The sequence below is a fragment of the Nocardia aurantia genome (assembly GCF_009604425.1).
GTDB classification, from domain to species: domain Bacteria; phylum Actinomycetota; class Actinomycetes; order Mycobacteriales; family Mycobacteriaceae; genus Nocardia; species Nocardia aurantia.
The window spans coordinates 112,435-170,105 of the sequence record NZ_WEGI01000002.1 but is presented as its reverse complement, the minus strand read 5'-3'; the positions used below and the strand labels follow the sequence as shown (position 1 = coordinate 170,105).

46 protein-coding genes, 1 pseudogene and 1 riboswitch (2 of these 48 only partly in view) are annotated in these 57,671 nt (G+C 70.1%); of the genes and pseudogenes, 25 read left to right on the top strand and 22 right to left on the bottom strand.

Going from position 1 to position 57,671, the window contains the following annotated elements; translation table 11 throughout:
* From NRB56_RS04170 to NRB56_RS04160, 3 genes are all read left to right on the top strand, one after another.
* On the top strand, positions 1-80 hold the 3' portion of the coding sequence (locus tag NRB56_RS04170) for an amidohydrolase (RefSeq protein ID WP_153339177.1). The gene continues 1,258 nt to the left of window position 1, outside the view; the window shows 80 of its 1,338 coding nt (coding positions 1,259-1,338); its start codon lies off the left edge, out of view; its stop codon occupies positions 78-80.
* 72 nt (positions 81-152) lie between these two features.
* On the top strand, positions 153-1,016 hold the full coding sequence (locus NRB56_RS04165; RefSeq protein WP_153339176.1) for an alpha/beta fold hydrolase: 864 nt from the start codon (positions 153-155) through the stop codon (positions 1,014-1,016).
* Between the two features lie 262 nt (positions 1,017-1,278).
* On the top strand, positions 1,279-1,740 hold the full coding sequence (locus NRB56_RS04160; protein WP_153339175.1) for a GNAT family N-acetyltransferase: 462 nt from the start codon (positions 1,279-1,281) through the stop codon (positions 1,738-1,740).
* A gap of 261 nt (positions 1,741-2,001) precedes the next feature.
* On the opposite strand, the gene NRB56_RS04155 is transcribed toward NRB56_RS04160, so the two are convergent.
* The 3 genes from NRB56_RS04155 to NRB56_RS04145 form a co-directional block, all read right to left on the bottom strand.
* A complete protein-coding gene (locus NRB56_RS04155; protein WP_153339174.1) occupies positions 2,002-2,391 on the bottom strand; it encodes a hypothetical protein in 390 nt (129 codons plus the stop codon).
* A 68-nt stretch (positions 2,392-2,459) separates the two neighbouring features.
* Positions 2,460-3,290 carry an SAM-dependent methyltransferase gene (locus NRB56_RS04150; protein WP_227837171.1) on the bottom strand — a complete coding sequence of 277 codons (831 nt, stop codon included), beginning with the start codon at positions 3,288-3,290 and terminating at the stop codon, positions 2,460-2,462.
* A 62-nt stretch (positions 3,291-3,352) separates the two neighbouring features.
* Complete coding sequence (locus NRB56_RS04145; RefSeq protein WP_153339173.1) at positions 3,353-4,255, bottom strand: Scr1 family TA system antitoxin-like transcriptional regulator; 903 nt, start codon at positions 4,253-4,255, stop codon at positions 3,353-3,355.
* Between the two features lie 167 nt (positions 4,256-4,422).
* On the opposite strand from NRB56_RS04145, the gene NRB56_RS04140 reads away from it, so the two are divergent.
* The gene (locus NRB56_RS04140) at positions 4,423-4,608 is read left to right on the top strand and encodes a hypothetical protein (protein ID WP_153339172.1); all 186 of its coding nucleotides are present in this window, start codon (positions 4,423-4,425) and stop codon (positions 4,606-4,608) included.
* A gap of 10 nt (positions 4,609-4,618) precedes the next feature.
* Complete coding sequence (locus NRB56_RS04135) at positions 4,619-4,861, top strand: hypothetical protein (protein ID WP_153339171.1); 243 nt, start codon at positions 4,619-4,621, stop codon at positions 4,859-4,861.
* 73 nt (positions 4,862-4,934) lie between these two features.
* Here NRB56_RS04135 and NRB56_RS04130 read toward each other — a convergent pair whose 3' ends face one another.
* Together NRB56_RS04130 and NRB56_RS04125 are read right to left on the bottom strand one after the other, a co-directional pair.
* Complete coding sequence (locus NRB56_RS04130; RefSeq protein WP_227837169.1) at positions 4,935-6,155, bottom strand: PucR family transcriptional regulator; 1,221 nt, start codon at positions 6,153-6,155, stop codon at positions 4,935-4,937.
* A 237-nt stretch (positions 6,156-6,392) separates the two neighbouring features.
* Positions 6,393-8,501 (bottom strand): AMP-binding protein, encoded by a 2,109-nt coding sequence (locus tag NRB56_RS04125; RefSeq protein WP_153339169.1) that lies wholly within the window; start codon positions 8,499-8,501, stop codon positions 6,393-6,395.
* A 511-nt stretch (positions 8,502-9,012) separates the two neighbouring features.
* Here NRB56_RS04125 and NRB56_RS04120 point away from each other — a divergent pair.
* The gene (locus NRB56_RS04120) at positions 9,013-10,038 is read left to right on the top strand and encodes an alpha/beta hydrolase (protein ID WP_153339168.1); all 1,026 of its coding nucleotides are present in this window, start codon (positions 9,013-9,015) and stop codon (positions 10,036-10,038) included.
* Positions 10,039-10,329: 291 nt separating this feature from the next.
* On the opposite strand, the gene NRB56_RS04115 is transcribed toward NRB56_RS04120, so the two are convergent.
* From NRB56_RS04115 to NRB56_RS04100, 4 genes are all read right to left on the bottom strand, one after another.
* Positions 10,330-11,142 (bottom strand): SAM-dependent methyltransferase, encoded by an 813-nt coding sequence (locus NRB56_RS04115; protein WP_319942531.1) that lies wholly within the window; start codon positions 11,140-11,142, stop codon positions 10,330-10,332.
* A 29-nt stretch (positions 11,143-11,171) separates the two neighbouring features.
* Entirely contained in the window at positions 11,172-12,488 is a 1,317-nt protein-coding gene (locus NRB56_RS04110; protein WP_153339167.1) for a diguanylate cyclase domain-containing protein, read from the bottom strand.
* Positions 12,489-13,150: 662 nt separating this feature from the next.
* The gene (locus NRB56_RS04105; RefSeq protein ID WP_019927967.1) at positions 13,151-13,489 is read right to left on the bottom strand and encodes a histone-like nucleoid-structuring protein Lsr2; all 339 of its coding nucleotides are present in this window, start codon (positions 13,487-13,489) and stop codon (positions 13,151-13,153) included.
* Positions 13,490-13,681: 192 nt separating this feature from the next.
* On the bottom strand, positions 13,682-15,451 hold the full coding sequence (locus NRB56_RS04100; RefSeq protein WP_194290719.1) for an NRAMP family divalent metal transporter: 1,770 nt from the start codon (positions 15,449-15,451) through the stop codon (positions 13,682-13,684).
* A 565-nt stretch (positions 15,452-16,016) separates the two neighbouring features.
* Positions 16,017-16,190: riboswitch (M-box (ykoK) riboswitch) on the bottom strand.
* Between the two features lie 120 nt (positions 16,191-16,310).
* Between NRB56_RS04100 and NRB56_RS04095 the strand changes: the two genes are divergently transcribed.
* The 3 genes from NRB56_RS04095 to NRB56_RS04085 all read left to right on the top strand — a co-directional run bounded on the left by NRB56_RS04095 (position 16,311) and on the right by NRB56_RS04085 (position 19,229).
* The gene (locus NRB56_RS04095; protein ID WP_319942530.1) at positions 16,311-17,321 is read left to right on the top strand and encodes a cation diffusion facilitator family transporter; all 1,011 of its coding nucleotides are present in this window, start codon (positions 16,311-16,313) and stop codon (positions 17,319-17,321) included.
* 376 nt (positions 17,322-17,697) lie between these two features.
* The gene (locus tag NRB56_RS04090; protein WP_153339535.1) at positions 17,698-18,747 is read left to right on the top strand and encodes a cytochrome c oxidase assembly protein; all 1,050 of its coding nucleotides are present in this window, start codon (positions 17,698-17,700) and stop codon (positions 18,745-18,747) included.
* Between the two features lie 131 nt (positions 18,748-18,878).
* Entirely contained in the window at positions 18,879-19,229 is a 351-nt protein-coding gene (locus NRB56_RS04085; protein WP_153339166.1) for a hypothetical protein, read from the top strand.
* Between the two features lie 39 nt (positions 19,230-19,268).
* Here NRB56_RS04085 and lexA read toward each other — a convergent pair whose 3' ends face one another.
* On the bottom strand, positions 19,269-19,976 hold the full coding sequence (gene lexA, locus NRB56_RS04080) for a transcriptional repressor LexA (RefSeq protein WP_319942640.1): 708 nt from the start codon (positions 19,974-19,976) through the stop codon (positions 19,269-19,271).
* Positions 19,977-20,316: 340 nt separating this feature from the next.
* Between lexA and NRB56_RS04075 the strand changes: the two genes are divergently transcribed.
* The 3 genes from NRB56_RS04075 to nrdR all read left to right on the top strand — a co-directional run bounded on the left by NRB56_RS04075 (position 20,317) and on the right by nrdR (position 22,171).
* Positions 20,317-20,817, top strand: a complete 501-nt coding sequence (locus NRB56_RS04075) for a LysM peptidoglycan-binding domain-containing protein (protein ID WP_153339165.1) — start codon at positions 20,317-20,319, stop codon at positions 20,815-20,817.
* A gap of 409 nt (positions 20,818-21,226) precedes the next feature.
* Complete coding sequence (locus tag NRB56_RS38210; protein ID WP_194290718.1) at positions 21,227-21,517, top strand: hypothetical protein; 291 nt, start codon at positions 21,227-21,229, stop codon at positions 21,515-21,517.
* A gap of 177 nt (positions 21,518-21,694) precedes the next feature.
* Positions 21,695-22,171, top strand: a complete 477-nt coding sequence (nrdR, locus tag NRB56_RS04065) for a transcriptional regulator NrdR (RefSeq protein ID WP_153339164.1) — start codon at positions 21,695-21,697, stop codon at positions 22,169-22,171.
* Between the two features lie 45 nt (positions 22,172-22,216).
* Here nrdR and hrpA read toward each other — a convergent pair whose 3' ends face one another.
* Positions 22,217-26,791, bottom strand: a complete 4,575-nt coding sequence (gene hrpA, locus NRB56_RS04060; RefSeq protein ID WP_153339163.1) for an ATP-dependent RNA helicase HrpA — start codon at positions 26,789-26,791, stop codon at positions 22,217-22,219.
* 126 nt (positions 26,792-26,917) lie between these two features.
* On the opposite strand from hrpA, the gene NRB56_RS04055 reads away from it, so the two are divergent.
* The 4 genes from NRB56_RS04055 (at position 26,918) to NRB56_RS40025 (ending at position 31,659) form a co-directional block, all read left to right on the top strand.
* The gene (locus NRB56_RS04055) at positions 26,918-27,094 is read left to right on the top strand and encodes a hypothetical protein (protein ID WP_153339162.1); all 177 of its coding nucleotides are present in this window, start codon (positions 26,918-26,920) and stop codon (positions 27,092-27,094) included.
* A gap of 1,064 nt (positions 27,095-28,158) precedes the next feature.
* Positions 28,159-29,145 (top strand): Pr6Pr family membrane protein, encoded by a 987-nt coding sequence (locus NRB56_RS40030; protein WP_319942529.1) that lies wholly within the window; start codon positions 28,159-28,161, stop codon positions 29,143-29,145.
* A gap of 83 nt (positions 29,146-29,228) precedes the next feature.
* On the top strand, positions 29,229-30,422 hold the full coding sequence (locus tag NRB56_RS04045; protein WP_153339533.1) for an aminotransferase family protein: 1,194 nt from the start codon (positions 29,229-29,231) through the stop codon (positions 30,420-30,422).
* Between the two features lie 559 nt (positions 30,423-30,981).
* Entirely contained in the window at positions 30,982-31,659 is a 678-nt protein-coding gene (locus tag NRB56_RS40025) for a DUF5134 domain-containing protein (protein WP_153339161.1), read from the top strand.
* A gap of 9 nt (positions 31,660-31,668) precedes the next feature.
* Here NRB56_RS40025 and NRB56_RS04035 read toward each other — a convergent pair.
* A pseudogene (locus NRB56_RS04035) lies at positions 31,669-32,363 on the bottom strand (PhzF family phenazine biosynthesis protein).
* 270 nt (positions 32,364-32,633) lie between these two features.
* Here NRB56_RS04035 and NRB56_RS04030 point away from each other — a divergent pair.
* The gene (locus NRB56_RS04030) at positions 32,634-33,866 is read left to right on the top strand and encodes an FxsB family cyclophane-forming radical SAM/SPASM peptide maturase (RefSeq protein ID WP_153339160.1); all 1,233 of its coding nucleotides are present in this window, start codon (positions 32,634-32,636) and stop codon (positions 33,864-33,866) included.
* A 3-nt stretch (positions 33,867-33,869) separates the two neighbouring features.
* On the opposite strand, the gene NRB56_RS40020 is transcribed toward NRB56_RS04030, so the two are convergent.
* The 3 genes from NRB56_RS40020 to NRB56_RS04015 form a co-directional block, all read right to left on the bottom strand.
* Positions 33,870-36,392, bottom strand: coding sequence for a tetratricopeptide repeat protein (locus NRB56_RS40020; RefSeq protein WP_153339159.1), 2,523 nt, complete (start codon positions 36,390-36,392; stop codon positions 33,870-33,872).
* 79 nt (positions 36,393-36,471) lie between these two features.
* The gene (locus tag NRB56_RS04020) at positions 36,472-37,011 is read right to left on the bottom strand and encodes a carboxymuconolactone decarboxylase family protein (protein ID WP_153339158.1); all 540 of its coding nucleotides are present in this window, start codon (positions 37,009-37,011) and stop codon (positions 36,472-36,474) included.
* 93 nt (positions 37,012-37,104) lie between these two features.
* Positions 37,105-37,692 carry a peroxiredoxin gene (locus NRB56_RS04015; protein WP_153339157.1) on the bottom strand — a complete coding sequence of 196 codons (588 nt, stop codon included), beginning with the start codon at positions 37,690-37,692 and terminating at the stop codon, positions 37,105-37,107.
* 176 nt (positions 37,693-37,868) lie between these two features.
* Between NRB56_RS04015 and NRB56_RS04010 the strand changes: the two genes are divergently transcribed.
* The 4 genes from NRB56_RS04010 to NRB56_RS03995 all read left to right on the top strand — a co-directional run bounded on the left by NRB56_RS04010 (position 37,869) and on the right by NRB56_RS03995 (position 43,886).
* The gene (locus NRB56_RS04010; RefSeq protein WP_319942528.1) at positions 37,869-38,777 is read left to right on the top strand and encodes a hydrogen peroxide-inducible genes activator; all 909 of its coding nucleotides are present in this window, start codon (positions 37,869-37,871) and stop codon (positions 38,775-38,777) included.
* A gap of 52 nt (positions 38,778-38,829) precedes the next feature.
* On the top strand, positions 38,830-39,627 hold the full coding sequence (locus NRB56_RS04005; protein ID WP_319942527.1) for an MBL fold metallo-hydrolase: 798 nt from the start codon (positions 38,830-38,832) through the stop codon (positions 39,625-39,627).
* 82 nt (positions 39,628-39,709) lie between these two features.
* Positions 39,710-40,249: a gamma-glutamylcyclotransferase family protein gene (locus tag NRB56_RS04000; protein ID WP_153339156.1), complete on the top strand. Its 540-nt coding sequence runs from the start codon at positions 39,710-39,712 to the stop codon at positions 40,247-40,249.
* Between the two features lie 178 nt (positions 40,250-40,427).
* The gene (locus NRB56_RS03995) at positions 40,428-43,886 is read left to right on the top strand and encodes an indolepyruvate ferredoxin oxidoreductase family protein (RefSeq protein WP_153339155.1); all 3,459 of its coding nucleotides are present in this window, start codon (positions 40,428-40,430) and stop codon (positions 43,884-43,886) included.
* Between the two features lie 3 nt (positions 43,887-43,889).
* Here the strand turns inward: NRB56_RS03995 and NRB56_RS03990 are convergent, their stop codons facing one another.
* The 5 genes from NRB56_RS03990 to NRB56_RS03970 form a co-directional block, all read right to left on the bottom strand.
* Positions 43,890-44,144: a Kazal-type serine protease inhibitor family protein gene (locus NRB56_RS03990; protein ID WP_153339154.1), complete on the bottom strand. Its 255-nt coding sequence runs from the start codon at positions 44,142-44,144 to the stop codon at positions 43,890-43,892.
* 229 nt (positions 44,145-44,373) lie between these two features.
* Positions 44,374-45,591, bottom strand: a complete 1,218-nt coding sequence (speD, locus tag NRB56_RS03985) for an adenosylmethionine decarboxylase (RefSeq protein ID WP_153339153.1) — start codon at positions 45,589-45,591, stop codon at positions 44,374-44,376.
* A gap of 8 nt (positions 45,592-45,599) precedes the next feature.
* Positions 45,600-46,679: a type III PLP-dependent enzyme gene (locus tag NRB56_RS03980; protein ID WP_319942639.1), complete on the bottom strand. Its 1,080-nt coding sequence runs from the start codon at positions 46,677-46,679 to the stop codon at positions 45,600-45,602.
* Positions 46,680-46,973: 294 nt separating this feature from the next.
* Positions 46,974-49,481, bottom strand: a complete 2,508-nt coding sequence (locus tag NRB56_RS03975) for a DEAD/DEAH box helicase (protein WP_319942526.1) — start codon at positions 49,479-49,481, stop codon at positions 46,974-46,976.
* 63 nt (positions 49,482-49,544) lie between these two features.
* Entirely contained in the window at positions 49,545-50,492 is a 948-nt protein-coding gene (locus tag NRB56_RS03970; RefSeq protein ID WP_153339151.1) for a proteasome assembly chaperone family protein, read from the bottom strand.
* 255 nt (positions 50,493-50,747) lie between these two features.
* Between NRB56_RS03970 and NRB56_RS03965 the strand changes: the two genes are divergently transcribed.
* Both NRB56_RS03965 and NRB56_RS03960 read left to right on the top strand, forming a co-directional pair.
* Positions 50,748-51,455, top strand: a complete 708-nt coding sequence (locus NRB56_RS03965) for a sensor domain-containing protein (protein WP_406603429.1) — start codon at positions 50,748-50,750, stop codon at positions 51,453-51,455.
* Positions 51,456-51,693: 238 nt separating this feature from the next.
* Positions 51,694-52,866, top strand: coding sequence for a DUF4192 domain-containing protein (locus tag NRB56_RS03960; RefSeq protein ID WP_153339150.1), 1,173 nt, complete (start codon positions 51,694-51,696; stop codon positions 52,864-52,866).
* A gap of 15 nt (positions 52,867-52,881) precedes the next feature.
* Here NRB56_RS03960 and galE read toward each other — a convergent pair whose 3' ends face one another.
* A complete protein-coding gene (gene galE, locus NRB56_RS03955) occupies positions 52,882-53,865 on the bottom strand; it encodes a UDP-glucose 4-epimerase GalE (protein WP_153339149.1) in 984 nt (327 codons plus the stop codon).
* A 15-nt stretch (positions 53,866-53,880) separates the two neighbouring features.
* Positions 53,881-54,564: a metal-dependent transcriptional regulator gene (locus NRB56_RS03950; protein WP_319942525.1), complete on the bottom strand. Its 684-nt coding sequence runs from the start codon at positions 54,562-54,564 to the stop codon at positions 53,881-53,883.
* Positions 54,565-54,837: 273 nt separating this feature from the next.
* Here NRB56_RS03950 and NRB56_RS03945 point away from each other — a divergent pair, with 273 nt between their 5' ends.
* A complete protein-coding gene (locus tag NRB56_RS03945) occupies positions 54,838-56,082 on the top strand; it encodes an acetoin utilization protein AcuC (RefSeq protein WP_153339148.1) in 1,245 nt (414 codons plus the stop codon).
* Positions 56,075-57,671, top strand: partial view of a GNAT family N-acetyltransferase gene (locus NRB56_RS03940; protein WP_319942524.1) — the 5' portion only. It continues 1,094 nt past the right edge of the window; only the first 1,597 of its 2,691 coding nucleotides appear in the window; its start codon is at positions 56,075-56,077; the stop codon falls past the right edge of the window. Before NRB56_RS03945 ends, NRB56_RS03940 begins: the two co-directional genes overlap by 8 nt.

The window sequence follows — 57,671 nt, the reverse complement described above, 5'->3', positions numbered from 1 at the left end:
TCGGCCGGGAGGAATTCGTCCGGCTGCACGATTCGCTGGCCGACAGCGAGTACTTCCGCGGCGGGCTGCTCGGGACCTAGCGCAATGTGGCACATACCCGCGATGTAAGTGAAGACTTGTTTACAAATCGCGGCTGTCGAATACTGGACGCCATGGCGACGGCGACTGTCAACGGGCTACGGATCGGTTACGAACTCATCGGGGACGGTGACCGGCCCTGGGTGCTGACCCCGGGCGGCCGGTTCCCGAAGGAGACGCCCGGCCTGCGGGAACTGGCCGAGCAGCTGGCGGCCGCGGGCAACCGGGTGCTCATCTGGGACCGGCCCAACTGCGGCGAATCCGATGTGTGCTTCGAGGGCGACAGCGAGTCGAGCCTGCACGCCGACACGCTCGCGGCCCTGCTCACCCACCTGGACCTGGCGCCCGCGATCCTCGCCGGCGGTTCGGCGGGCTCGCGCATCGCCCTGCTGACCGCCGCCCGGCACCCCGAGGTGGCCCGCGCGCTGGCACTGTGGTGGATCAGCGGCGGGGTGATGGGACAGCTCGTGCTGGGCAACGTGTACTGCGCCCCGAACATCCGCGCCGCCTGGGCCGACGGCATGGCCGCGGTCGCCGCCCTGCCCGACTGGGCCGAGTCGATCGAACGCAATCCGGGCAACCGGGACCGCATCCTCGGCCAGGACCGCGACGCCTTCATCGCCACCATGGAGCGGTGGATGCTGGCCTACTGCCCGCAACCGGACCGGACCGTCCCCGGTCTGCCCGACGAGGTGGTCGGCGGTATCACGGTGCCCGCGTTGGTGTTCCGCAGCGGAGCCAGCGACGCCCACCACACCCGCGCCACCTCCGAGGCCATCGCCGAACTGTTGCCGGCCGCGCGGCTCGCCGAACCCCCGTGGGGAGACCGGGAATGGCACGAGCGCCAGGCCGAGCGGGCCCGCACCGGCGGGCTGTTCGTCCGCTGGCCCCTGCTGGCCCCGGCGTTGCTGGAGTGGGCCGAGCGAGTGGATTGCTGAAAATTGGCCCAGCGGAAGGGCTTTCCGACCGGGCTGTGCGCAGTAACCTAGGGGCACAGCATTTTCGGAGTCAACTGTGACCGCTCACAACGGTGCGGGTACATCCGGCCGCCGGTTCCGTGCCGGTCCGCAGGCCGGGGTCGGCCCGCGCGCGGAACCGCATACCGCAAGCGAGACAACCGCTTACACTCGACATTCCGGCTGGGGGAACGGCCCGGGCGGACGTCGGCCGGTCGGAGCTCCGGGGTCAGGGGAGGCGGACATGGAGATCGCTGCGGTGCCGGAGCCGGCGTACCGCCAGGCCACACTGCACGACCTCGACGGCATCGCCGCCATCGAGGCCGAGGTCTTCGAGCAGCCGTATCAGTACCAGCACCTGCGGCAGCTGTTCGCGGTGGACCCGGCGAGCTTCATGGTGGCCGATCTGGACGGCGCGGTGGTGGGCTACACGATCGGGCAGGTCCGGGGACGCCAGGTGTGGCTGCTCAGTTTCGGTGTCGCCTGCGTGTTCCAGAGCCGAGGTTACGGGCGCGCGCTGCTCGATCGCACCCTGCGGCGATTCGAGGCGTCGGGTTCCGACACGGTGTGCCTGACGGTGGCGCCGGACAATCTCACGGCCTACAACCTGTTCAAGCAGAAGGGATTCGAATTCGTCAGCCACGACGAGCGCTACTTCGGGCCGGGGGAGCCGCGGGACGTGCTGGCCTGCCGATTGCGCGGTTGATCCGTCGCTACCGGCCACGAGACCGACTGTGGGAAGTGCGAAGATGCGCGCCGGATGCCGTGAGTTGCACGAGATTCCGCCGCAATCGAGCGGCGCCTGGGTACAGTGGTTGGCGCGCAGGGGGATTCGGCGGACCGACAATGGCGAGGACACCGACCCGCGCTCGTGGCAGCGGGCGCGGGTCGATGTGTGAGCCCGCAGGGTAGCGGGAGCACACTGATGCCTCGACCGTTCGCGGTCGCGACCTGATCGATCGGATGGTCAGGCGAGGTCGAATTCGCCGTTGCGCACCCCGTCGAGGAACGCGTCGAGTTCGTCGGCATCGAAAACGAGTTGGACCTCGGCCACGGGCTGCGCGGTGGCGGCGCGGAACACATACGCGCCGTCATCGCGTGGGGTCACCGTCAACGCGTGGTGATCGGTGCTCCCGGAACGCACACCCGACTGGTAGGAGTCGAACTCCGCGTCGGTCAGCAACAACAATTCGTCCGCGGGCAACACGGTGGCAGCCGTGGTTCCCGCGGTGGCGAGCTTGTCGTCCCAGACCGCCGTCCAGCCCTGTTTGCGGGCGACCCGCACACAGTTCTGATTGGGCGAGCTGGCCACGGCCTTGTGGAACTCGCCCGCCGTGAAGGCAGGTAGTAGCGTCATACTGATCCTTTCTACGGTGTAAAAAACTCCGGCGCACTGTCGGCCGGACGAATGGGGAGCTCGCGCGGTTACGGTTTGCGGCCGACAGCTGCGAGATTGGAGTCGAAGGAGGCGTCTTCGGTGTCGACAGGACCGTCCGGATGCCACTCCGGTGCATAAACGATTCCCGGTTCGACGAATTCGAAACCGTCGAACAGGGCACCGAACTCGGCGCGGCTGCGGTAGGTGAGCGGGTCGGAGGTCTTCGCGTACACGTCGGTGACCTCGTCGCCCCGGTCGATCGTCTCCTGGTCGAGACCATCGGTGGTGGCGTGGGTCATGGCGACATAGCTACCGGACGGCAAGCGGTCCCGCAGGGTGGCCATCACCTTGCGGGGCTGGAACTCGTCCGGCACGAACGGCCACACGCTGCAGAGCAGCAGCCCGATCGGCTGATCCCAGTCGAGCAGCCGCCGCGTGGTCGGATGATCGAGGATCGCCTCCGGCCGGCGCAGGTCCGCGTCGAGGATCGCGGTGGTGTCGAGCGCGCCCTGGGCGTTGAGCAGTTCGTGGGAGCGGTTGACCGCCTCCAGGTCGTTGTCGACGTAGACCACCCGGGCCCCGGGCAGCACCGAACGCGCCACCTCGTGGGTGTTGCCGACCGTCGGCAGGCCGGAACCGATGTCGAGGAACTGCTGGATGCCTTGTCCCACCATGTATTTCACGGCCCGCTGGAGGAAGCTGCGGTTGTTGTGCGCGAAGAGGTCGGCGTACGGCGCGATCTCGAAGATGCGCTCGGCGAAGATCTTGTCGATCTCGAAGACCGCCTCGCCCGACAGGTAGTAGTGATAGAGCCGGGCCGACGAGGGCCGGCTGGCGTCTATCTCCCGGGGCTGTGACTCGAACTCGTTGTCACCCATGCCCGTTGCTCCTTTGTGTAGTTGTGCCCTCTGTGGATATGCCCAGCTATGTATGCCCCGGTTCAGGGCTTGCTGAACGTCTTGCGGCGGAACGATCGTGCGACGTGGTCCATGAACTCCCGGGAGTCCTCGGCCCCGAGCGCCGCGGCGGATAATCGGGTCCACACCGTCTCCCGGGCCGCGACGGCCGACTTGTCATCGATGTAGCGGATGTCGCCCTGACTCTCCACCACCGCGATGTCCAGATCGCCGGCCGCTCCGGGCGACGGCACCCGCACCAGCGTGAAGCGGTCCTCCATGCCCGCGCCGCGGGTGGCGGCGGTGAACGGCAGCACCTGGATCAGGATGTTGGGCCGCCGCGACAGGTCGGCGAGGTGTTCCAGCTGTTCGACCATGACCCCGCGCCCGCCGTACTCGCGGCGCAGACAGGATTCCGACAGCACCGCATGGAAGGCGGGCGGATCGGAGTCGAGCAGGATGGCCTGCCGGGCCAGTCGCGCCTCCACCGAATCGTCGATGCTGATCGCGTCGCCGTCGGTCGGCAGGTAGCGGTCCGGCTCGTGCAGCGCCCGGATGTAGGACTCGCACTGGACGAGTCCGGGCATGATCTCCGCCTCGGCGACGCGCAGCCGCCCCGCATGTGCTTCCAGATCGACCAGCAGCCGCAGATCCTCGTGATAGGCGCGCCGGTACCCGGTGTTCCAGAAACCACGTTTGTGGTTGTCGCGCCGCAACTCTCGCAGCGCGTCGAGGTATCCCGGATCGGCGAAGCCGAGCTTGGCGGCCAGTCGCTCCAGGTCGCCGACCGTGATCGAGCTCGCACCGTTCACGAGCATGGCGATGCGACTCTGGCTGGTCTCGATGTACTTGGCAGCCTCGGTCTGGCTGACGCCCGCCGTTGTGATCATGTGTTCGATCTCGCGCCCCAGCAACAGCTTTCGCGCCGTCCGCAATCGCGTACTCATGCGAACAGGGTATCGGTGCGACGCAGTTGCTGGAATCCCTTTCGTCCCAACCTCTTACGCAAACGTGATAATCACGCTAGGATCTATCATGTTCACACTATCATAGTTTCGGTATCCGGCTGATCATGATCACGCCGTGATACGCTTCCGTGCGAAGGCGGCAGCCCATGACGACGACCACGCAAATCCCTTGGGCAGCTTGCCGTTCCGGTGACCGGTGGGCGTGTGGTGAGGTCGCCGGCTACCTGACCGAACCGGATGCCCGCAGCATCCTCGGTGTGGAGCACTCGCCCGGATGCGGGCGCTGGCTGGCGGCGGTGGCCTATCTCTCGGCCGGGCTGGACGACGACTGAGATGCCCGGCATGCAAATGGTTCTCGTGGTTTTCGGCGGCTTGTTGGTGCTGTGCGCGTCCGCGCTGTGGGTGAGCCTGAAGCCGGCCGGCGCGCACACCGCCCCCGAACACGAACTGTCGGTCAACGAGGCGCATCGGACCATGCAGCGCCACCGCGGTTGCAGTCGCGACGACTGCCCGCGCAAGGAGGCGGCGTTCCGGGTGCTCGTGGAGTCCGGCCGGGTGCGGCCGGATTCGGGCCGCCTGTACTGACGCCACCCGGTCCCCGGCCGGCGCCGCCGGTCGCGTGCCCGCGGCCACGGTCTCCCGGGGCCACGGATTCCGCTCAGCCGCGATAGGTCCGCGCGACCAATGCCGAACGCAGATACCACAATCCGCTGGCCTGGGTCGGGTCGAACCCGGTCAGCTGGCCGATGCGCTTGAGCCGGTAGTCCACGGTGTTGGTGTGCACGTGCAGCAGCCGGGCGGTGCGCTGCCGGTTGAGATTGTGCGCGATGTGGGTCTGCAGGGTGTCCAGCAGTTCCGGGTGCTCGTCCAGCGGATCCAGCAGCGAGCCGAGGTATTCCCGGCCGGGGCCGGGCCGGGTCAGCTGGTACTCCAAGGCCAGATCGTCGAATCGGTACAGCGCCGGCACCGAATGCAGCCGGGCCACCATGTCCAGTAGTTGATGGGCCTGATCGGCGGCGGTGGGCACCGCCTCGGCGGCGGTCGTGACCACCGTGGCGGTGATCGGCACGCGCGCCGCGCGCGCCAGCCGTCCGATCAGCTCGTCGAGTTCGGTGTCGTCGCAGCCGTCGGCCGGGATCAGCAGCGTGCCGCCGTCGACCGACAGCAGCGACAGCGCGGTCTCCCCGCAGCGGGTCGCGATCTCCGCCTGCACCCGGCGCAACTTGCGGCGGGCCACCACCTTCGCGTCCAGCATCGGATTGGATTCCTCCGGATGCTGCGGAATCGACAGGGCCAGAACGCGATAGCGGTCGGCGATCTCGATGCCGCACTCGCGCGCCATGGTGGAGGTGGGATGTCCGCCGAGCAGCGCGCTGGTGAGCGTGTGCACCGCGGTGTGGTGTTCGGACACCACCGCCCGCAGTTCCTTCACGTACGCCATCGACACCGCGGTGGTCATGGTGTCGAGCAGCTCGACCACCATCTTCGCGCCCTCGACCAGGCTCTGGTAGTCGGTCAGCGGAACGGTGAGCTGGGCTTCGCTGTCGCCGTTGTCCACCGCGCGGTGCTTGTTGCCGGCGGCCGCGACCACCAGATCGAAGCCGATCTTGAAGCCCTCGTGGATGGCGTGGTGGATCGTGTCGATCGGCACGCCCTCGCGGGCCCATTGCGCCGCAGCGTCTTTCAGCCGATCGGTCTTCTCCTGGATGTCGTTGCCGTCGAGCATGCTGATCGCGAGCTCGAGGCAGATCCGGGTGATCGTGGTGACGTCGCCGTAGATCGCGTCGCCCGGCAGGGTTCCGCACGGCGCGACGTTCTCGACGAAATGGCCGACCATCTGCCGCGACAGCGCCCAGACGTCTTTCAGCGGCGAGGACATCGGACGACCGGAGACGGTGAGGCCCGGTCGGTCTGGAGTGTGTACAGACATCGGTGACGACTTCCTTCCGCCCCCGTTACGGCACTGCCGATTCAACGTAACGTTTTCGAGATCCTCGGGGGTGACTTCGTCTCGAATAGTGATACTTCGCGAAAACTTACGGGGTGCCGTTGGTGATCGATCACAACACCCCCGGCCGGGCCGCTCACGTCGTCCCGGCCGGCTCGACTTCCGTTGTCACAGAGCCGATTCGTTGAGCACGGTGTCGGTCGACGGGACGCCGACCAGCAGCCGTTTGAGCACCTTGCCGGTCTCGCCGCGCGGCAGCGACGACAGGAAGGTGACATCGCGGGGGACCGAGAAGCGGCCCAGCCGATGCCGGACATAGGTGCGGATCATGTCCGGGTCGAGCCCGAAACCGTCCCGCTTGACCACGAAAGCGGCCAGCCGCTGGCCGAATTCGCGATCCGGCACGCCGACCACCGCGACATCGGTGACCTGCGGCAGATACGACAGCGCCTCCTCCACCGGACGGGGGAAGACGTTCTCACCACCGGAGATGATCATCTCGTCGTCGCGGCCGGCGATGTACAGCCGGCCGTCGGCGTCGATGTAGCCGAGATCGCCGGTGTCGAGCATCCCGTCCGCCTCCTCCGGCGGGGTCGAGTTCACGTAGCCGTCGAACAACATGTGGTTGCCGACGTAGATCCGGCCGGTCGCCCCGATCGGCAGGGTGGCGCGGGCGGAGTCGAGGACGGCGATCCGGGTGCCCAGCGGCGGGCGACCGGCGGTCAGCGGCGCGGTACGCAGATCCGACGGCGTCGCGACCGTCGCCCAGGACACCTCGGTGGAGCCGTACACGTTGTAGAGGATGTCGCCGTAGGTGTCCATGAAGCGCAGTACGGCCGCGCCGGACAGCGGCGCCCCGCAACTGGCCGCGATCCGCAGGCTGGAGGTGTCGTACCGGGCCCGCACCGAGATCGGCAGATCGAGGATGCGCTGCACCATCGTCGGCACCAGCACCAGCGTGGTGATCTCGTGCTCGGCGACCAGGCGCAGGGTGTCCTCGGCGTCGAACTGCCCCGGCAGCACCACCGTCGCGCGCAGCGGGGTGCTGAGTTGCAGCGCCGCCAGCCCCCAGGTGTGGAACAGCGGCGCGGGGATCAGCATGGTCTCGTTCATCCGGAACGGGATTCGCGACATCAGCGCCGCCACGGTCGCGAAGCCCTTGGGCTCCGGCCGGCGCGCGCCCTTGGGACTGCCGGAGGTGCCGGAGGTCAGCACCACCAGCCGCCCCGGCCGCACCGGGCGGCGGAAGTCGCCGCGGCCGCCGGCGATCAGTTCGTCGAGGGTGATCCGGCCCGGTACCGGCGAGCGGCCGTCGGTGCTGAAGCGCGCGATGTCCGCGTGCAGGTATCGCACCAGTTCGTCCAGCTCGCCGTCGACGAACAGGTGCCGCAGCCGATGCTGCTGCACGATGTCCTCGATCCGCCGGGCCGCCAGGCCGGCGTTCAGCAGGATCACGTCCACGCCGAGTTTGCCTGCGGCGACCATGGTTTCGACCATGCCGGCGTGATTGCGCGACAACAGGCCGATGGCGTCGCCGAAGCCGAGGCCGAGATCGGCGAGGGCCCCGGCCAGCGCGGTGCTGCGGTCGTCGACGTCGCCGAAGCTGCGCTGTCCGTGGTCGTCGATGATCGCGGTGCGGTCCGGGGTCAGTCCCGCGCCGGCCGCGTAACCGCCGGCGAGGTTGAATCCCCAGCGGGCCAGCCCGCTCAGCTGCCGGCCGCTGCGGATCGGGCCGGAGACCCGCAGCACACCGGTGCTGACCATCCGGCGCGCCACCTCGGCGCGCTGCCGTAGCGGGGTGTCCTCGCCGTTGACGATCACGGCCGTCGGCGCGCCGAGCACCACGTCGGACAGCCGCCGCAGTCCGGCCACCGCCCAGTCCGCGATGTCGGCATTGGACGCGGCCGCCGCCACCGGATGCACCCGGCCGGCGGCGAACAGGGTGACGGTGATCCGGGTGCCGGGCCGCCGGCCGTCCGGGGCGGATTCGCCGTCGCGCAGGCGGACCGCGGCGAGGCTGCCCGTGACCGGATGGTGCAGTTCGAAGAACTGGCCCGGCAGACCGACAACAAGGTTTGCCGAAAATGTGCTGATGCCTACGTCGCCGGTGCCGATCCGGACCTGCCACAGCGGGTTCCCGCCGATGGTCTCGAGCCGATCGCATGCGCCGATGCCGGTGAAAATACGTGAATAGGTCTGCGCATCGGTGAGCAGTTCCCATACGGTATTGCGAGTGACGGGTAATTCTACGGTCACGTCGATCACATCGGTAGCCAAATCAATACACTTCTCGCGGGCCGGTCCGAAGGATCTGGACCAGTGGGAATATATTTGTAACTGCTGGTGACACCTTTCGTCAAGAAGGCGTCCGGATGCCGCGTCCCGAGGCAGGTCGAGGCGATCTGTTAATTGTCGGGCATTAAGCCTACCGGCGAGTAACCGGATTCGGAGCGAAATGGGAATTTGTTGTGAAAATTCCCTGGCCCGGTGATCCGGCGCTTGTGATCACCTGTTCGGAGGTGTGCGTGCCGGCCGATTGCCGGGTGACGTTACGCCGATACATTCCGTGTTGCACGCCGAAATCGGGGGCCGATCGACCCCGATCGGACGCGGAATGGATGCTGGAAATTCGCCACGGTCGGTGCCGGGTGGGTGACCGACCGGTGGCGCGGCCGGCCGGTGAACCTCTGACCGGGAACTCCGCGGCCGCCTGTATCGTTGCCGCACCGACTGTCCGGAATGCGCCGGACGGTCGCTTTTCCGGTACGACATGAGCGAGTGTGGCGGTATGGCACGGCCTTTCCTGCGGGGCATCGCCCGGCGCGCGGCGGGTTCGGTGGCGGCGGTACTGCTGACGGCGGCGAGCTGGACGGCCGTCGGATCCGGAATCGCGGCGGGGGAGGGCCCGGCGGCGGCCACCGCGCCGGACGGCTCGTACATCGAGCGGGTGGACCGCGTCGACGACCGCCGCTCGGACGTGTCGGTGTACTCGGCGGCGATGCGGCGGACCGTCCGGCTGGCGGTGGTCGCCCCCGCCCGGCCGGCCGGGCCGCGGCCGGTGCTGTACCTGCTCAACGGCGCCGAGGACGGCCTGTTCCCCGACGGCACCGAGGTGTCCTGGCTGACTCGCACCGATATCCGCGACTTCACCGCCGGCAAGGACGTCACCCTGGTCGACGTGCTGGACGGCAGGTACACTTATTACACCGATTGGGTCGCCGACGACCCGGTACTCGGCCGCAACCGGTGGACCACGTTCCTGACCGCCGAACTGCCGCCACTGATCGACGCGGCCTTCGACGGCAACGGGCGCAACGCCATCGCCGGGGTGTCGATGTCGGCCACCTCCGCGCTGGCGCTGGCGGAGGCCGCGCCGGGCTTGTACCGCGGGGTCGGCTCGTTCAGTGGATGCGCGCAGACCGGCACGGATCCCGGACGGCGCTACGTGCAGGCGGTCGTCCTCTCCGGGGGCGGCAATCCCTGGAACATGTGGGGCGCCGACGGCGCGCCCGCGTGGACGGACCGGGATCCGTCGGCCGACGCCAACCTCGCGAAGCTACGCGGCACCGAACTTGTTGTCACCGCCGGTGATCCGGCGGCCCCGGGCCGGGCCGACGGCGCGCCGACTTCGCCGCCGGGGCGCGGCCTGGAGGCGGCGGTGGCCGACTGCACCCGCGAACTCGCGGCCCGGCTGGACACCGACGGGATCGCGGCCACGGTCCGCTATCTGCCCGGCGGTCAGCACGCCTGGCCGTATTGGCAGCAGGCCGTGCGCGAGGCGTGGCCCGCGCTCGCCCGCGCCCTGGGCCGCTGACGATCGGCGCGCGCGGCCGGAATTCGCAAGTGCCGGCGACCGGTCCGCGCGGCCGGGCGCGCCGAATACCCCGGTAGTACCAACGCATTCCGTCGCAACAGACCGGTATGCGGGTATCGGCAGCGCGACACCGCACTCGGATGAAGGGAAGGACGAACCGAATGATTACGCACTTCTTCGATCAACTGCTCGGCGCAGTCTCCGGCTTCTTCGGACTGCTGCTCATCCCGTAGCGAGGGCGATCGCCGTCCGGGGTGGCAGGCCGCCCCGGACGGCTCGGTACCGGATTGCTCAGTGCTTCACCGCGACAGCGGCGAAACCGTCCAGCGGCCGCAATTCCGGCAGCGGCTGGTCGGGATCCGGCCGCCAGCGCGCCAGATGTACCAGCCCCGGTTCGACTGGCTCGAAATCGCCCAGCAGCGTGCTGATTTCGGCATGCGTGCGCAGTTTGTCGCCGCGACCGGTGACCTCGGTGGTGACCGCCCGCATCCGCTCCAACTGCTCGGCGGGCCCCTCCCGGGTCAGATGTGACAGCGCCACATGGCTTCCCGGTGCCAGCGCCTCGTGCAACCGCGCGAACAGCCGCTCGGCGACGGCGTCGTCGTAGACGAAATGCAGGACCGACACCAGCAGTACCGCGATCGGCCGCGAGAAGTCGAGCAGCCCGGTCACCTGCGGATGTGCCAGGACCGCTGGCAGATCGGTGAAATCGCCGTGCACGGCCGTGGCGTTCGGATTGCCGGTGAGCAGCCGGCGGCTCATCGTCACCGCCACCGGATCGATGTCGACGTACACCACCCGCGCGGCCGGATCGACCCGCTGCGCGATCTCGTGCACATTGCCCGCGGTCGGAATTCCGGAACCGAGATCCAGATACTGATCGATGCCCGCCTCCGCCAGGTACCGCACGGCACGCTGCAGGAACGCGCGGTTGGCCCGCGCCGTCCGGGGCACCTCCGGGATGACCTCGATCATCTTCGCGGCGATCCGGCGGTCCACCTCGAAGTTGGCGAAACCACCCAGCAGGTGGTCGTAAACCCGTGCGGGGCTGGGTATCCGGGGGTCGATGTCATCGGCCGCCCAGTCGGGGAGCAAAGGTTGCACGACCACCCATACTTCCCGCAACCGCGTGATCAGTCCAGGATTGTGTTCTCGGAGACGGCGACGGGGCGGATATCGGCGCGCGGCGTGTGCAGCACCCAGCGATTCGGGCCCGCGGCTTTGGCCCGGTAGAGCCCGGTGTCGGCGGCGTCGAGCAGGTGTTCCGCGTCGGTGCCGGCGACCGCGGTGACCACCGCGCCCAGACAGGCCGAGATGCTCAGGAGCAGACCGTCCACCGGAATCGGCTCGGCCACCGCCTCCAGCAACCGCTCGGCCACGACGGAGACCCGGTGCACATCACAGGGCGGCGGGAACAGCACCACGAATTCGTCGCCGCCGACCCGGGCCAGCAGTTCGGGTTCGGCGTGCCGGGCCAGCCGCGCGGCGACGGCCGCCAGCAGCCGGTCGCCGGTGCCGTGACCGTGGGTGTCGTTGACCGCCTTGAAGCCGTCCAGATCCAGGAAGCCCAGGCCGATCCGGTCGCCCGGCGCGGCGGCCTCGATGAGCTCGGCCATGGTGTCGATCAGCTGCCGGCGGTTGGGCAGCCCGGTCAGCGGATCGTGCCGGGCTTGGCGGTGCAGTTCCGTCTGCAGCGCGCGCTGCTGGGTCGTGTCCTCGCCGACGATCAGGAGATAGGCTGCGCGCGAACCGGATTCGGGGACCAGCGTGACCGTCCAGGCGGCCCAGCCCACGCAGCCGTCCTCGCGTGCGTAGCGCAGCTCCAGCCGCATCGTGCCCCCGTCCGCGGCCGCGAGTCGAGCGGCGATGCCGGCGCGCAACTCGTCGCGATCGTCCGGATGCACCAGATCGGCGACGGGCCGGTCGCGCAGCCGGGTCAGGGGGAGTCGCAGCATGGTGGTGAGCGCCGGATTGGCGTCCACCAACCGGCCCTCGGCGTCGCCGATGCCGATCGCGAGCGCGGTGTTGTCGAACACCACCCGGAATCTGATCTCGGCGGCATTGCGTGCCTCGGCCATCGCCGTGTGCAGCATCTCCTGATGCCGGGCGCGGGTGGCCAGCAGCTCCTCGGTGTAACCGCGGGCGAGCGCGCCGAGCGCCGCCATCAGCCGATCGCTGTGCGGCGCAAGCATTCCCGCGAGCGGCGCCAGCGCGGCGAACGAACGGGACAGCACCTGCGGATCGGTCAGGTTGGCCCTCACCAGCTCCGCGCCGACGGCCTCGGCGCCGGCGAGGTCGGCCGGCTCGGTGGCGACCGCCGCGGCCAGCCGGAACAGGAATCCGGTCAGCAGCCGGTCGAGTTCGCGCATCGGCATCGGTACGAAACCGGTGTCGGCCACCGCGATTCGCCACTGCCGAGCCAGTTCCGCGAATTCGCGATTGTGTGTCACATGATCACCCCCGCCGGATCCGACGCCGAAGCAGGTCCCCAGACTACCGCGCCGCGCGCCGGACCCCGGTTCGGTACGGAGGTACCGAACCTAGCTATTCGCTGTGAATCATGTTGTGACAGTGCCGATCAGTGCGAGACGAGCTAGGCTGTCGGATGAGCCTCGGTCGATGACCCCCCGATCGGGCCGCGGCTCATCGCGCCCGCCGAGTCCGATTCCCTCAATTTCCCCCTCGGCGGGCGCACCCTCTCTTTCCGGGCCCCGCACTCTGCGGCGATACCCTTCCGATCACCCGATGCGGACCACGTGAACGGCCTTGCCGGACCGGCCGGCAGCGTTACCGGCCGAGCGGCCCCGGGCTTCCCGGCGGGGTTGTTCCCGTGGCGTCGTTCCGGCTTCCGCGGCATCGCCGAGCGCCTCTGGCACAGTTGGGCCGATTGCCACTTCGCGCAGTCGCGAATGCCCGCCCGAATCCTCCGCTACGCCATTCTCGGGATGCGCGCGCGCAATCGGAGTGCGCGCCGATCGTCCCGGCCGATTCGGTGGCGGCGGCGGGCGGCAGAGCCCGCCCGGCCTGCGCCGGAAACGACGCGGCCGGGCCGGGTTCGCGTGCTCGACGCGGAAACCCGGCCCGGCCGCAGACGTTGTTTCGCCCGGTGGCGCTACTTGTTGGCTTTGTGGTAGGCGGCCACGATCTCCGAAGAAATTCGACCGCGAGCGGACACGTTGTAGCCGTGTTTCTTCGCCCATTCCCGGATCGCCACCGTCTGCTCGCGGTCGGCGCCCGACTTACGTGGAGCCGGACCGCCACCCACCTTCAGCCGGCCCACCTTCCGGGCCTTTTCCGTCCAGGGCTCGAGCGATCCCCGGAGTTTGCCGGCATTCAGGGTTGACAGATCGATTTCATAGGCCACGCCATCGATCGAGAACTGCACGGTCTCATCCGCTTTGGACTTCCCGTCGTAATCGTCGATGAGTGTGACGGTGACCTTCTTGGCCATGAGCGAGCCCTTTCACACGGACACACGGATCATCTGGGATTCTCTATACCGTACCTCAGCGATGTCGGGGACAGCGAACCCAGCGTATTTCGGCGTTTCTCGCGGGAATGCAGAAAGGGCAGGTAAAACAATGCGCGGGCGAATTCCGGGCCATTCGGATGCGCGAATCCCGTGGTCAGCGGGTCTCCGCGCTCAGCCGCCGATGGATCGGATGATCTTCACCACCACCAGCGTCACGGCAATCGCCAGGTAGCCGCGCAGCGCGATCATCCCCGCCGCGCGCAGCGCCGAGAACGCCGGGCGCCGCAGGGTATCCAGCGCCGGGGTGCGCCAATTGTCGCGATCCTGTTCGACGATGGCCTTGCGCTCGGCTCGGGACAGCGGGGTCGTGTCGAGTTCCTCGACCTGATCCGGATCGAGGCCGCCCAACTCGGCCGCCGTGCGTTCCGCGGCGCGGCGATCGCCGCGATGCCGGGCCACCGCGATCGCGGCGCCGCCGAGCGCCCCGATCACCGCACCGGCGCCGAACCCGGCCTCCAGGGTCCCGGTCGACACCTCCGGGAAGAAGGTCGCGGTGGTCAGCGCCAGTGACAGCAGCACCAGCGACCACACGATGACACCGGCGAGAACGTTCTGCCGGGTGGTGTTCACCCACGGCCCCAGCACCGCCCGGTCGTTGCAGAGCAGCACCAGGAACACCGTGGCCGACGGCAGCAGCACCCCGGCCAGCGCCTGCACCCCCTGGGTGATCAGGCCCAGCACATGGTCCGGGCTGAACGTGATCGCGCCGGCGACGCCCAGGAGCGCCGCGTAACCGAGGTAGAACGCCGGCGCCTCGGAGATCTTCCAGTGCAGCGAATGCCGCTTGCCGAGGGTGTCGCCGAGGGCGTAGGTGGTCGCCAGGCCGACCGCGTTGGCCCCGATCAGTGAGGCGTCCAGCAGCAGGATCGCGAACAGCGCGCCCGCGGCGGCGCCCAGATGGTCGTGCAGGGCGTGCGCGACCGCACCGGCATCGGTGAAGGGGCCGGCGCCGGCGGTGCCGCCCGTGGATGCGGTGCCGCCGAGCCCGAAGGCGGTGGCGGCCATGATCGCGATCGCGCCGACCATCACCACCGCGATGCCGACACAGAGGTCGACGCGCTCGTAGCGGATCCAGCGGGGGGTGATGCGCTTGTCGATGATGTTGGACTGCTGGAAGAACAGCTGCCAGGGCGCGACGGTGGTGCCGACGATCGAGACGATCAGCAACAGCAGCGTGGAATTCAGCCCGCCGGGGAACGACGGCAGGAATCCGGCGCCGACGGTCCCGGCGCGCGGATGCACCAGGAACGCCAGCGGGAACATCACGATGTTGATCGCGATGAGCCCGAACAGGAATCGCTCCCAGCGACGGAACGAACCACCCGCCACCATCGCGAACAACAGCACCGCCGCCAGCGGCACCGCGACCGCCTTCGGCAGCCCGAAGTAGCCCAGCGCCATCGAGACCCCGATGAATTCGGTGACGATGGTGAGCGCGTTCACGACGAACAGATCGCCGACACTGAAAGCGCCCCAGAACTTTCCGAATCGGGCGAAGATCAGCCGGGCGTGGCCGACCCCCGCGACCGCGCCGAGCCGTACGACCATCTCCTGATTCACGTACAGCACCGGGATCAGCAACAGCAGCGTCCAGGCCAGCGCCATGCCGTAGTTCTGGCCGGCCTGCGCGTAGGTGGCGATCCCACCGGCGTCGTTGTCGCCGACCATGACGATCAGTCCCGGGCCCAGCACGGCCAGCAGCATCCGCAATCGCTGCCCGCGGCTGCGGCCGTGCGGGGTGTCGGTTTCGCGGATGGTGCCGAGCGCGCCGACGATGTCGCCGACATGCGCGGTGTCCATCACGGCGGTGGTCGCGTGGGCCGGCGGCGCCGGAACCGTCGTGGTGTCGCGGCGGTTCCCGCCGGCGGAGAAGAAGGCCATCGCCGTTCCTTCCTTTCTGAACTCGGTCTACGGGTTCGGGGGTGAGCGGAGCCGGCATTCCCGGCATCGTGGGCGCACCCGGTGGAACCGGCCTCCGGCCGCGCTGCCGTGAGGTCGGGAAGAGATTGCGGTGCAACGGATTCGGCGCACCCGGGGATCCGTCAGGGACGGCGGGTGTGCCCGCCGAGAGAGTCGGTGACGACCGCGACCGGGGTGCGGGCCGCGAGCAGATCGGCTCGCTCCTGCGGGAAAGGTCGGCTGCCACAACGGTTTCCGGACGCATCACGAGCACGGGGTAACGCCGCCGGTAGCCCTCGGCGGGCGCGCGGAAGCGCGAGAGGGCGGGCGGCGCGCGGACCGGGAGACTCGATCAGGCGTCGGCGGAGCGGTCGCAGCAAGCCGGGAACGAACCGGATTGTCGAACCGGGCTACTCGGATACGGACTATCGCCGGACTTCATGTCGTCCCCTCACCTCCTTGCTGCCGAGACGCACGCGCGCGTCGTTCCACCGAACCATTGATCGGCACCACGGAAAGGGAGGCGATTCCGCCGGAAAGGCGGGAAAGCGCACCCCTCTCGTCAGAGCTTCGGCACTGTACGACGTGTCCCGGGCGGGCCGGGAAGCCACTTCGGATCACCCCTTAATCCGGGGAGATCTGTCCTAACCCTGGGCGTCTCTCGACGTCGTCGGATCAGTGGCCTGTGTTCGTACAGGAGCCTCGCCTAGCGAGGTGCTGAACACGGAAATAGTGAACCGGGATGCTGGAGAAGTCAAGCCGGTCGCGCTCGTCGCCTTGCATACATAGCGATGTGTGCATACTATCGCGGTCAAGCCGGGCGGAACGAGAGGAGAGCGCGGTGGGCGCAGCACACGGGTCCGGGGACGGCCACGCGCACGCGGGGCACAGCCACGCGAGCCATGCGATCGGCGGCGGCTCCGACAGCGACCGGCGCTGGCTGGCGGCGGCCCTGGTGGTGATCGTGCTCTTCCTGATCGGCGAGGTGATCGCGGGCGTCGTCGCCGGATCGCTGGCCCTGCTCTCGGACGCCGCGCACATGCTCACCGATGCCGCCTCGATCGCGCTGGCGCTGGGTGCGATGCGCCTCGCGGCGCGCCCGGCGGCCGGGCGGATGACCTTCGGCTGGCGGCGGGTCGAGATCCTGTCCGCGCAGGTCAACGGGATCACCCTGATCGGGCTCGGTATCTGGCTGGCGGTGGAGGCGGTGCGCCGCCTGATCCACCCGCCGGCGGTCACCGGAGGTCTGGTGCTGGGGGTCGCCCTGGTGGGCATCGTGGTGAATCTCACGGCGACCTGGATGATATCCCGCGCCAACCGGACCAGCCTGAACGTCGAGGGCGCGTTCCAGCACATCCTCACGGACCTGTTCGCGTTCGTCGCCACCGCCGTGGCGGGCGCGGTGATGTGGGTGTCCGGTTTCGCCCGCGCCGACGCCATCGCCACCCTGCTGGTGGTCGCGCTGATGCTGAAGGCCGGCATCGAACTGGTCCGCGCGGCCAGCCGGATCTTCCTGGAGGCGGCGCCCGCCGACCTGGACCCGAACGAGATCGGCCGGGCGATGGCCGCCCGTGACAGCGTGGTCGAGGTGCACGACCTGCACATCTGGGAGATCACCTCGGGTACGCCCGCCCTGTCGGCGCACATCCTGGTCGAACCGGGCCGCGACTGCCACGCCGTGCGAGAAGACGTGGCGCACTGGCTGTCCGGCACCCACCACATCGGCCACACCACCCTCCAGGTCGACCATGCCCGCGCCGAACTGATCCAGCTCGGCGACGGCCGCGACCCGCACTGCGGCGACGCGCACGGCCCCATCCACCACCGCCCGCAGGCCGCCGCCGAACGCTGAGCGCCCGGCCGGAGTCGGTCTCCGGCAGGCGGCATCCCGGAATGTCATCGGCGCCTGCTGTCCGCGGCCGTAGTCAGCGATTCGGCTGCGACGCCCGTGGCGGCGGCCACCGGTTCACCACGCCGCCTAGCGGACGGTGCCCGGCGTTCTGGCCGGGCGGTTCGTTCCCGTGGCCGTCGCTCCGCCGGGGTTCGGCAGTCGATGGACTTGGGCGGCTGTTGATGGTTGCCGAGTCCGGCGAGGTGACGCGACGCGGCGATGCGTTCGTGTGCGACGGACGTCGACCTCGGCTTTCGCCGGAGGCCGGTCCCGGCGATTCGGAGGGGGTGCGGGTCCGGCCCGCGGGCGCGAGGTCGATAATCGCGCGGTGCGATGGATGCCGATGCCGCTGACCGTGCAGTCCGCCTTCGAATCCTGGCGCTGGGACGTGTCCACGGTGGTGGTGACCGTGGCGCTCGCGGCGGGATACTGCGTGGCCCGGCGCCGCGCGGCGCGCCGGGGCGAGGCCCCGCCGATGGGCCGCGCCGCGGCGTTTCTGCTGATGGGCACGGGTATCTGGTTGCTCAGCGGGATCAGTGCGATCGGCGCGTATTCGTCGACGCTGTTCTGGGTCCGGGCCTTGCAGACTTTGCTGCTGCTCTACGTGGTGCCGTTCGGGCTGGCCGCGGGGCGACCGGTCACGGTGCTGCGCGCGGCACTGGGGGCGGACGGCCGCGCTCGGGTGGATCGGGTGCTGGCGTCGTCGTTCGCGCGGGCGCTGACCGCCCCGGCCACCGCGTCGCTGGCCATCCTCGTCAGCCCGTGGGTCCTGTTCCTGTCGCCCTGGTTCGAGGTGGTGCTGCGGCACGGTGCGGCCGACGCGCTGACCCGGATCCTGTTGGTGGCCATCGGTTTCCTGTACTTCTACTCGCGACTGCAAACCGATCCGGTGCCGCGGCGTCGTTCGCAGGCGATCTCGCTGCTCGTCACCGTCTTCGAATCACTGGCCGACGGCATCCTCGGCCTGGTGCTGTGGCTCGGACCACTGTGTGCCGCAGGCTATTTCGACAGTATCGGGCGCACCTGGGGGCCGGATCCGCGGCTGGACCAGATCATCGGCGCGGGCATCATCTGGGTGCTCGGCGATGTGCTGGGCCTCCCGTATCTGCTGACGCTGATGCGCGCGTGGGCGGCCGACGAACGGCGGCACGCCCGTGCGGTCGATGCGGAACTCGATGCGATCGAGCTCGCGGCCGCGACCGAATCCGGCGATTCCGGCGAACGATCGGCAATCGAGTCCGGCGCCGATTCGCGGGCCGGGGTACGTCGGCATTCCGGTCGGGTCCATGCCGCGGCTCCGGCCTCGCCCGGCGACGATGCCGAACCCGCTACCACTGGACTCTGGTGGGAGAACGATCCCCAACTGCGAGATCGATTCCGGCGCTGACTCTGCGCGGAGCCGGAAATCGCGGGGTCACCGACGCTCCGGCGGTCGCCGGAACGAGATTCTGGCAGCATTCCGGCAACACTCGGTCCGGAGTCATCGAAAACTCATGACCGAACACCGATGATGGGGGCGTGCCTGGACTCCGCCGTTCCGCTGTACCCGCTGCCGGCCTGCCCGTGGCGCTGGCCGCCGCGACCGTGACCGGCGCCGGCCCGGCCGCCGCCTCGCCGGTGGCGGTCTTCCGCGGCGACGGCGCCATCACCGCGCACGTGACCGGCGAGCATCCCGGCTATCGCTGTCAGATCGCGGCGCACGGGGTCGACGGCCCGTGGCGGCCGGTGGGGGCCGACGGCGTCGTCGATCTCGATTCGGGCCCGCTGCCCGCCGGGCGGCACGTGGTGAGCGTGCTCTGCGAGAATCGCGACCGCGGCGACGCCTCCGTGCACACGGTCGCCCGCAATACCGAGGTGTTCACCCGCTGAGCGAGACCGCCTGCGGGTGAACACCTTTCGGGCCCGGCCTCAGATCTTGCGGATGACCGTGACGACCTTGCCGAGGATCCGCGCGTCGTTGCCGGGGATGGGCTCGAACAGCGAGTTGTGCGGCATCAGCCAGACATCCTTGCCGGTGCGCTTGAAGGTCTTGACCGTCGCCTCGCCCTCGATCATCGCCGCGACGATGTCGCCGTTCTCGGCGACGTTCTGCTGGCGGACGACGACCCAGTCGCCGTCGCAGATCGCGGCGTCGACCATGGACTGGCCGACGACCTTCAGCAGGAACAGCGAGCCCTCGCCGACGAGTTCGCGCGGCAGCGGGAACACGTCCTCCACCGCCTGTTCGGCCAGGATCGGGCCACCGGCGGCGATCCGGCCGAGGACCGGCACGTAGGTGGGGGTGGGATGTTCGGCCGACGGCTCGGTCGACACCGGCCGCAGATGCCCGCCGGTGGCGCGCACCACGGTCTCGTCGAGGCCGCGAACGTCCACGGCGCGTGGACGATTGGGGTCGCGGCGCAGATACCCCTTGCGCTCCAGGGCCCGTAGCTGGTGGGCGACCGAGGAGGTCGAGGTGAGCCCGACGGCGTCACCGATCTCCCGGATGCTCGGCGGATACCCGCGTTCGCTCACCGAACTGCGGATGACATCGAGCACCCTGCGCTGCCGGACGGTGAGATCCGTCCCGGTGCCGGCCGGTCCGGTGCCCTCGCCGTCGGTGCCGCCCTCAGTGATGGCACCGTCATCGATGGCATCGATGGCGACGCCGGCCACGTCGTCGTGCCCGTCCGCCGGAAATTCGCTCACGGTCGCCGTCCTCCGTTCTGTCGTACTACTCGTGCTGTACTGCTCGCTTGCGCACCGCGTGTCCGTACTGCGGGTGCTTCGAATGTAGTCCGGTCAACTGCCGGTTTCAAACATCTGTTCGACGCATGTCGGCCGAACCGGTGACTTCGTCGGTGCCTCGTGGTAGAAATTCGAACAGTTGTTCTTCGAACGCATGAGCGAATGCTCGGGCTCGCATCCTGTCCCACCGATCCGTACACATCTCGCACACCCTCCTGGAGGTCCTCCGATGCGCACTGCGATCAGCGAATTCGACACCGCCACCACCGATTCGGTCCCCGTCGCCGAACGGCGGCGGCCGGTGGCGACCAGGCCCCGATCGGCGGCCTACGCCTGTCTCGCCGGTGTGCAGCGCCCCGCGAGCCACCGGCCCGAGGCGGTCGCGGCGGAACCCGCGCGGATGGCGGGCCGTCCGCGCGGGCTCGACGCGGCGGCGCGGGTGGAGCGGGCCCAACTCGGTCTCGCGTCGCTCGCGGCGGCCGCGCTGCTCAGCGCCGCGGTGGTCGCGGGACTGATCGCGCTGGCGCAGATCCGCTCGGCCGACGCCAGTGCCACGCGCACCGCGCTGGTGCAGGTCGGCGAGGGCGAGTCGCTGGCCGATGTGGCGCAGCGGGTCGATCCGGAGGATCCGGCGCGCGAGGTGGTGCGCAAGATCGTGGACCTCAACGGTTTACGGGGCGCGGAGGTGGCGCCGGGGCGGACGCTGATCGTTCCCGTCCACGCGCGCTGACCGCGCCGCGCGGTTGTCGAGGTCCGGCGACGTGGCCGGAAACCTCGATCGCGGCGCCACGATCGGCGCGACGGGTGTGCACGCCCTCGGGGACGGTGGCCGATCGGCTCCGGCGCACACCCGTGCCGGTGGCCGCGCTGCCCTCGGATCTGCGGCTGCTCGGCCTCGAGGGGCCGCGGCTGACCGACGACGATCTGACCTGGTGCCGAATCCGGTTGATGGTGTTGCAGAAGCACACCTTCGCGGCCGGCGGTGCCGCGGGTTATCGCGACGCGCTCATGCGGATGACCGACCGCGAACAGAATCGGATCGTCGCCGATCAATGGGACGAGACCGCCGCCGGTCGGGGCGCGCTGGGCCGCGTGCTGACCTACGTCAGCACGCTGGCCGGTGAGGCGGCGGTGCCGACGTGCGGGCCCCCGGCGTCTTCGCGCCGATTACCCTCACCGTGGACGTCGACGGCCGCCCCGCCTCGCTGCGCACCGCGCTGCCGGATTTCGACTGGGCGGACCGGGACAGCCGCTGGCGCTACATCATCGGTGATCTGCTGCCGCGATACCTCGACCTCCGCGACGATCCGACCGCGGCCGGGCCGGTGCTCGCCGCACCGTTCCCCGACAAACTGGCCCGGGGGCGCATGCTGCCGCGGCTGCCCGAGCTGCTCGCCGATCTGACCGGTGGCTGGCGGTTTGCCTGGTGATTCGGGGCGGCCGGTCATGGGCCGGATACATTCGAGTATCCTGAAAACGCTGTGAAGCGATACGACCTGCTGGTGCGGTATACCCTATCGCTGGGTACAGAGCCCTGAACAATCGCTCGCCGAACGCGCTGCCGGATGGGGTGTGGTGGTGAGTTCCGCATCGACGAAGGATTTCGGATGCATTGCCCGTACTGCCGCAACCCCGACTCCAGGGTGGTGGACTCGCGTGAGGCCGAGGAAGGCTCGGCGATCAGGCGCCGCCGCTCGTGCCCGCAGTGCGGTCGCCGGTTCACCACGGTCGAGACCGCGATCCTGTCGGTGGTCAAACGCAGCGGCGTCACCGAACCGTTCAGCCGGGAGAAGGTCATTCGCGGCGTCCGGCGCGCGTGCCAGGGTCGCGAGGTCGACGACGACGCGCTGAACCTGCTGGCCCAGCAGGTCGAGGACGCGGTGCGCGCCAAGGGTTCTCCCGAGATACCCAGTCACGAGGTGGGTCTCGCGATCCTCGGCCCGCTGCGCGATCTCGACGAGGTCGCGTATCTCCGATTCGCCTCGGTCTACCGATCCTTCAGTTCCGCCGAGGATTTCGAGCGCGAGATCGCGGACCTGCGCCGCCACCGCGCCGAGCACTCGGTCGCCGCCGGCGCAGAATGACCGTCCCGGCGTGGCCCGCCGAGGCCACGCCGGTGCCGAATTCGCTCACCGCGCAGGACGACTCGCGGGTGTGGTGCGCACCGCGGCCACGGCCTTCTCGATTCGCTTGGCGGACACCGGATACGGCGTGCCCAGTTGCTGAGCGAACAGGCCCACGCGCAATTCCTCGATCATCCACCAGATTTCGGTGACATCCCGGCCGGTGCGACGCGCCTCGGGCAGCGCGTCGAGCAGGCGCTGGTAGACGTCCAGCGCGCGATCGAGTTCGGCCATGCCCTGGCGGTCGCGGTTCGCGGAGGAGGGCAGCGCGGCCAGCCGGGCCGTCGCCGCCTGCAGGTATCGCGGCAGCTCGCGCAGCCGGATGCTGCCGAACTCGCTGATGAAGCCGGGAAACACCAATTCGTCCAGTTGATGGCGGACATCGTCGGCGATCTCCCGATCGGTGGTACCGGTCAACGCCGCGCGCACCCGATGCGCCTCGGCCAGCACCGGAACCACCAGCCGCACCAAGCGCGCGACGGTGTCACCGAATTCCGGCCGGATCCGCTCCAGCAGCGCGCGGAACCGGTCGGGGCTGCGGACCGGGCCGCCGTGCGCGGCGATCAGTTCGTCGGCGGCGCACGCCCGGCAGTCCTCGATCAGCGCGTCCAGCGAACCGTACGGATTCTGGCTCAACGCCAGCCGATCCGCCGGGGACAGGCCCGCGGTGACGGCCCGCACCGAGGACGGCAGCTCCTTCAGCACCAGCGCGCGGGTGCCCGCGCGCATCGCGGCGGCCTGCCGGGCCGGGGAGGACAGCACCCGCACCGCCACACCCTCACCCTCGGGCACCAGTGCCGGGTAACCGGTGATGGTCTGACCACCCACCTCCCGGCGGACGGTCGACGGCAGAGTGCCCAGCGATTCCGAGGTCCACGCCGCCGCCGGCGCCCGCTCGGCCGCCTGCGTCGCGCGCGCCACCGACTTCGACACCTGGTCGGACAGGCGGGTTTTCAGCGCGGCGAGGCTCTTGTCCCGGTCGACCGGGGTGCCGTCGGGTGCGGTCGCGGCGAAGGTGACGCGCAGATGATCCGGCAGCCCGGCGGGGTCCAGATCGGCCGGTGTGATCGTCACCGCGCCGAGTTGCGAGAGTTCCCGGGCCAAACCGGTCCGCAGCGGCTCCGCCCGGGGCGCGAGCCGGGCCAGCGCCGCCCGCGCGAAGTCCGGGGCCGGAACCACGCTGCGCCGCAAGTGTTTAGGCAGTGTCTTGATCAGCGCGGCCGCCAGTTCCTCGCGCATCCCGGGGACCAGCCAGTCGAAGCCGACCGCGCGGATGTGCGCCAGCTGCGCCACCGGAACATGCACGGTGACACCGTCGTCGGCCTGACCCGGCTCGAACTGGTAGGTGAGCGGGAAGGTCAGCTCACCCTGCCGCCAACTGTCCGGGAACGCGGTCGGATCGAGCACCGCGGCGTTCTCGTTGACCACCGTCGACGCCGAGAAGTCGAGCAGCTCCGGCTCGTTGCGCTGGGCCTTGCGCCACCAACTGTCGAAGTGCCGCACCGATACGATGTCGGCCGGCAGCCGCCGGTCGTAGAACTCGAACAGCACCTGGTCGTCGACGAGGATGTCGCGGCGGCGCGCCCGGTTCTCCAGATCCGCGACGTCCTCCAGCAGATCCCGGTTGCGGTGGAAGAATTCGTGCCGGGTCTGCCACTCGCCCTGGACCAGGGCATGCCGGATGAACAGTTCGCGCGACAGCTCGGGATCGATCCGGCCGAAGTCGACGCGCCGCTGGGCCGCCAGGGCGATCCCGTACAGCGTCACACGCTCGTAGGCCATCGCGGCGCCGCGTTTCGCCGACCAATGTGGTTCGGAGTAGGTGCGTTTCACCAGATCACCGGCCAGCCGCTCGGCCCATTCCGGCTCGATCCGCCCCGCCATCCGGCCCCACAGCCGCGACGTCTCCACCAGCTCGGCGGCCATCACCCAGCGCGGCGGCTTCTTGGCCAGCGCGGACCCCGGGAAGATCATGAACTTCGCGCCGCGGGCGCCGAGGAACTCCCGGGTCTCGGCCTCCCGTAACCCGATGTGCGACAACATGCCTGCCAGCAGGGACTGGTGGATCGTCGCGACGTCCCATGGCAGGCCGTCGGAATCGCCACTCGCCGACAGGGTTTCGACGACCTGCGGACGTCCCGACGAATCGCGGCCCGCCGCTGTCCGGTCGCCCCGGCCGGGCTGCGGGCGCTCGGGCCGAGTGCCGCCACGGTCGGCGGCGTTCCGGCCACCGGTGGCGATACCGCCGTGACTGCCACCATCGCGAGTTCGGCCGCTGCGGTCGCCGGTTCGCCCGCCGCCGTCGCGGTTCGTGCCGCTACCACTGCCGTTCCGGCCGCTGCCACTGTCGTTCCGGCCGCTGCCACTGTCGTTGCGGCTGCCGCGGTTGTTCCGGCTGCCGCCGCTGTCGTGGGCCCGCCTGCTCGCGTTGTCCCGATCACCACTGTCGCCGGGCCGGTTGCTCCCTCGGCGCGCCCGCCTGTCGCCGTGGCCGGTGCGGCTGCCGAAGTCACCTGCATGCTCACCGTCGTCGCCGGTGCTGTTGCCGGAATCGCCGGAGGGCACAGCACTGTCGCCGGAATCACCCGGGGGCGGATCGCTGTCGCCGGTGCGGCCGCCGATACCGCCGCTCTGCTCGTCGCGGCCGATTCGGTTGTCGCGGTTGCCCGTCCGGCTGCGGGCAGGCACTCCGTCGGCACCACCGGTGTCGGCCGTCCAGCCGAGACCACGGGTGATGGTGCGCAGTTGGCCCTGGAGGTCCTGCCATTCCCGGATCCGCAGGTAGTGCAGGAACTCGTCCCGGCACATCCGGCGGAACTGGTTGGACGACAGCGCCTTCCGTTGCTCGGTGAGGTAGTCCCACAACCGCAGGTAGGCGAGGAAGTCCGAACCCTCGACCGTGAATCGGGCGTGTTTGGTGTCGGCGGCCTGCTGGAATTCGGCCGGACGCTCCCGGACGTCCTGGATCGACAGCGCCGTGACGATCACCAGCACCTCGGCCAGGCAGCCGTTGCCGTTGGCCGCCACCAGCATTCGCGCCATCCGGGGATCGACCGGCAACTGTGACATCTCCCGGCCCACCGGGGTCAGTACCAGGTCGGCGGCCTGTTCCCGGCCGCCGGACTCCGACTGGCCCAGGGCGCCCAGTTCCTCCAGCAGCCCGATGCCGTCGCGGATCGCGCGGCGATCCGGCGGCTCCACGAACGGGAAGTTCTCGATGTCGCCCAGGCCGAGCGCGGTCATCTGCAGGATCACCGCGGCGAGATTGGTGCGCAGGATCTCCGGTTCGGTGAACGCCGGGCGGGATTCGAAATCGTTCTCGGAGTACAGCCGGATGCAGATGCCGTCCGCGACTCGGCCGCAACGACCCGACCGCTGCCGGGCGGAGGCCTGGGAGATCGGCTCGATCGGCAGCCGTTGCACCTTGGTGCGCATCGAATATCGGGAGATACGAGCACTTCCCGGGTCGACGACGTAGCGGATGCCCGGCACGGTCAGCGAAGTCTCGGCCACGTTGGTGGCGAGCACCACCCGCCGGCCGGTGTGCGACTCGAACACCCGATGTTGTTCCGCGGCTGACAGTCTCGCGTACAGCGGCAGGATCTCGGTGCGCGGCAGCCGCAGATCCCGCAAGGCGTCCGCGGTGTCGCGGATCTCGCGTTCACCGGACAGGAACACCAGCACGTCGCCGTCGCCCTCGGCGAGCAGTTCGCGGACGGCGTCGCCGATGGCATCGACCGGATCGCGATCCACCACCCGGGGGTCGTCGTCCTCGTCGTCCTCGCTCCGAGCCGGAACCTCCAGCGCCAGTGGCCGATAGCGGAGCTCCACCGGGTAGGACCGGCCCGAGACCTCGACGATCGGGGCCGGTGTGCCGTCGGCGTCGGCGAAGTGCCGGGCGAACAGTTCGGGATCGATGGTCGCGGAGGTGATGATCACCTTCAGATCCGGCCGCTTCGGCAGCAACTGCTTCAGATACCCGAGCAGGAAGTCGATGTTGAGGCTGCGCTCGTGCGCCTCGTCGATGATGATCGTGTCGTAGCGGCGCAGCAGCCGGTCGCGCTGGATCTCGGCGAGCAGGATGCCGTCGGTCATCAGCTTCACCAGCGTCCGGTCGGACACCTGGTCGGTGAAGCGCACCGAGTAGCCGACCACCTCGCCGAGCTCGGTTCCCAGCTCCTCGGCGATGCGCTCGGCGACCGTGCGCGCCGCCAGCCGCCGGGGCTGGGTGTGGCCGATGACACCGCGGATGCCGCGGCCGAGCTCCAGGCAGATCTTGGGGATCTGGGTGGTCTTGCCGGATCCGGTCTCGCCGGCGATCACCACGACCTGATGCGCGGCGACGGCCGCGGCGATATCGTCGCGGCGCGCCGACACCGGCAGCTGTTCGGGGTAGCGGATCTCGGGCACGGCGGCACGCCGGGCCCGGATACGGCCCTCGGCGGCCGTGATCTCGGCCTCGAGATCGTCGAAATTGCCGCGGGCCTGATCGAGCCGCCGGCGCAACCGGGATTCGTCGCGGATCGAGAGATCGGCCAGGCGGGTGCGCAGCTCGCGGGGAATGGCGGCGGTCCTGGTCATTGCACTGTTCAGGGTAGCGAATCGGCGGACCCCGTGATCGGGGCGGTCCGACCGCCCGGTTACCGAACGGTTGCTATCGCGGCGAGAGGTTCCGTGCCGTCACGGTGGTATGTGACGCTTTTTCTCATGACCGCTGGCAAAGGAACCCCGATCTGGATTCGTGTCCTGCGAGTTGCCTCGATATTGCTGGGCATCGTGTCATTGATTCTCTCGCAGGCCCGGACGCTGGGCGATTCGCTCGCGTCCGCACTGCACCGCCTGACCGGGCACGCCCCGCACGAGCATCGCGAATCGGCCGCCTGATGACCTCACCGCGCGCTGTGCGATTGCTACTGGCCGTCGCGGGCGCCTTCGCGCTGATCCGCGCCACGCTCGGCCGCGCCGCCCCGGACCGCGGCCGCCCCGGCAGTCACCGCCGGAGCCCGAACCGGCGGAGCCTGAACCACCGGAGCCCGAATCGCCGGAGTCCGGACCGGCGGAGTCCGGGCCAGTGGAGTCCGGGCCAGCGGAGCCCGGACCGGCGGCCGAGCCGGACGCCGCTGCCGCCACTGGTCGTTTCTTTGGCGTCGGCGCCGGCCGAGGCCGAACCGGTCCTCGCGGCGCCCGAACCGCGCTCTTCGGCAACGGAAGTCGGGGCATCCCCGGCTACTTCCGACTCCGTCTCCGAGGGGTGGCCGGCGGCCGGACTCCACCCCGAACTCGGCTGGTCCGCGGCGCCGCCGGATACCCTGCCGGGCCCGCCACCGGAGGCCGACGCCGGCTGGCGGGTCGCGGGACTCGAATCCGCGCAGATCGACGCGGTGTGGCCGGTGGCGGGCGCCGCGCCGGAATCGCTCGCCGCCGAATTCGGACCGGCCGGAACGCACTGGTCGCCGACCGGATCACCGGCTGCCGACTCGCAGGTTCCGGACCTGTGGCCCGCGGCCGGTGTCGTGCCCGGCGTGCTCGAACCCGCGGTCGCGCCCGTCGACGCCGTCTGGCCGTCGATCGGCATATGGGCGGGCGATCTGGATGCCGAGCCCGCGGAGGCCTCGGCCTCCTCGCCCGAAGCGGAATTCGGATCGTTGCGAGGCACGGCGGCATCCGTCGACGCGGCCCCGGCCGAGGCGGTGTCCGGATCGGCTGCGGACCACGGTCGATCGACGCCCGAGGCGGTGTCCGGATCGGCTGCGGATGCTGGTCGGTCCTTGTCCGGGACAACGTTCGGATCGTCGGTGAACGGCGGCCGATCGGCGTTCGAGCCGTCGGCGGGCGCATCGTCCGGCGCTGATCAATCGGCTACGGGTGTGGCTGCGGCCGTTGCTGAGTCGATAGTCGGGCGGCTCGGAGGTGTGGCCGTCGATGCTCCGTCTGCCGCGGCTGGCGCGGTGTCGTGGCCGTTGTTCGTGGCGCCCACCGCCGACGGTGTCTCGGCCGCCGAGGCGGATTTCGGGGCGCTCGCCGGTGGCCCTGCATCGGGTGGAGCGTCCGGTTCTGTCGCCGGGACGGCGTTCCGAGGGTTCTCGGCGGTGGCCGGCGCGGGCGCGGTGTCCGGGCGGGTCGCGGATACGTGGGCCGGCGGTGGCACTCCGGTGGCTCCGGGGTCCGGTACGGCCCGATCCGATGGTGGCGATGCCGAGGTGATCGAGGTGTGGCCTGTGCCGGACTCGCCGGTGGGTTCGGTGGTACCGGTCCGGCGCGGTCCCGCCGACACCGCCGTGCTCGATGTCGTCGTGTGCGACGATCGGGAGATGAGCGGCGTCGGTCCGGCTCCCGCGTGGGTCCGGTTGCTGCGGGCCGGGTTCGCGGTCCTCGGGGTGATCGCACTGGCCTGGAGCGGGACGCATCTCGGGGGGCAGTCACCGGCGGATCACTACAGCTACTTCACGATCCAGTCCAACGTCATGGCGGTGCTGGTACTGCTGGCCGGTGGGTTGCTGGATCCGCAGGGGCGGGTGTGGCAGCAGGTGCGGGGTGCGGTGACGCTCTATCTGGTCATCACCGGCATCGTCTACGCGGTGCTGCTGGCACATCTGGAGAGCGGTGATCGCTATCCGTGGGTGAACGACGTGCTGCACCGGGCGATGCCCATCGTGCTGCTGCTGGACTGGGTGGTGGTCCCGGCGGCGCTGGGGCTGACCGCGCGGCTGGTGGCGATGTGGTTGCTGTACCCGGTCGGGTACGGCGGGTATTCGCTGGTGCGCGGGCTGCTGGTGGACTGGTATCCGTACCCGTTCCTCAATCCGGTCCAGCAGGGCTATCTGTCGATGTCATTGGGCCTGATCGTGCTGGTCGGCGTATTCTCGCTGCTGGCCGTCGCCGTCGTCGCCCTCGGTGACCTCGCCGTCCGATTGCATCGCCCGGCGCCGCGGTAGCCGTGGCCGCCGGCACGACGAGCCGCTATCCGGACAGCAGGAGGAGATCGATCGTGGGTGCGTTGTGGCACGGGTTCGCCGACATGGGTGTGGTGGAGCGGGACGGAGCCTTCGTGGTGGCCCGCGGTGAGGGCCCCTACATCTGGGACGAGGACGGCAACCGGTACCTGGACGCCACCGGCGGCCTGTGGTTCGCGAACGTCGGCCACGGTCGCCGGGAGATCGCCGACGCGGTCGCGGAGCAACTCGCGACGCTGGCGCACTACTCGAATTTCGGCGATCTCACCGCCGCGCCGACGGTCCAACTGGCGCAACGGCTCTCGGAGCTGGCGCCGGTGCCCGGTAGCAAGATCATGTTCACCTCCGGCGGCTCCGATTCCGTCGAGACCGCCGCCAAACTCGCCCGCCGGTACTGGGTGGAACAGGGGCGCCCAGAGAAGACCCTGCTGGTCGGGCGGCGGCTGGCCTACCACGGCATGCACGTCGCCGGGACCGCGCTGGCCGGTATTCCCGGCAATCACGACGGCTACGGCGAGCTGATGCCCGCCGCGCGGACGGTCGACTGGGACCGGGCCGCGGCGCTGTCCGAACTGATCGGCGAGGTGGGGGCCGATCGGATCGCGGCGTTCTTCTGCGAGCCGATCATCGGCGCCGGCGGCGTGTACCTGCCGCCGGAGGGCTATCTGACCGAGGTGCGGAAGTTGTGCCGGGACAACGACATCCTGTTCGTCGCGGACGAGGTGGTCACCGGATTCGGCCGCATCGGCGGTTCCTGGTTCGCCTCCACCCGCTTCGGCCTGGAGCCGGACCTGATGACCACCGCCAAGGGGCTGACCTCCGGATATGTGCCGATGGGCGCGGTGTTCGCGGCGCCGCGGGTGGCCGAGCCGTTCTTCGCCGGCGGGGTGTGGTTCCGGCACGGGTACACCTACGGCGGGCACGCCGGCGCCGCCGCCGCGGCACTGGCGAATCTCGACATCCTCGAGCGCGAGGATCTGCTCGACGCCAGCAAGAACCTGGAATCGCTTCTGCACGAACACTTCTCGCCGCTGGTGGAGCACCGCCGGGTCTCGGAGGTGCGCAGCGGCCTCGGCGCGGTGGCCGCGGTCCAGCTCGCCGACCCGTCCGAGGGCCCGGCCATGGTGAAGGCCCTGCGCGCCGAAGGTGTTTCGGGGCGCGCGGCCGGTCAGGGCGCCCTGCAGATCTCGCCGTCGTTCGTCGCGGGGGAGGAGGAGATCGCCGCGATGGCGGCCGCCTTCGCCCGCGCGCTCGGCTGAATCACAGCCCGGCGCTCCGTAGCTCGGCCCGGAATCCGCAACGGATTCCGGGCCGGGCGTGTGTGGCCGGGCGTGTGTGGCCGGGCGTGTGTGGCCGGGCGTGTGTGGCCGGGCGTGTGTGGCCGGGCGTGTGTGGCCGGGCGTGTGTGGCCGGGCGTGTGTGGCCGGGCGTGTGTGGCCGGGCGTGTGTGGCCGGGCGTGTGTGGCCGGGCGTGTGTGGCCGGGCGTGTGTGGCCGGGCGTGTGGGGCCGGGCGTGTGTGGCCGGGCGTGTGTGGCCGGGCGTGTGTGGCCGGGCGTGTGTGGCCGGGCGTGTGTGGTCGGGCGTGTGGCCGAGCGGTTGAGAGCCGAGCCGTTGAGAACCGAAGGGGTCTGTGGCCGATGGGTTGTCGGGCGGATTTTCGTGGCCTGCCGAGGGGTGTGTGCGTCACGGAGAGGCCGCGGTGGCCGGAGGGGCAGTGTTAGGGGCCTACTGGGGCGGTGGAAGCGCGCGTTCTTGTCGGGGGGTGGTGTCACCATGAAGGTCGTGGGCTGGGCTCGGCGGCCGGAAGGTGGTGGGGTGTGGGTGCTTTCGCGGGTGAATTCGAGTGGTTGCGGTGGGTTGTGGTGGCGGCGTTCGTGGTCACGGCGGGGATAGTGCTGGCGGGGTTGGCCGCGACGCCGTTGGGCGCGACGCCGTCGGGCGCGACGCCGTCGGGCGCGACGCCGTCGGGCGTGGGCCGTGTTGCGGATGGTTACCCGGCCGACGCCGTATCCGGTGCCGGACATGGTGTGGTGCACGGGGTTCCGTGGTCGCGCGATCACGCCTCGGATGCCGCGCATCTGCTGATGTGCCTGGTCATGTCGGCGATGCTGGTGTTCCCGGTCGCCGCGTCGGATGCCACGCGGACGGTGCTGACGGCCATGGTGGCGGTGTTCGCGCTGATGCTGGTGGGCCGGTTGCCGGAGGGGCGCGCGCGGGGGCCCGGGGCGGCGACGGTGTTCGGGTATCACCTGGTGGCCGCGGGGGCCATGTTGTACGCGATGTCCGGACATCATCACGGCCATCACGGCCCGGTGGCGCCGTTGCTCGTGCTGGCGGTGCTGTTCCTCGCCGACGCGGGGCTGATGGTGGTGCCGGGCACGAGAAGGCTGGTGCGGCATGTCATTCCGCATCCGGCCGGGCCGCTGGCGGCGGTGCCGCATCTGATGATGGACCTCGGCACCGCCTACATGCTGCTCACCGCCGCGGCGGGCTGAGCGCCCGGGTCAGATCACCACCGGATGGTCGGCGACCACCCGGCCGCCCAGTCGCACCCAGCCGTCGGAATCCCATTCGGTGAACAACTGCGAGCCGTCACCCTGGGTGATGAGGAGGCTGCGGCGCAGCTTCGAGGTGAGGGCGATGGCCGCCGCGCCGGTGGCCTCGTCCTCCTCGATTCCGAAGGCGGGTGCGAACATCCGGGAGCGGACGGCGCCACGGGTCTCGTCGGTCCAGGCCCAGACGTAGTGCTGCCCGGCCGGGAATCGGCCGGGTCCAGGGTGGACAGCAGGTCGAGGCTCTCGAACTGATGGAATTCGAAGGCCGGGGCCCAGTCGGCGCGGGCGCGGATCCAGATGATCCCGCCGTCGGGCGGCGACACCTCCACGGGACCGGCGGGCACCTCCAGCGTGTGCACAGGGGTGGCGCGCTCGAGCAGCCACCAGGCGGTGCCGACCGTCGGATGTCCGGCGAAGGGCAGCTCGACCTTGGGGGTGTAGATGCGCATCCGGGTGCGCTCGTCGACCGGCTCCTCGACGACCACGGTCTCGCTGTAGCCGGCGCGCGCCGCCAGCGCCTGATGATCCGCGTCGACGACATCGCCGGCCCGGACGATGCCGAGCGGATTACCGAACCGCCCGGCCGCGTCGGTGAAGACCCGGACGACCTCGACCTGTGTGCCATCGCTCTCGGGGATACCCATGGCTGTCGAGCGTACTGACAGCGACCGGTCGCTCGAGCATCCGGCGGGCCGGCTTCGCGGTTCGCTCGCGCGAGCGGGGGTGAAATGCGATGATGAGAGCGGTTTTCCACAAGGAGTTGGCATGAACGCGTCCGCAGTGAAACCGAATTCCCCTTCGAGCTCCGCACTGGACCTCGCCCTCGAACGGCGCCGCGCCCCGGAACGCGAGGACCACGCGGCCTACGCTCACACCTCCAACAGCCCGATCAAGCCGCCGCGACCACGTCGGTCGTGACGACCGGGCCGATGCCGGCCGATCTGCCGTGGCCGGGGTTCGCCTCCGGTCCGGCGCTGGTGCCCGGTCGCACGCAGCCGCTGCGCGAATTCATCCTGAAGGTTCGATCCCGCTGCAATCTGGACTGCGATTACTGTTACGTCTATCACCTGGCGGATCAGTCGTGGCGCAGCCAGCCGAGTCGCATGGAGCCGGAAGTCGTTGCGGCCGTGGTCGATCGGATCGCCGAGCATGCGCGGGCGCATCAACTGCCCGGGGTCACGGTCCGGCTGCACGGCGGTGAGCCGTTGCTCGGCGGCGCCGGCGATCCGATCCGGATCGTCGAGTCGCTGCGCGCGCGGCTGGGCCCGATACCGCTGACCGCGTCGGTCCAGACCAACGGCGTCCTGCTCACCGAGGCGGTGGCCGCGCGGCTGGTGGCCGCCGATATCGGCGTCGGGATCAGCCTGGACGGTGACCGTGCCGCCAACGATCTGCACCGCCGGTTCCGGGACGGCCGGTCCAGTTACGACGCGGTGACGGCCGCCGTCGCGCTGATGCGAAAACCGGAGTATCGCAGTCATTTCGGCGGCGTGCTATGCACCGTGCAGCTCGAGGCCGATCCGCTCGCCGCGTGGCACGGCCTGCTGGAACTCGGGGTGCCCGCCGTGGATTTCCTGCTGCCGCACGGCACCTGGGAGCACCCGCCGCCCGGACTGGTGCCCGGAGACAACCGGACACCGTACGCGGACTGGCTCCTCACCATCTTCGACGAATGGTTCGATGCCCCCGAACGTCGTTGTAGCGTCCGTATTTTCGAGGATCTGATGCATCTGGTGCTCGGCGGCACGGAGAGCTACGAATCGTTCGGCCTGAACCCCGTCGCACTCGTCGTCGTCGAGACCGACGGATCCTACGAGCAGGTCGACAGCATGAAGGCGGTGTCCGAGGGCGCGGCGGCCACCGGACTAGACGTTTTCCGGCACTCGCTCGACGAGGTGTCGCGGCTGCCCTCGTTCGTGGCCCGGCAGCTGGGGCGCGCGGCGCTCGCACCCACCTGTCTCGCCTGCGAGCATCATCGGATCTGCGGTGGCGGGCTGTATCCGCACCGGTATCGGCCGGGCACCGGATTCCGCAATCCCTCGGTCTACTGTGCCGACCTGTTCGCGCTCATCGGCCGGATCGAGGAGCGCGTCGAAGACGGACTCGCCCGGCGCGGTACGTCGCTGGCCGCAGTCCGGGATTGGTGACCGCTACTCCTCGTCGGTGTCGAAGCCCAGCTCGCGCAGCCGGGCCCGGACCGAATCTGCCTGCGGCGAGTTCAATTCCACGTACACACCCAACGATTGCAGCAGCGCGCTGTGCGCGGCCACCCGGTCGTCGAGCAGCAGCCGGGCCTCGCCGAGGGCTCGCAGCGTCTCCGCCTCGCCGAACCGGTCACCCGCCGCCCGCCGGGTGGCGAGGGCCTCCTCGTAGGTGTCGGCGGCCTCCCCGATCCGGGACATCGCCTGCAGCGTCAGGCCCAGATCGTGCAGCACCATTCCCTCGGTGTGCGAGTCGATCCCGTGGCAGGCGTTGCGCGCGTCCTGGTACAGCGTCGCCGCCGCGGGATAGTCGCCCTGGTCGAAGCGCGCCCCGGCCAGCACATCCCGGAGCACGATCGCCTCGTTGCGCCGGTCGCCGAGTTCCCGCCAGATCGCCAGGGCCTGCTCGCCCAGGACCAGCGCGTCCTCGAAGCCGCTGAGTTCGCGGGCGATCTCGCCGAGGTTGCTCAGTGCCATCCCGGTGCCGGTCCGGTCGCCGATCCGGAGGTTGATGTCCAGCGATTCCTGGTACACCGACTGCGCCTCGTCGAATCGGCCGACCTCCATCAGGGCGCCACCGAGACTGGTGAGGCACCACTGCTCGGCGACCAGGTCACCGGTCGAGCGGGCCGCGCTCACCGCGATCTCGCTGGTGCCGAGCCAGTCGGAGTAGTGCCGCCGGATCTTGTAGTAGGTGACCGCCGCCAGCGCCAGCCGCCAGGCGACCTCGGGCATTCCGTCGTCGGCTGCCGCCCTGATCGAGGCATGGAGATTGGCGCGTTCCGCATCACACCAGAGCAGGGCCTTGTCGTAACTTCCGAGCTCCGTGGTCGGAGTGTCCGGTACCGGCGGGTCGAGCGGGACCCGGCGGCGCTGGGGAGCGAACAGCCGGTCCGCGGCGGCGGTGGTGTGCACGTACCAGTCGAACTCCCGGGCACGGGCGGCGAGCCGGCCGGTGCCGGATTCGTCCTCGGCCACCCGCTCGGCCGCGTACTCCCGCAGCAGATCCAGGAACCGGTACCGGTCCCGGGCCGGCCGTTCCAGCACGTTGAACGCGACCAGGGAATCCAGGGTGCGGCGTGCGCGCTCCGGTGTCGAGCCGAGCAGCGCCGCGGCGGCGACCGTACTGATATCACCACCCGGATGCAGCCCGAGCAGCCGGAACGCTCGCTTCAGATCCTCCGGCAGATTTCGATAGGACCAGGAGAACACCATGCGAACCTCCGATGCCGGGTCGCCGTCCACACCGGCCAGGGCATCCAACCGGTGTCGTTCGTGCGCCAGTTGTTCGACGAGTTCCCCCAGGGTAAGACCGGACAGTGCCGCGTGTTCCGCCGCGATCTTCAGTGCCAGTGGCAGATGCCCGCAGAGCCGGGCCAGGGTCGCCGCGGCACCGTCGCCGTCGTCGTGCGCCACGGTGCGCAGCAGCGCTTCGGCGTCGGCCGGCGCCAGTGGCGGCAGCCCGAATCGGACGGCGTTCTCCTGTACCACCAGGCTGGACAGCGGTCCGCGCGTGGTGATGAGGACCGCGCAGCCCACCGGTGGCAGCAGCGGCCGGACCTGTTGGGCGGTGAGCGCGTTGTCGATCAGCACCAGGACCCGCCGCCCCTCCAGGAGTTCGCGGAAGCGGTGGCCCAGGCGCACCTCGTCGAATTCGAGCGGATTGGGGCCGGTGTCGTCGAGCGATCGCACGAACCGGTCCAGTACCTGATCCGCCGACAGGGTGGGAATCGCGCTGTAGCCGTGCATATCCGCGTAGAGCTGGCCGTCCGGGAACCGATCGCGCACCGCGTGGGCGACCTGTACCGCGAGGCTGGACTTCCCGACCCCGGGCGGACCGGTGATGATGCCGATCGGCAGATGTTCCGGCCCGGCCGTGGCGAGCATCGCTACCAGATCGGCGAGCTGTTCGGTGCGATCGGTGAAACTCGCTGTGCCGAGGGGTAATTGGCGTGGCTGCGGTCGTAGTGTCGCGCGGGCCGGCGTCACCGGCACGTCGGCGAGCATCAGCTGGGCGATGGCCTGGATGAGGGCGGTCTCGAGCTCACCCGGATCGCCGACCCGGCTGGTGGTCAGCCCGCTGGCTCGCAGCCGGGCCCGGAAGGCGAATTGCCGGGGGTCGGGAGCAGGTGACTCACCGTCCTCGACGAAGAAGATCAACCGGCGTTTCCGCGCCGCGGTCGCGGTGTCGAACTCCATCTCGGTGTACGACCGGCCCGGGTCGTCTCGGACCACCGAGCCGTAACTGGCGCCGATGATGCCGACATACAGGTCGGTGGCGTCGACCTGTTCCGCGCACAGTTCCGCGGGTGACCGGTTGTCGGCCGTGAAGTACTCCATGTCGACCGGCGCGTGCCGCAGTCGTTTGACCGCCCCCTCCGCGGCGTCGACCCAGGATCTGCCCGCCGGTGTGGTCCGGAGATCCCGCGTGTGGCTGAGGAAGATCCGCCACGGCCGTCCGACCTCTGTCACGGATCAACGGTACCTCCGAACCCGATGCCCCGGTCCGCGAACGGATCGGGGCATCGGGTTCGGTGCGGGCCGGGTGGGATCAGACGCCGGCCGCGGCCAGCGTCTCGGTGGACTGCACGGCCTGGCCGACGCCGGCCACGATCGCGGCCGCGCGCAGCGCCTCGAAGATCACCTCACGCGACACGCCCGCCTCGCGGAGGGTGTGCTCGTGTGCCTCCAGGCAGTGCTGACAGCCGTTGATCGACGACACCGCGAACGACCACAGCTCGAAGTCGGCCTTCTCGACGCCCGGCGTGCCGATGATCTGCATGCGCAGACCGGCCCGCAGGTCGTCGTAGCGCCCGCCCAGGAACGCCTTACCCCGGTAGAACACGTTGTTCATACCCATGATCGAGGCGGCGCCGAGGGCGGCGTTGTAGGCCTCCGCCGACAACGTGTCGGCGGCCTCCGCGGCGATCTCGCGCAGCGTGGTGGCCGAGCGGGTCGCCGCGGCGGACGCCAGCAGGGTGCCCCACAGCTGCTGTTCCGTCAGCACGGTGGTGCGCGCGAGGGACGACAGGTTGAGCTTGAGGTCCTTGGCGTACTCCGGCAGCGAATTCTTGAGATTCTCGATGCTCATGGGTCCTCCTGTGTTCTTCCGAGATCAACGGGCTTCCGGGATTCAGCGGGCTGCCGAGACCGGCCTGTCCGCAGCGAATCAGACCGCAGCGAATCAGACTGCGGCGGAGAGCAGTTCGCCGGCGTTGATGGTCGGGTCGCCCTTCTTCCAGTTGCAGGCGCACAGCTCGTCGGACTGCAGCGCGTCGAGCACCCGCAGCACCTCGTCGACGTTGCGGCCCACGGAACCGGCGGTGACCGAGACGAACTGGATCACGTTGTTCGGGTCGACGATGAAGGTGGCGCGGTCGGCGACACCGTCGGCGTTCAGCACGCCGGTGGCGGCGGCGAGTTCGCGCTTGAGATCGGAGACCAGCGGGAAGGGCAGGGTCTTCAGATCCTCGTGCTGGGCCCGCCACTGGAAGTGCACGAACTCGTTGTCCACGGAGGCGCCCAGGACCTGGGCGTCGCGGTCGGCGAACTCGTCGTTCAGCTTGCCGAAGGCGGCGATCTCGGTCGGGCAGACGAAGGTGAAGTCCTTCGGGTAGAAGAAGACGATCCGCCACTTGCCGGCGTAGTCGTCGCTGGTCACCTGCGTGAAGTAGTCGTCGGGCTGCTGGGCGTTCACCTGGGTCAGGTCGCCGCCGATCACCGCGGTGAGGTTGTAGGCGGGGAACTGGTCGCCGATGGTCAGCAGGGGCATGCTCTTGTCCTCTTTCCTTGGAAATGTCGGATCGTGTCGCATCCAGGTCGTTCGCTGCGGAGTCGCACACTGCCGCTTCGCTGCGGAGTCGCACACTGCCGCGTGGCGCCTTACCGGTGATCTTGCCCGTACTTCGGTGAAAGGTAAAGGTGATAAGTTGCACTACACTGATAGGCGTGCCTGATCAGACTTATCAGCCCACCCTGTCACAGCTGCGTGCGTTCGTGGCGATCGCCGAGTACCGCCATTTCGGCACCGCCGCCGCGCGCCTCACTGTGAGCCAGCCCACGTTATCGCAGGCCCTGGCATCGCTGGAAAACGGCCTCGGATTGCAGTTGATCGAGCGCAGCACCCGTCGCGTACTCGTCACCGCCGCGGGCAAAAGGCTGCTGCCGCAGGCGATGGCGACGCTGGAGGCGGCCGACCGGTTCGTGGCCGCCGCGGCCGGCGACGGGCTCGGCGGGCATCTGCGCATGGGCATCATCCCGACCGTCGCGCCCTATCTGCTGCCGAGCCTACTGCCGGAACTACGGCTGCGCCTGCCCGCGCTGGTCCCGCACGTGATCGAGGACCAGACGGCCCGGCTGCTGGACGGCCTGCGCAGCGGGGTGCTCGACGTCGCGGTGATGGCGCTGCCCACCGAGGTCACCGGCATGGTGGAGATCCCGCTGTACACCGAGGCGTTCGTGCTGGTGCTGCCGCGCGGCCACGAGCTGGCCTGGCGGACCGACGTGGCGGTCGGGACGCTGGAGGACATGCCGCTGTTGCTGCTCGACGAGGGGCACTGCCTGCGTGATCAGACCCTCGACCTGTGCCGGTCCCAGGACGTCCGGCCGGGCACGGTCGGCGACACCCGGGCCGCGTCGCTGGCCACCGTCGTGCAGTGCGTCGCGGGCGGGCTGGGTGTGACCCTCATCCCGGAGATGGCGGTGGGCGCCGAGACCGGCCGCGGGAAGCTCGATCTGGCCCGGTTCGCCGATCCGGTGCCGGGCCGCACGCTCGGCCTGGTGTTCCGCGGATCGACCGCGCGTACCGAGGATTACGAGCAGCTCGCGGAGATCATCCGGGCGCAGCGTCCGGTGTGATCGCACCCCATCCACGTTGACCGCCGCCGAGGTGTCTGAAACGGTAGGCGGCGTGCGGATTCATCACCTCAACTGCGGCAGCATGGCACTGGGAATGGTCGACCACTGCCTGTTGATCGAGACCAAGACGGGTCTGGTGCTGGTGGACACCGGATTCGGGCTCGAAGCCGTGCGTCAGCCCGGGCGCATGGTGGGTCCGAGCCGATTTCTGTTCGGGCCGCGGCTGGCCGAGCACGAGACCGCCTATCGGCAGATCCAGGGCCTGGGTTACGATCCGGCCGACGTGCGGCACATCATCCTGACCCACCTCGACTTCGACCACGCCGGCGGACTGTCCGACTTCCCCGACGCCGTGGTGCACATCCACGGCCCCGAATTCCGGGCGGCGATGGCCGGGCGCACCCAGGTGGAACGGATGCGGTACCGCGCGGTGCAATGGGCGCACGGCCCGCGGTGGATGGTCAACGAGGTCGAGGGCGAGGAGCAGTGGTACGGGTTCCGCGCGGTGCGCGACCTGCCGGGGTTGCCGCCGGAGATCCTGGTGATCCCGCTGGCCGGGCACACCCGCGGGCATATCGGGGTCGCGGTGGACACCGGCCGGGGCTGGCTGCTGCACGCCGGGGACTCGTACTACATCGGCGAGGAGGTCGACCCGCGGCAGCCGCGGACCCCGATGTTGTGGCGGCTGGCCGAATTGGGTTCCACGGTCGCCGGGCCGTCCTTCCGGGACAATCGCCGCCGTCTGGTCGAACTGCAGCGCGAGCACGGCGGCGAGGTCACCGTGTTCAGTTCGCACGATCCGAAGGCGTTCCAGCGCCTGGCCGGCGCCGCGGTGCGGCCCGCCGGATAGGCCGCCGCGCGGGACACGACGGACACGCCGCCCTGAGCGGTGAGCCCGGTCGCCGCGGCGGGTCCGATGGTTCCATGGACCGATGCAGGATTACGGGGCGACCCCGGCCGCCGGGGACGCGGAGGTGAACGAACCCGGCGACGAGCCGCGTGCGGCGTTCCCGCGCGCGGTGGCCGCGGGCGACGCGCTGTTCGCTTACGGCACACTGCAATTCGCGCCCGTCCTGGCGGCACTGCTGGGGCGCGCGCCGCGGTTGCGGCTCGGTGTCGCCCGGGATTGGCGGGTGGCGGCCCTGCCGGGACGGCGCTATCCCGGGCTGGTGCCGGCGGCCGGTCGCATCGCCGCCGGATTCGTCCTCGGCGGGCTGACCCGTGCCGAATGGGAGATTCTCGACCGGTTCGAGGACGCGGAATACGACCTGCGGCCGATCCGGGTCGTGCTGGCCCCGGACGGTGACGAGGCCGATCCCGGGGAGACGCGGGCGATCCTGTCGTATGTCTGGACCGCCGAGGTGACCGCCGCGGACTGGCTCCCGGAGACCTTCGCCCGCGAAGAGCTGACGGCGTACGTGGATCGGTGCGAGCGGTGGCGGGAGAACGGCATGCCCTCCGAGGGCTGGTGAGCCGCGCGGTTGCTGCACACCCTGCATGGCCGGTGCGCGCCTCGAGATCGACAAAGCGGGCATATTGCTCAAAAAGTACGCCGCATGTTGTTCACCCGGCTCATCGAGGTCACGATGGAGTCATCGAAATGCTCAACGACTCCCGGCGCTGACCCGGCGCCCGACGAACGGTGGCACGATGACCGACCTGGCAGATCGCGGCCCGATCCCCGCACCGTACGAACTGGCCGACCGCTACCGGCCCGGGGCCGCCACCACCGTCCTCACCGGGGTGCAGGCGATCGCGCGCCTGCTGGTCGAGCAGCACGCGCGGGACCGGCGGGCCGGGCGGCGGGTCGGCGCCTTCGTGTCCGGCTACCAGGGCTCGCCGCTCGGCGGGGTGGACAAGTTGCTGGCCGGGATGCCGGAAGTGCTGGCCGCGAACGACATTCGGTTCGTCCCGGGGCTCAACGAGGAACTGGCCGCGACCGCGGTGTGGGGCAGCCAGTCTCAATTGCCCAGGGCGAGCGCCGGTTACGACGGGGTGATGGGCGTCTGGTACGGCAAGGGGCCGGGACTGGACCGGGCGACCGACGCGCTGCGGCACGCCAACATGTACGGCGTCGATCCGCGCGGCGGCGTCCTGCTGCTGGTCGGTGACGATCCGGCGGCGAAATCCTCGACGGTGCCCGCGGTGTCGGAACGTTCGCTGGCGGCGCTGAACATCCCGGTGCTGTACCCGCGCAATGCCCGCGAGATCGTCACCCTCGGCCTGCACGGGATCGCGCTCTCCCGGGCCTCGGGCTGTCTCGTCGCGCTGAAGATCGTGGCCGACGTGGCCGACGGCGCCTGGACCGTCCCGGCGGAGATCGGTGAACCGGATCCGGAGATTCCCGAAATACTGTGGGAGGGACAGCCGTTCAGCTACCGGCAGCGGCCCATGGCCGTCCCCGCCGACAGCGTGCTGGCCGAGGCGGACCTGTTCGGCCCGCGCCGGCGGCTGGTGGAGGAGTACGGCGCGCGCAACGGTCTCGACGTGGTGGAGCTGGATCCGCCACATGCCCGAATCGGAATCGCCGCCGCCGGAGCGTGTTTCGACGCGATGCGGCAGGCACTGACCGATCTCGGCGCCGACGACGCCGCGCTGCGCCGGGCCGGCGTCCGCCTGTTGCGCATCGGCATGCCGTATCCACTGGTGCCGCAGCACATCCGGGAGTTCGCCGCCGGGCTGTCGGAGGTGATCGTGGTCGAGGACAAGACCGCCTTCGTGCAGACCGGGATCACGGAGATCCTCTACGGTGGATCCGACACCCCGCGCGTCGTCGGCAAGTTCGACGCCGCCGGCCGCACGCTGTTCCCGCAGGACGGCGAACTGACCGCGGCCCGGATCGCCGCGCCGCTGCGCCGTGCCCTCGGTGACCGCCTGGAGTTGAAGAGACCGCTGCCGCAACCACTCACGCTGGAGCCGCTGCCGGTCGCGCGCACCCCGTACTTCTGCAGCGGCTGCCCGCACAACCGGTCCACGGCGGTGCCGGAGGGTTCGCTGGCCGGTGGCGGTATCGGCTGTCACACGCTGGTGGTGCTGTCCGACCGGGACGACAGCCGGGTCACCGGGCTCACCCAGATGGGCGGTGAGGGCGCGCAGTGGATCGGCCGCGCGCCGTTCACCGAGGTGCCGCACCTGTTCCAGAACATCGGCGACGGAACGTATTTCCACTCCGGCCAGCTCGCCGTGCAGGCCTGTGTGGCCGCCGGGGTGAACATCACCTTCAAACTGCTGCACAACGACGTGGTCGCGATGACCGGCGCCCAGGAGGCGTCCGGCGCGCTGACCGTACCGCTGCTGACCCGCAAGCTGGCGATCGAGGGCGTGCGGCAGATCATCGTGTGCGCCGACGAGCCGGGCCGGTACCGGCTGCGTGACCTCGCGCCGGGAACGCTGCTGTGGCACCGTGATCGGCTCGACGAGGCCCAGCGCCGGCTGCGCGAGGTACCCGGGGTCACGGTGCTGATCTACGACCAGCATTGCGCCAACGACGCACGGCGGCAACGGAAACGGGGCATGCTGCCGGCCCGCCGGACCAGGGTGGTGATCAACGAGGCGGTGTGCGAGGGCTGCGGCGACTGCGGCGTGCGGAGCAACTGCCTGTCCGTGCAGCCGGTCGAGACCGAGTTCGGGATCAAGACCCGTATCGATCAGAGCTCCTGCAACACCGACTACAGCTGCCTGGCCGGCGACTGCCCCTCCTTCGTGACGGTGGAGGAGCCCGAATCGGGTTCGGTCGCGCTGCGCCCGCAGCCGCCGGAACTCCCGGAGCTCCCGCCGGCGCCGGTGACCGGTACCCGCGACATCCTGCTCGCCGGGATCGGCGGTACCGGCATCGTGACCGTGAACCAGGTGCTGGCCACCGCGGCCGCGCGGGCGGGCTATCAGGTGGCGGGCCTCGATCAGACCGGCCTGAGCCAGAAGGCCGGGCCGGTGGTCTCCCATCTGCGATTCGCGACCGGGGCCCTGGAACCGGCCAACCGGCTCAGCCCCGGACGCGCCGATTGCCTGCTGGCCTTCGACCTGCTGGCCGCCACCGACGCCACGCGCGCGGCGTACGCCTCGGCCGGGACCACCCTCGCGATCGCCTCCACCAGCGTCACCCCGACCGGCGCCATGGTGTACGACCGATCGGTGGCCTACCCGGCGACCGGTGCGCTGCTGGACCGGCTCGAGCGGGTGTCGCGCTCGGTGTGGAGTGTCGACACGCTGGCCGCCGCCGAGTCGCTGTTCGGCACCACGGCGCCCGCCAACTTCCTGCTGGTCGGCGCCGCCTGTCAGGCGGGCGGGCTGGGCCTGCCCGTGGCGGCGATCGAGGAGGCGATCGAGCTCAACGGCGTCGCGGTGGCCACGACGATCGCCGCCTTCCGCTGGGGGCGCGCCGCGGTGGCGTGCCCGGCGGAGTTCGCGGCGGCCGTCGCGGGCCCGGGCCGGCCGCGCGCCGAAAAGCCGGTGCCCGCCGAACTTTTCGAGGGATTCACCGCGACCGGCGAGACCCGCCGAGTGACCGCGCTGCGGGCCGCCGAACTCGTCGGATACCAGAACCCGCGGATCGCCCGCGAATACGTCCGGACCGTACAGCGGATCTGGACGGCCGAGCGGGCGGTCACCGAGCGCACCGAATTCAGCGAGCAGGTCGCCCGCGGCCTGTACAAGTTCACCGCCTACAAGGACGAGTACGAGGTGGCCCGCCGCCTCACCGATCCGGCCTTCCTCGGCGAGGTCGCCACGCGGGTGCCCGGCGGCACCGGCCTCACCTATCGGCTGCATCCGCCGGTACTGCGCGCACTGGGCCGCCGCACCAAGATCGGGTTCGGCCCCCGCAGCCACTTCGCTCTACGGGTGCTCGCGAAGGGAAAACGACTGCGCGGCACCGCGTTCGACCCCTTCGGCTATGCCCGGATGCGGCGCGCCGAACGGTCCCTGCTCGCGCACTACCGCGCGACGGTCGAGGCGCTGTCCGCCGAACTGGCGACCGGCTACGACCGCGCGGTCACCGTCGCCGCGCTCCCGGATCTGGTGCGCGGCTACGAGGAGGTCAAGCTCGCGACCGTCGCGGCCTACCGGGATCGCTTGCGCGAGTTGGGTATCGAACCACCGGCGCTGCCGTAGGGATCACCGGCGGGACCGTTCGGTGATCGTGCACGGGCCGCTGTGCCGGATCTGCACGCGGGCCCGCCTCGCCTCACAGCCGTTGCGGTAGTCGACCCCGTCGGAACCGCACACCGTGGCGGTGCCCGAAGGACAGCCGGGCGCCGCCCGCAACCGCCCGGGTGGGGCGCCGACGGTGGGCGCCGCGGTCAGCACGGTCAGAATCGCCGCTACGAGAAGGGCAGGGAGCACAGCCACCAGCAGACGAGCCGAGCGCATACGATCGTCCTTCCGGATACGGGATGCGAGGATGCGTGACAGCCGTGGAGCACGCTCAGCATATCGGTAGCTAACTTCGCCTGGTCCGGAATCGCCGACCCGATATCGGACATCGGCCCCGGCCTTCCGCGCCCGGGTGGCCCGGTGATCGTCGTGGCCGCGCCGAAACGCCCACCCGGAGCGATCTCCGGGTGGGCGTTTCGGGTATCCGCCTGTGCGAGTGGCCGATTCAGACGGATACGTGCGCACGCAGGGCGTGCGGTTCGATCGCGCCGCGGATCAGGGCCCGCTCGTCGATCGTCTCGGCCCGGTACGGCAGCTGCGCGAGCTTCGCCGTCATGACGGCCACGGGATCCGCGACGGGATTACCGGCCAGACCGAACAGGAACGTCCACTCGTGCTCGTCGGACGCGTAGGGGACCACGGTGCCGAACAGCTGGGCGAACCGCTGCCAGGACCGCTTCAGGGTTTCGTTGCGCCACATGGTCTGACAGCCGGCCTGCGCGGCGAGCACACCGCCGTCGGACAGCAAAGCCTTACAGCGCGTGAGGAATTCGTCCTCGTACAGCCGGTTGTGCTGGGCGTCCTCCACCCGCTCGTCGGGCAGATCGATCACGACGACGTCGTACCGCACACCCTCGGTCTCCGCCTTCGCCAGGAAGTCCCAGCCGTCGGCGTAGTGCATCCGGATCGCGCCGTCGCCCGCGACCGCCGCGGCCAGGTCGGCCTCGGTGTAGCCGTAGGGGAGGTGCTTCGCGCACAGCTCCACCTCCAGCTGGTCGATGTCGACGTGGTCGACCCGGGAGGCGCCCGCGGCCACCGACATCTGGCTGGCGACACCCTCGCCGGAGCCGATGATCAGCACGTTGTCGAGCTTCGCGGCCAGCGCGTAGGCCGGCACCAGCATCGCCTCGTGGTAGGTCAGCTGCGAGAATTCGGTGGACTGCCGATCGTCGTCCGAGAACAGGGACACGCCCTGCTCGGTCTGCGCGATCACCATGTGCTGGTACGGGGTGTTCGTGTCGACGAACACGTCCGACAGCTCCCACACCCGGGTCAGCCCCGGGCCCACCGGCTCGTGGATTCGCCGGGCGGTGTGCCCGCGCTGCACCACTTCCATGTGGACACTCTTCGGGGACAATTCCTGCTGCAGCAGTTCGACCGCCTTGGTGGCGCCCGCACCGATACTGCCGCAGGTGAACACGTCGACGAAGATGTCGCCGGATTCCGGATAGGTGTGGATCGAGGCATGCGATTCCGACAGGAGTGCGAGGACCGTCACACCCTGTGGCTCGAATTGCTTGCGCACGACATCGCAGATCGTCACTCCCGCGGCGATCAACGATTTTCGAAGCGCTGCTTCGAGTCGTTGGAGATCGTCACAGAGCGCTGCGTCGACCCCACCGAACTCGGCCAGCACGTGCCAGCCGGTGAATTCTGCCGTCATGGGCAAACTCACTCTCGCTCAGCGCCGATGACACGGACTGTCAAAGGCGGAAAACCGTTGAAGGAAACCGACGAATAGCTCGCCGTATAAGCGCCGGTATCGAGGATCCGAACGGGATCACCGGCTCGCAGCGTGGTCGGAAGAAGGACCCGCGTGCGTTGATAGAGTACATCGTCTCCATCGCAGGTCGGACCGGCGATTACCGCCTCCGCCCGCGAATCGTCGTCCCGGTCGGTCACTATCCGGTAGGCGATGTACTCGTTCTCGGTTTCGGCCATTCCGTTGTAACGGCCGATATCGAGGTATATCCAGCGCCGCCCGTCCGGCGCCTGTCGCACGTTCACGACCTCGGCGTGGATCACGCCGGCGTTGCCCACCAGGGCGCGGCCGGGTTCCACCACCAGATCGGTGTGCTCCGGGAGGTGACGGGCCGCCGCGTCGGCGATCACCGCACCCAGTTCGGACAGTCCGGGGGCCGCGTCGACGTACGAAATCGGAAGTCCCCCACCGATGTTCACGGATGCGACCGGAATGTCCTTGACCGCCAGTGCCTCGACGACGGCGCCGGCCTGTTCGATGCCGATCCGCCACGCGGCCGGATCGAGTTGCTGCGAGCCGACGTGGAAATACGGCCCGGCCACCCGCAGCCCGAGATCGCGGGCGCGCACCAGCAGCAGTACCGCCTCACCGGGCGCGCAGCCGAATTTGGTGCCGAACGGAGTCTGTGACTGCGGGGCGGATGCCAGGAACCGGCACTCCACCTCCGAGCCCGGCGCCGCCGCCGCGATGCGCTCGAGATCACTTTCGGTGTCGAAGGCGAACCGGCGCACGCCCGCGGCGTACGCGGCGGCGATGTGCGCGGATTTCTTGATCGGATTGCCGTAGCAGAGTGTGGCCGGGTCGACGCCCAGGCCGAGGCACTGGTCGATCTCGCCGATGCTGGCGACGTCAAACTCCGCGCCCCGCGCGGCGAGCAGCCGGATGATCTCCGGCATCGGAGATGCCTTGACCGCGTACCGAATTCGTGCGGGGTGGGACTCCCCGAGCCCGCTCAGGGCGGACCGCAGCGCATCGAAGTTGTCGCGCACCCGGGCGAGATCGATGACGAGGTATGGCGACTCGGGCGCGTTTGAACCGGGCAATCTAAGGGAACTCTCTTTCTTCTGGGCGGTCTCCCGCTACCGGCAGCGAGCGACGACACTATCAGTGAACAGCAGGTGAACACGAATCGGACGGCAAGCGTCCTGGACACACGACCGCCCCGGAACCGGGCACGCGCCGAGGCGCGCGGATTCAGATCGCGGTGTGGGCGCCGGGTTTTCGGCGGCGGATGACGGTGATGATCGGGTGCAGAACGGCCCGCACGTACACGTGGGGGGCGCTCATCCGGCGGTCACCGCCAGCTCGTCGAAGACCACCTCACCGGCGGCATCGGATTCGGCGAGATCGACCACGGCGTCGAGCGACCAGCCGTGGTCGCCGTTCGGGTCGTCGAGCACCTGACGGACGTGCCAGAAACCTGGCCGCTGCTCCACCTGGAACAGCTGCGGGCCACGCGCGTCGGGACCGGTACCCAGGCGGCCGTACTCGGCGTAGTAGGGATCCAGCGACGTCTCCCAGTCGAGACCGTCGCCCAGCTCGTCGAGCGCATCCCAGCGCCGCAACGCCGCCAATTCCACGCGCCGGAACATAGCATTTCGCACGAGCACGCGAAAGGCCCGCTCGTTGGCTGTGATCGGGCGCACGCTCTCGGAACCGAACGCCGACTGTTGCGCATCGCTCTCCGCGCCCGGGTTGGTCAGCTGCTCCCACTCGTCCAAGAGGCTGGAGTCCACCTGGCGGACCAGTTCGCCGAGCCACTCGGTGATGTCCTCGAGTTCCTCGGTGCGCGCGGATTCGGGAACCGTGCGGCGCAGCGCGCGGTAGGCGTCGGCGAGATAGCGCAGCACCAGACCCTCCGAGCGGGCCAGTTCGTAACCACTCACCAGCTCGGCGAAGGTCATCGAGCGCTCGATCATCTCGCGCACCACGGACTTGGGGGAGGGGCTGAACTCCGACACCCACGGATGGCCGCCACGGTAGGTCTCGAAGGCCGGTTCGATCAACTCGGACAACGGCTTCGGCCAGGTGACGTCCTCGATGAGCTCCATGCGCTCGTCGTATTCGATGCCGTCGGCCTTCATCTCGGCGATGGCGGTACCGCGCGCCTTGTGCTGCTGGGCGAGCAGCAGCTGGCGCGGATCCTCCAGCGTGGACTCGATGACCGACACCACATCCAGCGTATAGGTCGCCGCATTCCGGTCGAGCAGTTCCAGCACGGCCAGCGCGAACGGCGACAGTGGCTGGTCCAGTGCGAAATCGCGCTGCAGATCGACGGTGAGACGGGCGCGGCGGCCGAACTCGTCCGGCTCGTCGAGTTGTTGCACCACACCGGCATTGCGCAGCGCGCGATACAACCCGATCGCCTTCAGGATGTGCCGGCGCTGGGCCGGACGCGGTTCGTGATTGTCCTCCAGCAGATGCCGCATCGCGTCGAAACAGTTGCCGGGCCGCGAGATCACGTTCAGCAGCATCGAATTGGTGACCCGGAAGCGGGACACCATCGGCTCGGGCCGGGCCGACACCAGGCGGTCGAAGGTCTCCTCCGACCAGGAGACGAAACCCTCCGGCGGTTTGCGCTTCTGCACCCGCTTCAGTTTCTTGGGATCGTCGCCGGCCTTGGCGATCAGCCGCGCGTTCTCGACCTCGTGCTCGGGGGCCTGGACCACGACCGTGCCGACGGTGTCGTATCCGGCGCGACCGGCCCGGCCGGCGATCTGATGGAATTCGCGCGCCTTCAGCCGGCGGGTGCGGACGCCGTCGAATTTCGTGAGACCGGTCAGCAGGACGGTCCGGATCGGCACGTTGATGCCGACGCCGAGGGTGTCGGTGCCGCACACCACCTTCAGCAGGCCGTCCTGGGCCAGTTTCTCGACCAGGCGCCGGTATTTCGGCAGCATGCCCGCGTGGTGCACGCCGATACCGTGCCGGATCAGCCGCGACAGCGTCTTCCCGAAGCCGCTGCTGAAGCGGAACCCGCCGATCGCCTCGGCGATCGCGTCCTTCTCCGCCTTGGACGCGAAATTGACGCTGGTCAGCGCCTGTGCCCGTTCCAGCGCGGCGGCCTGGGTGAAGTGGACCACGTACACCGGCGCCTGCGAGGTGGTGACCAGATCCTCGAGGGTCTCGGTGATCGGGGTTCGCGCGTACGAGAACAGCAGCGGCACAGGGCGTTCGGTGCCGGCGACCACGGAAGTGGCCCGGCCGGTGCGGCGTTCGAGATCGGTGGCGAAGAAATCGACCTCGCCGAGGGTCGCCGACATCAGCAGGAACTGCGCGTTCGGCAACTCGATCAGCGGCACCTGCCACGCCCAGCCCCGGTCCGGATCGGCGTAGTAGTGGAACTCGTCCATGACCACCTGGCCGACGGCGGCGTTCGCGCCCTCGCGCAGGGCCAGGTTGGCGAGGATCTCGGCGGTCGCGCAGATGATCGGCGCGGTCGGATTCACCGCCGCGTCACCGGTCACCATGCCGACCCGGTCGGCGCCGAACACCTCGCACAGCGCGAAGAACTTCTCGCTGACCAGCGCCTTGATCGGCGCGGTGTAGTAGCTGCGCTGACCGCGGTTGAGGGCCGCGAAGTGCGCGCCCACGGCCACCATCGACTTACCGGAGCCGGTCGGTGTGGCGAGAATCACGTTCCCGCCGGTCATCAGCTCGAGCAGCGACTCTTCCTGGGCCGGGTAGAGGGTCAGGCCCTGACCCGAGACCCAGTCGGCGAACGTCTCGTACAGCCAGTCCGCGTCGACGTCGGGAACGGCGCGATCGGGAAGGAGTTCGGACAGCTGCACTGTGCCATTCTGCCGTTCCGCGGTGGCGTCCCGTGCGCGGCCCCCATGTGGGCCGCGCGGGCCTCAGCGCTTGTCGTCGGATTCGTCGTTCTCGCCGAAGCCGGCCTGCTCGGCGAGGAAGCGTTCGAATTCGGCGCCGATCTCCTCGCCCGTGGGCAGGTCGGCGTCGCCGGCCAGCAGGCTGGACTGGCGCTCCTGCGCGGTCACGAAGCTGTCGTACTGCCGTTCCAGCGCGTGCACCACGGTCTCGACCTCGGCGTTGCCGGAGATGTGCTCGTTGACCTGCTCCCGCACCCGGGCCGCGGCCTCGGTCAGCGCCGCCAGCGGCAGCTGGAGCTCGCCGTTCTCGGCCACGTTCTCCAGCAGGGTCTGCGCGGCCTCCGGATAGGCGGTCTGGGCCAGGTAGTGCGGCACGTGCACGGAGAAGCCGATCGACTCGTGGCCGTACTGGGCCATCCGGTACTCCAGCAGCGACGACGCGCTGCCGGGCACCTGCAGTTCACCCGGCCAGCGCTGGTGATCGCCGATGAGATCGCGATCGCTGGCGTGCGCGGTGACGCCGAGCGGGCGGGTGTGCGGGATGGCCATCGGGATCGCGCTCAGGCCGATGGTCCGGCGCACGCCCAGCTGTTCGGCCAGCAGGCGCACCGCCGTCACGAAGCGCTCCCAGCGCAGATCCGGCTCCAGACCGGCCAGCAGCAGGAACGGGGTGCCGGCCGTGTCCTTCAGCGCCCAGAGGTTGAGCTCCGGCTCGGCGTAGTCGGCGAAGTGGTCGGTCTTGAACGTCATCAGCGGCCGCCGCGACCGGTAGTCGAGCAGCTCGTCGACGTCGAACGACGCGACCAGCTCGGCTTCCAGACTCTCCCGCAGGTGGGTGGTGGCCAGACGCACGGCGTGCCCGGCGTCGGTGAAACCCTCCAGCCCGTGGACCAGCACCGGACCCGCACCGTCGTCGGACGACAGCTGTGGAGCGGGGAACTCCAGCTCGTACATTCGCGACTCGTAGTCCATCGCGTACTCCTTCCTGCAGGTCCACTACTACGGCCCGGCACACGCCGCCACCGGATCGGATGCGATCCGGGCGCGACGCCGGTCCCGGCGCGGTCGGCGGACCACCTTCATTGTCCCTCATGGCCTTCGGTCACCGCGTCCGGTGGGGTGCACCCGGCATCCGTAGAACAACACGCGCGCCCGGCCCGCGCATTCCCGGGCCGGATCCGGCGTGGCGGCGCCGGGCGGCCCGGGCCGTTCGGCATAGTGATCGCCGTGATGGTGCCGGAGGTGGCGAGCCGCAGGTGGGGCCGGGTATCCGGCGCGCTGATGCTGGGCGCGCTGCTGTCGGCGTGCGGATCGACGGTGGCCGGGCAGCCGGGCCCGATCCGGTCGGCGACCTCGGTGCGACACGTCGCGGGCGAGCTGGCGGCGATGCTGCCGGGGCCGGCGGCGTTCCCCCCGGGTTACACCATCGTGGTGCTGTCGCAGGATCAGGCGCGCGGTGCCCTCGACGATCTGCGCGGCGTGCCCGCCGGAACGCCGGTGGAACCCGAGTCCTGCGGGGTGCCGGCGGCCGCGTCCGATCCCGGCGGCACCGCGGTCGAGGTCGGCAGCGACGACGAGGCGCGGGCCACCGTCACCGTCGAGCTGGTCCGCACCGGCGAGCCGCTGGCGCTCCTGCGCGAGCGGGTGGGCCGCTGCGCTCTGGTCCGGGTCCGGCAGGGCCCGTTGACCAGCACCGTCGTCACGACGATCGAGGCGCTCGGCGGGGTGGCGGCCGACAGCGCGTTCGCGGTGCGGCGCACGGTCTCCGGCACGGCCGGTGGGCCCGGGCTGATGCGTTCGATGCACACCCGGCTCGCGCAGGTCGGCGACGTGCGGATCAACGCGACCACGCTGACCTTCGGGGATGATCGGGCCGACACCGCCGCCCTCGACCGGGTCTTCCGGGCCGCGGTGGACGGGGTGCGGCAGGGCTGACACGCGGTGCGGTAGGCCGACACGTGGTGCGGCAGCGATGTCGCGCGGAACCCGGTGCCGCCGTGCGGTTTTGCGCACGGCTGCGGCTGCCGGGAGCATATCAGCCGGGACCGACACGACAGCGCCGGGCGCATGCCCGGGACCGGGCCGGTGCACAACGGCCCGGACTGTCCACAGCCCGTGAATATCCCAGGTCGTGCGGGCCGGCGGGTGGTACCGGCCGGGCACGCTCGACGGCATGACGACTCCCGCCGAACCCGTACCCACCGCCGACCGTGCCGCCACCGGACAGCACCGCGCCTGTGCCGGCGCGGAATCGCCCTTCGCCCGCTGGGATCCGCCCGGGCTGCGCATCGACGAACCGAGCGAGTTCATCGCGGCCGTCCCGGCGTTGCTGGGGTTCGTGCCGGAGCGATCGCTGGTGGTGTGCCTGCTGCGGGAGGCCCCGGATCGAAGCGGCTCGGTGTTCCTCGGCGCTGTCGCCCGGCACGATCTGTATCCGCGGGCGGCGCAGGTGCGCGTGGCCCGGCAGCTCGCGGCGCTCTGCGCGCAGGAGCGGGCGTGCGGGGCGCTGGTGCTGATCATCGACGACAGCACGGGCGGCCCGGATCGGATCGGGCGGCCGGACGGCGCCGGCTGCCGCCTGATGCGCATGCTCGCCGGTGCGCTGCTCGCCGAGGATGTGGAGTTGACCGACGCGTGGATCGTGTCCGAGATCACCGACGGCGCCCGGTGGTGGAGCCTGATCGACCCGGAAGTCACCGGGACACAATCGGATCCGGCGGCCTCGCCGGTGGCGCTGGCGCAGGTGCTCGACGGCCGCCCGATCCGCTCCGGCCGCGCCGAACTGGCCGACCTGGTCGCACCGGATCCGGTGCGCGCGGCGGAGGTGGCGGAGCTGTTGCCGGAGGTGGTGGCCGCCGTGGCCGATGCCCGATGCGCGGCCACCCGGGAATGTCATCGGCGGGCGATGGTGGAAGCCGTCCTCGGGCAGGTGCGCCGCGCCGACTCGGGCGGCCGGCCCTCGGCCCGCGAGCTGGCCGAACTGGCGGTGGCGTTGCGTGACACCGCGATTCGCGACATCCTCTTCGCGCTGCCGGTGTCCGGATACGCTCGCGCGGCCGAGGCGCTCTGGTCGCACCTGTGCCGGGCGGTCACCGGCCCGGATCGTGCCGAGGCAGCGACCCTGCTCGGGTACAGCGCGTACGCGCGCGGCGACGGTCCGGTCGCGGGCGTCGCGCTGGCCGCGGCGCTGGCGGCCGAGGCGCGGCACACCCTCGCCGGACTGCTGGAGACGGCGCTGCGCACCGGCATGCCGCCGCACGAGGTGCGGCGGCTGGCCCGCAGTGGCATGGACCGGGCCGCCGCCCTCGGCGTGGACATCGGATCGGATCCGCGAGGGCGATCGTGAGGTCGCGCGTCGCGATCAGCGGCGGGCGCTGTGCGCGCGGTCGCCCAGCGACCGCAGGAAACCCCATGCGTCGGAGACGATCTCGGTCAGATCGTGGTGGCGCGGCTGCCAGCCGAGCTCGGCGACCGCGCGCTCGCTGGAGGCGATCAGCACGCTCGGATCGCCGGCCCGCCGGGGCGCCTCGACCGCCGCGATGGGCCCGCCGGTGACCTGCTCACAGGCCGAGATCACTTGACGCACAGAGAAACCCGTGCCACTGCCGAGATTGAGGATGCGGTGCTCGCCGGGCCGGGACTGCGCGAGGGCCAGCAGGTGGGCCTGCGCCAGATCACGGATGTGGATGTAGTCACGGACCGCGGTGCCGTCGGGAGTCGGATAGTCGGTGCCGAACACGGAGATGGTCTCGCGATGCCCGAGCGCCGTCTGCAGCACGAGGGGGATGAGATGCGTTTCCACCACCCGGTTCTCGCCGAGACCGCCGTAGGCGCCGGCGACGTTGAAATAGCGCAGGCTGGTCGCGGCCAGTCCGTGCGCGTTCGCATAGGAGGTGATCGCGTGATCGATGGCCAGCTTCGAGGCGCCGTACGGATTGGTCGGCCGCGCTGCGGAGTCCTCGGTGATCGGCACCTGTTCCGGCTCGCCGTACACGGCGGCGGTGGAGGAGAACACCAGGCGCGGGGTCTCGGTGCGGCGGATCGCCTCCAGCAACGCCAGGGTCTTCACGACATTGCCGTGCCAGTACTTCTCCGGCTGCCGCACGGATTCACCGACCAGCGACTGGGCCGCGAAATGCAGGACGCCGTCGAAGGATTCGGATTCGATCAGATCGACACCGGCGGTGGCGATGTCACCCTCGACGAACTTGGCCCCGGTGGGCACTCCGTCGGCATTTCCGGTGGACAGATCGTCGACCACGACGACCTCGTGGCCGTCCTCGAGCAGAACCTGTGCGCACACTCCGCCGACATAACCGGCGCCACCCGTGACCAGAAGTTTCATGCCCTCGATCTTGCCCTACACCAACTTCACCTGGACGGCGTGCGCCATCTCGTCGGACAGTTCGAACTCCCGATGTCCCGCGACCGAGATGATCACGGCGCCCGGCCGGACGTCGACGGTCACGCGGGCGTCGGGCACGACACCGGCCTCGCGCAACTGCCCGATGATCTCCGGTTCGGCCTGGATGTGCTCGGACAACCGGCGCACGACCACCGCCGACTGACCGACCGGCAGATCCGACAACCGGATCAGCTTCTCCTCACCGCCGAGGGAGGGCAGCATGCCCAGTTCGTCCAGGCCGGGGATGGGATTGCCGTACGGGGAGGTGGTGGGGTGGTTGAGCACCTCCAGCAGCCGGCGCTCGACCTCGTCGCTCATCACGTGCTCCCAGCGGCAGGCCTCCGCGTGCACGTTCTGCCAGTCCAGACCGATCACGTCGACCAGCAGTCGTTCGGCCAGCCGGTGCTTGCGCATCACCGATACCGCCATCGCGCGGCCCTTGTCGGTCAGCTCCAGATGACGGTCGCCGGCAACCATGAGCAGGCCGTCGCGCTCCATCCGGGCCACCGTCTGACTGACCGTCGGGCCACTCTGCTCGAGGCGTTCGGCGATGCGCGCCCGCAGGGGAACGACGCCCTCCTCCTCGAGGTCGTAGATGGTCCGGAGATACATCTCCGTGGTGTCGACCAGATCCTTCACGTATTACCCCTTCGTCGGCACGAATTCTACCCACGTGTCGCGGCGGTTCCGTACGTCAGCACAGGTGGCTCTTCCTGCGGAAACCGCTCCGAACACCGGGGCACCGGCGTGGCCGCGCCGGATCGCCGGACGTGTCGCACACCGTGCTGCATTTCTACTGCATCGCAACCGAAAAGTGGGATCCTTCCTTCCCCTGGCCAGCGTGGCGAACAGCACGTCACAGGGGTAACGGACATTCCGGCGCAAAGCGGGTGCGGCGATACAGTGACTGCCATGGCAGCAGGACCGAGCGGCGACGCGGCCGTCGTGTGGACCGACAGGTTCCTCGACTACCGATGGACGCCCGAACATCCGATGAAGCCCGCCCGTCTCCGGTTCACGATGGCGCTGGCCCGTAGCCTCGGCCTGCTCGACGGCGTGGAGACCGTGACACCCGCCACGGCGGGGGAGTCCGACCTGCTGCGCATCCACACCCCGGCCTATCTGGCGGCGGTCCGGGCGGCGGAACCGCCGCCGCCCGGCGCGCTGCTGCCCTCGGCGCCGCCGTTCGGGCTGGGGTCGGCGGACAACCCGATCTTCCCGCACATGCACGAGGCCGCGTCGGTGATCGTCGGTGGCACGCTGGCGGCGGCCGCCGAGATCGCGGCGGGGCGTACCCGGCGCGCGGTGAGCATCGGCGGCGGGATGCATCACGCGATGGCGGGCGCCGCGTCCGGGTTCTGTGTCTACAACGATGTGGCGGTGGCCATCTCGTGGCTGCTTGAGCACGGGTTCGACCGCATCGCCTACGTCGACGTGGACGTGCACCACGGCGACGGTGTGCAGAAGGCCTTCTACGGCGATCCCCGGGTGCTCACCGTCTCGATCCATCAGCATCCGGCCACGCTCTGGCCGAACACCGGCTGGCCGGAGGAGACCGGCGCCGGAGCCGGCGAGGGCACCGCGATCAACCTGCCGGTGTTGCCGGGTACCCGGGATCCGCAGTGGCTGCGCGCATTCCACGCCGTCGTGCCCGGCGCGCTGGCCGCGTTCCGGCCGCAGCTGGTGGTGAGCCAGTGCGGGGTCGACACCCATCGCGAGGATCCGCTGGCCGATCTGGAGCTGAGCGTCGACGGCCAGCGCGCGGCGTTCACGGCGATGCGGGAGCTGGCCGACCGTTACGCCGAGGGCCGCTGGCTGGCCGTCGGCGGGGGCGGCTACGGGCTGGTCCGGGTGGTGCCGCGGGCCTGGACCCATCTGCTGGCCACCGCGCTGGACCGCAGTGTCGACCCGGGCACCGCGATTCCGGAGGAGTGGATCGCGCAGGTGCGCGACTACGCCCCCGCGGTGGAGCCGCCGCGCACGATGGGTGACGGCGCCGACATCTCGTTCGCCCGCTGGGACGGTCCCGGCGGCACTCCGGCCACCGGCGACGAGCGGGCCGACCGGGCACAGCGGGCCGTCGACACCGCTGTACTCGCCACTCGCCGAGCCACTTTCGGCCTGCTGGGCCTGGATGCGGAGGATCCGCGTGACTGAGCAGCCCGCCTCGAGCTCGACCCCGGACGTGCCGCCGCCCCCGCCGGAGCACTGGTTCGCCGACGTGCTGGCCGCCGACGGCGGTGTGGTCCGACTGCGTCCGATCACTCCCGGCGATGCCGGCGCCCTGGAGGAATTCCACGCCGGACTGTCGGATCGCACCCGCTACCTGCGGTATTTCGGACCGTATCCGCGGATGACGCCGAAGGATCTGTACCGCACCACCCACGTCGACTACCGGGACCGGGTGGGCCTGATCGCCGAACTGGGCTCGACGATCCTGGCCGTGGGCCGTTACGAACTGCTGCCGGAGCGCGCCGGCGCCCGCGCGGCCGAGGTGGCGTTCGTGGTCGCCGACCAGCACCAGGGGCGCGGGCTGGGTTCGATCCTGCTGGAGCATCTGGCGGGGGCGGCGGCCGAGAACGGCATCGACATCTTCGTCGCCGAGGTGCTCGCCGAGAACCACGGCATGGTGACGGTGTTCCGGGACGCCGGCTATCAGGTGCAGCGCAGCCGGGACGGCTCGGTGCTGCACCTGGAGTTCGCGATCGATCCGACCGAGGCGCTGCTGTCGGTGCGCGACTCCCGGGAACTGGCCTCCGAGGCGCGCAGTGTCGGCAATCTGCTCGCACCCCGCTCGGTGGCGGTCATCGGCGCGACTCCGTCGCAGAGCCGGGTCGGCGGCGCGGTGCTGGCGAATCTGCTGTCCGGGGTGTTCCAGGGGCCGGTGTATCCGGTGAATCCGAACCGCACCTCGGTGCGCGGGGTGCATGCCTACGAGACCGTCCGCGACATCCCCGACGTGGTGGATCTGGCGGTGGTCGCGGTGCCGGCCGCGGAGATCAAGGCCGTGCTCGACGACTGTATGACCAAGGGCGTCAAGGGCCTGGTGGTGCTGACGGCCGGTTTCTCGGAGACCGGCCCGGCGGGATTCGCCGCCGAGCGCGATCTGGTCGCCGCGGCCCGGGCGCACGGGATGCGCGTGGTCGGTCCCAGTGCGCTCGGCGTCGCCAACACCGATCCGGCGGTCTCGCTGAACGCGACCCTGGCCGGCGTACTGCCAGGGCGTGGGCGCGTCGGATTCTTCTGCCAGTCCGGTCCGCTCGGGGCGGCGATCCTGGGGGAGGCCGCCACCCGCCGGCTGGGCCTGTCGACGTTCGTCTCGGCGGGCAACCGGGCCGACGTGTCCGGCAACGATCTGCTGCAGTACTGGGACACCGATCCGGACACCGATGTCGTCCTGTTGTATCTGGAGACATTCGGCAATCCGCGCAAGTTCTCCCGGATCGCCCGCCGGGTCGCCCGGACGAAGCCGATCGTGGCCGTCTCCAGCGGCCGCAATGTCGCCCGTCCCGCGGCCGATCCCCTGGACCGCGCGCTCGAACGAGACCTGTTCGCGCAGGCCGGGATCGTGCAGGTGGACACCATCGCGGAGTTGTTCGACTGCGCGATGCTGCTGGCGTACCAGCCGCTGCCGGCCGGCCCGCGGCTGGCGGTGATCGGCAACAGCACGGCACTGGGCTGGCTGGCTGTCGACGCGGCGCGCGGGGAGGGCCTGGCCGTGGAGCGGCCGGTCGACCTCGGCCCGC

Coding starts and splice junctions, on each gene's coding strand:
- NRB56_RS04165 (WP_153339176.1), top strand. CDS start 153: ATGGCGACGGCGACTGTCAACGGGCTACGGATCGGTTACGAACTCATC.
- NRB56_RS04160 (WP_153339175.1), top strand. CDS start 1,279: ATGGAGATCGCTGCGGTGCCGGAGCCGGCGTACCGCCAGGCCACACTG.
- NRB56_RS04155 (WP_153339174.1), bottom strand. CDS start 2,391: ATGACGCTACTACCTGCCTTCACGGCGGGCGAGTTCCACAAGGCCGTG.
- NRB56_RS04150 (WP_227837171.1), bottom strand. CDS start 3,290: ATGGGTGACAACGAGTTCGAGTCACAGCCCCGGGAGATAGACGCCAGC.
- NRB56_RS04145 (WP_153339173.1), bottom strand. CDS start 4,255: ATGAGTACGCGATTGCGGACGGCGCGAAAGCTGTTGCTGGGGCGCGAG.
- NRB56_RS04140 (WP_153339172.1), top strand. CDS start 4,423: ATGACGACGACCACGCAAATCCCTTGGGCAGCTTGCCGTTCCGGTGAC.
- NRB56_RS04135 (WP_153339171.1), top strand. CDS start 4,619: ATGCAAATGGTTCTCGTGGTTTTCGGCGGCTTGTTGGTGCTGTGCGCG.
- NRB56_RS04130 (WP_227837169.1), bottom strand. CDS start 6,155: ATGTCCTCGCCGCTGAAAGACGTCTGGGCGCTGTCGCGGCAGATGGTC.
- NRB56_RS04120 (WP_153339168.1), top strand. CDS start 9,013: ATGGCACGGCCTTTCCTGCGGGGCATCGCCCGGCGCGCGGCGGGTTCG.
- NRB56_RS04105 (WP_019927967.1), bottom strand. CDS start 13,489: ATGGCCAAGAAGGTCACCGTCACACTCATCGACGATTACGACGGGAAG.
- NRB56_RS04100 (WP_194290719.1), bottom strand. CDS start 15,451: ATGGCCTTCTTCTCCGCCGGCGGGAACCGCCGCGACACCACGACGGTT.
- NRB56_RS04090 (WP_153339535.1), top strand. CDS start 17,698: ATGCCGATGCCGCTGACCGTGCAGTCCGCCTTCGAATCCTGGCGCTGG.
- NRB56_RS04075 (WP_153339165.1), top strand. CDS start 20,317: ATGCGCACTGCGATCAGCGAATTCGACACCGCCACCACCGATTCGGTC.
- nrdR (WP_153339164.1), top strand. CDS start 21,695: ATGCATTGCCCGTACTGCCGCAACCCCGACTCCAGGGTGGTGGACTCG.
- hrpA (WP_153339163.1), bottom strand. CDS start 26,791: ATGACCAGGACCGCCGCCATTCCCCGCGAGCTGCGCACCCGCCTGGCC.
- NRB56_RS04055 (WP_153339162.1), top strand. CDS start 26,918: ATGACCGCTGGCAAAGGAACCCCGATCTGGATTCGTGTCCTGCGAGTT.
- NRB56_RS04045 (WP_153339533.1), top strand. CDS start 29,229: ATGGGTGTGGTGGAGCGGGACGGAGCCTTCGTGGTGGCCCGCGGTGAG.
- NRB56_RS04020 (WP_153339158.1), bottom strand. CDS start 37,011: ATGAGCATCGAGAATCTCAAGAATTCGCTGCCGGAGTACGCCAAGGAC.
- NRB56_RS04015 (WP_153339157.1), bottom strand. CDS start 37,692: ATGCCCCTGCTGACCATCGGCGACCAGTTCCCCGCCTACAACCTCACC.
- NRB56_RS04000 (WP_153339156.1), top strand. CDS start 39,710: ATGCAGGATTACGGGGCGACCCCGGCCGCCGGGGACGCGGAGGTGAAC.
- NRB56_RS03995 (WP_153339155.1), top strand. CDS start 40,428: ATGACCGACCTGGCAGATCGCGGCCCGATCCCCGCACCGTACGAACTG.
- NRB56_RS03990 (WP_153339154.1), bottom strand. CDS start 44,144: ATGCGCTCGGCTCGTCTGCTGGTGGCTGTGCTCCCTGCCCTTCTCGTA.
- speD (WP_153339153.1), bottom strand. CDS start 45,591: ATGACGGCAGAATTCACCGGCTGGCACGTGCTGGCCGAGTTCGGTGGG.
- NRB56_RS03970 (WP_153339151.1), bottom strand. CDS start 50,492: ATGGACTACGAGTCGCGAATGTACGAGCTGGAGTTCCCCGCTCCACAG.
- NRB56_RS03960 (WP_153339150.1), top strand. CDS start 51,694: ATGACGACTCCCGCCGAACCCGTACCCACCGCCGACCGTGCCGCCACC.
- galE (WP_153339149.1), bottom strand. CDS start 53,865: ATGAAACTTCTGGTCACGGGTGGCGCCGGTTATGTCGGCGGAGTGTGC.
- NRB56_RS03945 (WP_153339148.1), top strand. CDS start 54,838: ATGGCAGCAGGACCGAGCGGCGACGCGGCCGTCGTGTGGACCGACAGG.